This is a genomic window from Marinobacter sp. V032, from assembly GCF_052645435.1.
This window is the reverse complement of the sequence record NZ_JBQXYE010000002.1, coordinates 1-57,671: the sequence shown is the minus strand read 5'-3', so window position 1 is coordinate 57,671 and position 57,671 is coordinate 1. Positions and strand designations below refer to the sequence as shown.

Here is a 57,671-nt window from a genome sequence, read left to right as displayed (position 1 = left end):
GAGCAGCCGCTTGAGATTCGTCTGAATCAACGCCAACAGGTTGCCCACAATCATTGTCAGCAGCGCCAGGCCACCGAGCACGGTGTGCAGCCATTCCACATGAAAAGCCGGAGCCACCATCACGATCCGCAGCAGGACGATGAAAACCGCTGCCTTGCTGGCCGTCGCCAGAAACGTCGCCGCAGGCCCAGGGCCACCCTGATAAACATCAGGCGTCCACAGGTGGAAGGGTACAATCGACAGTTTGAAGCCCAGCCCCACCAGCATGAGGCCGGCACCCGCCAGCGCCCAGGCTCCACCACCGCTGCTTTCGAGCCCTGCAAGCAACCCGGCAATGTCCAGACGCCCCGACTGGGAGTACAACAGCGCCATACCGAACAGCAAAAAGGCCGTGGCTGCTGCTGACAACACAAGGTACTTGATACCCGACTCGAGCGAACGCTTGTCGCGATAGGTATAGGCCAGCATGCCGTATAACGGCATTGACAGTAGTTCCAACCCGAAAAACAGCGTCGCGAGATGCTGGCTGGCGACCAGCACCATGCCGCCCGCTGCCGCGCAAAGCATCAGGAGGTAGAACTCCTCTTTCCGGCCCGGGTAGCCTTCCAAGTAAGCGTGGCTCATGGTCAGGCAAGCCAGTGTTGACGCCAACACGAGCACCATACCCAGCATGCTCAAGCGATCAAATACCAACAGCGGCGTCGACACATCGCCTGCGCTGTACACCAGATACAGTGACACCAGAGCCAGATTCAAACCAAGTATCGACACCAATGCTGTGGCCGCGTGCTGCCGACGCCAGGCAATGCCCAGCATCACGGTGACTGCGGTGGCACAAACCAGAATGACGGGCGTCAATGCCATCATGTGCGCGCTTGTCAGCATTATTGCCCTCCTCCGGCCAAGCTACTCATTGGCACAGAGCCAGCAGGAAGCGAGCTCTGGAACAGTCCCTGCACTTCCCCCATCACTGCACTCGTGGTATCCAGCAACGGCTGGGGATAAAGCCCGAACAGCACGACCAGTGCGAAAATCCCCAGCAACATGGTGAACTCGCGCCCATCCAGCCCTTCAAACTTCTGGTCGTTAAGGGACGGCCCGAAATACACGCGCTGCATCAGAATGAGCGAATAAATCGCCGCGAACACCATACCGCAGGCACCAATGATCACGACCACGGGTGCCGTCGGGAAGGTGCCGAACAGCACCATGAATTCGCCGACGAAATTCGCGGTACCGGGCATCCCCAGAGAGGCCGCCACAAAACACAGGGAGAACCCGGGCAGACTGCCCATACGGCCCCAGAGCCCGCCCATTTCCTGCAGGTCACGCGTATTGAGACGCTCGAATAGCTGGCCGCTCATAATGAACAGACCTGCAGCGGAGAACGCATGCGCGACCATAAGCACCACAACCCCCTGCAAAGCGAGCTCTGAACCGGAATAGATACCAATCAGCACAAATCCCATGTGGGAAATACTGGTGTAGGCAATCAGACGCTTGATATCTCGCTGACCACAGGCGAGAACAGCACCGTAGAAGACGCCAACCAGACCCAACGTCATCGCGATGGGTGCAAAAGTCTGGGATGCCTCGGGGAACAAAGGCAAAGCAAACCGCAGCATTCCGTATGCAGCGGTTTTCAGGAGAATGCCGGCAAGATCGACACTGCCTGCAGTCGGTGCCTGGGCGTGTGCATCCGGTAGCCAGCCATGCAGCGGAACAACCGGCAGCTTTACAGCAAACGCGATAAAGAAGCCCAGCATCAGCACCATCGCCATGTTTTCCGACAGTGGTGTCTGCAACAGGTCAGCGTAGCTGAACGAATATTCGCCTGTATTGGCATGATGGGCGAATACCAGTGCGAGGATCGCCACCAGCATGAGCAAACCGCTGGCCTGAGTGTAGATGAAGAACTTGATGGCGGCCCTTATGCGGGTTTTGCCCTCCGATCCACTGTGCCCCCACAGCGCAATCAGAAAGTACATGGGCACCAACATCATTTCCCAGAAGAAGAAAAACAGGAACAGATCGATTGCCAGAAACACCCCGACAACGCCACCCAGAATAAACAGAAGGTTGAGATGAAAGAAGCCGATCCGGTCGTCGATCTCTTTCCATGAACACAGCACCGCCAGCATCCCGAGAAAGCCTGTAAGCGCAATCAGGACAAGTGACAGGCCATCCAGCGCCAGATGCACATCAATTCCGAACCGTGGGATCCACGGCACTTTCCATTCCATCGCCCAGCGAATGGAATCAGCGCCGGCATTCATCGCTGGCAGCTGGTAATCCCCCTGCAGCCATAGCACCAGCGTCATGATCAGCACCAGCATCATGGTAATCAGTGCGATCCAGCGTGGCGCTTTTTCACCCCAACGATCGGCCTGCCAGCACAGCAAGCCGCCAATGAACGGCACCAGGACCAGCCAGAGCAGAATCATACGGCTGGGCTCCTCTTGTCAGCGGTCAGCAGTATCGTCATCGTTTCCCCGTGATCAGCCATGATGAATATCTGAGCCATTGTTAATCCGCCGTTATTGCCCGAATGCCAGAAAAATCAGGACCACCGCAGCCCCGAGCACCATAGACGTGGCGTAAGTACGCACTCGGCCGGTCTGGGTTCGCGTCAATCCAGCGTTAAGCCCTTTGGTAATACTGGCTACCAACCCGAACAGGGCATCGATAATGTCCCGCCGCAGAATAAATACCAGTATCCGGAACGGCCGCACCAGCAAACGGTCGAACAACAGGTCAAAGCCCCAGGCCTGGTTCCAGAGTGTCCATAACGACGCTCCAGGCCCACTGGATACCAGGCGCGCGAGCGCCTCGCGCTTGCGCAGAAACAGCCATGCAGCCAGTGCGATACCGGCGATAGCCGTGCCGGCTGCAATCAACTCAAGTGCGGTATGCCCCGCTTCAGTTGATTCTCCGGGACTTGCAGGCAGCACGCCGGAAAGTGGCGGGTGAATCATGGCGCCGATAAAGGTCGAGAGTACCGCCAGCAGAATCAGAGGCAGGCCATGCTGAAGCCCACGACCCGGTTCGGCATTGCGGGCGTGATCGCTTTTCATTTCGCCATGGAAGGTGCCGATGATCAGCCGCACGGTATACAGCGACGTCAACAAGGCACCCACCAATCCGGCCAGCAGCAAGCCCTTCTGATCGGCAGCCAATGATTGCCAGAGGATGTCATCCTTGCTGTAGAACCCGGCGGTAACCAGCGGGAGCGCAGACAATGCTGCGCCACCGACAATAAAGCCCATATACGCCAACGGCAATCGCCGCCAGAGTCCGCCCAGCTTGCGCATATCCTGCTCATGGTGGCAGCTCACGATCACAGCCCCGGCAGACAGGAACAGCAATGCCTTGAAGAAGGCGTGGGTCATCAGATGGAAAATGGCGGAATCGTAGGCACCGACCCCCAACGCCAGAAACATATAGCCAATCTGGCTCATGGTGGAATAAGCGAGGATCCGCTTGATATCGGTCTGGGCCAGTGCCGCGAAACCGGCCATCAACAGCGTAGCCGCACCAATCACACCGACGAGGTGCAGCACATCGGGCGCCAAATCGAAAATCCCATGCATGCGGGCAATCAGATAGACACCGGCGGTAACCATCGTCGCGGCGTGGATTAATGCCGAAACGGGTGTGGGGCCTGCCATCGCGTCCGCCAGCCAGGTATGAAGCGGCAACTGCGCCGATTTACCCAGTGCACCCCCCAGAAACATCAAGGCGGCCCAGCGTACCAAGGAATCGCCGGTTGCCCAGTGTGCCGGCGCCTGCTCCAGAATCGCGGCGATGTTGAGCGTGCCCAACTCGGCAAATATCAGAAACAGTCCGATCGCCAGAAAGACGTCGCCGATGCGGGTAATCAGGAAGGCCTTGAACGCTGCAGCACCATTGGCGGAGTCCCTGTAGTAATACCCGATCAACAGGTAACTGCAGATGCCCACACCTTCCCAGCCGAGAAACAGCAGCATCAGGTTATCGCCCAGCACCAGCAATACCATGCTGAACACAAACAGGTTCATGTAAGCGAAAAACCGGGTAATGCCCTCTTCACCGCGCATGTACCAGGCAGCGAACAGATGGATCAGAAAGCCGACGCCAGTGATAATCCCCAGCATGGTGATCGACAAACCGTCCAATGCCAGACCTATAGTGGGCGTGAAATTGCCGACTGAAATCCAGGTCCACAGCGTGAGGGTTTGCGCGCTCTGATCACCACTCATGAACTGGATTGTGATGAATGCCGTTACAAGTGCCGCCAAACCGACACTGGAGACACCGACCCAGACACTGCCCCGCTCGCTCATGTGGCCACGGGAAAGCGCCAGAATGAAAGTGCCCAGCAACGGCAGCAAAAACGTCAGCGGCAGATATGACATCGACACTCCCATCATCATCCTCGCATCCCGCTGACCGCATCAGTGTCCAGTGTGCGAAACCGCTGATAAAGCTGAATCAGCAGTGCCAGCCCGACACTGGCCTCGGCCGCCGCCAGAGTGATCACCAGCAAAAACATCGCCTGCCCTTCAGGCTGCTCCCAAGCGGTGCCCGCCACAATAAACGCCAGCCCTGCCGAATTAAGCATGATTTCAAGACTCATGAGCACAAACACCATATTGCGCCGGAACATCAGGCCTGCCAGTCCAATGGCAAAAAGGATCGCAGCCAGGATCAAGCCGTGTTCCATCGGAATGCCGTTCATTGATCGCCTCCTGAATGCTCACCTGAGGTCGCCGATGGCAAGCGCCCGACATGAGACGCCGTGACCAAGGCCGCTAGCAACAGCATTGCCGCCAGCTCGACCACTATGATCCAGGGGCCGAACAAGGTGGCGCCCACCGCTTTGGCGGTCAGGGTTTCGCCCTCTATCACAAGACCGGTATTGCCGCGCCAAAGGGTGATCACCAACACGCCTAACAGGACGGCCGCCAGAATCGACGGGCCGACCCAGGTTTGAGCTTTGAGCCAGATCCGCTCCTGCTCTGCAGCCCCCTGTCCCAGGTTCAGAATCATCACCACGAACACAAACAGCACCATGATGGCGCCCGCGTACACAATAATTTCCAACGCCCCGGCGAATGGCGCGCCCAATGCGAAAAACACGATCGCCACCGCAATCAGCGAAACGATCAGATACAGCAACGCATGCACAGCATTGGTACCGGTTACCACGCCCAGAGTAGCCAGTACTGCCACTAATCCACTGAGGTAAAAAGCGAGTTCCATCGTGCTGTCCCGTTTTTGTTCAATTGCTGGCCGATTCTTGCCCGATTAGTGCTAACTGTAATGCCCCATCACGGCAGCAAACTGGTCACATTGATCGGCTCGTCCTCGTTCTGAGCCTTGCCTTTGTCTTTACCTGCAATGGCCAAACCCGCAACTTTGTAGAAGTGATAATCATGGTCTTTGCCAGGTCCGTTGATCAGCAGGTCTTCTTTTTCGTACACCAGTTCCTGTCGCTTGTACTCGCCCAATTCAAAGTCCGGCGTCAGCTGGATGGCCGATGTCGGACAGGCTTCCTCGCACATGCCACAGAATATGCAACGGGAAAAGTTGATGCGGAAAAACTCCGGATACCAGCGGCCATCATCCTTTTCGCCTTTTTGCAGTGAAATGCAGTCCACCGGGCAGGCAACGGCGCAGAGATTACAGGCGACGCAGCGCTCTTCTCCGTCCGGGTCCCGGGTCAGAACGATACGCCCCCGGTACCGGGGCGGCAGTTTTACCGGCTCCTCCGGGTAATTCAGCGTTTCCCGCTTGCGAAACGAGTGCATAAAAATAATGGCCACTGAACGCAACTGGGACCAGGTGCCTGTGAACAGCCATTTGAGCATTCGTGAACTCCTCCTTTACCGGCTTAACTGGCCGACGTCAGCAAAATAAAGGCGCCCGTGGCCAGCAGGTTGATCAATGTCAGCGGCAGGCAGATTTTCCAGCCGAAACTCATCACCCGGTCATAACGAGGCCGGGGTAACGAGGCCCGCAGCAGAATGAAAAGACACAGGAAAGCGCCTGTCTTCAGTGCAAACCAGATAAACGGCGGTAACCAGGGGCCGTGCCAGCCGCCAAAGAACAAGGTCACAATCAGCGCCGAGACCAGCACCATGCCGACATACTCACCAATAAAGAACATGCCGAACTTCATGCTGGAATATTCAACATGATAACCATCGGCCAGTTCCTGCTCGGCTTCTGGTTGATCAAACGGATGGCGATGGGTGACCGCAATCCCCGCGATCAGGAAGGTACAGAAGCCAAAAAACTGGGGCACAATGAACCACAGGCCTTCCTGAGCGGCGACGATCTCACGCATGTTAAATGAGCCCGCCATGGCCACCACGCCCATCAGCGACAGTCCCATAAAAACTTCGTAGGACAGCGTCTGGGCCGATGCACGCATGGCGCCGATCAGCGCATACTTGTTGCCACTGGACCAACCGCCGAATAAAACCGCGTAAACGTTGATACCGGCCATAGCGAAGAAAAACAGCAAACCAATGTTCAGGTCCGCCACACCCCAGCCCGGCGTAATGGGAATCACCATAAATGACAGCAGCAATGACGCCATGGCGATAGCCGGCGCCAGAACAAACAACTTGCGATCAGCAAATGGCGGAATCCAATCCTCTTTGAAAAAGATCTTGATCATGTCGGCGACGAGCTGAAGCGAACCAAAGGGGCCGACCCGGTTGGGGCCGTAGCGGTCTTGCCACAACCCGAGCAGGCGCCGCTCCACCACCGTCATTACGGCGCCGAGCAAAACACCTCCGAGCAGAATGACCACTGCCTGGCCGACAGCAATGAGCACGTCTATCACCTCTGGTGTCAGCCAGCCCATCATGGTCGCGCCTCCCCGCCGTTATCGAGTTGAGGTTGAGAGTTTGCGTAAGCAGCGTCCCCCCGTGACAACTCACACCAGGCACCAAACAGCGATGGCGGCAGCTCCCCTGCCGGCACAGCTACCAGCCCGGCAGAGAGCCTTGTATCGATCTGCAGCGGCAGAGTCAGTCGACTGTCGCCGGTTATCACGGAAACGGGATCACCGTCGACAAAGCCCAGCGTAGCGGCGTCGGAGGCTGACAACCGTATGTGTGCAGGCTCCGCGCGCTCAAGGATTGGCGCTGCACGGGACGACGTTTCTTCACCACCAAACAAGCGGGGCAACACCAACAGCTGCCAGCGATTGTCCGTTGGAGCATATGCCGCTGGAACATTCGCCGCATAGTCATAGGCGCCCGGTTGCGGGTGCAACAGGCGCACGCCGGGGTCACCCGCCCGCAAGTGCCCCCCCACCTCATCGGTAAACTTGTTCCATGCCTGGGGCGAATTCCATCCCGGTGCCCAGGCGAACGCGACATCTTTGCGCGGCCGGTCAAAGCCGTTGTAGCCTTCCATTGAGAACGTAAACGGCGTATCGGAATCCTGGGGTGTGCGGGGTTCGTTCACGTTCAGGTTGGCCCGCATCGATGTACGCCCGCTGTACCGATGTGGCTCCCGTGCCAGTTTGACGCCATTTACGCGGTAATCAGCATTCTCGGCAGCATCCAGAACCCCGGCAAGTTGCGGGTGACGCTGCGTAAGACTCTGGATTACAGCGTCCAGATTAATATCTGTAGGTTCCTCACGACGCATTCCCGAGCCGAGCGCGTGCAGCCAGCGCCAGCTTTCGTGAATATTGGTGTCCGGCCGGATATAGCGAGGGTCATAAACCTGGAAGAAACGCTGCGCCCGCCCCTCGAGACTGACCAGCGTGCCATCACTCTCCGCGAAACTCGCAGCAGGCAACGACAGGTGGGCTTTCTCCATGGTGCGGGTTTGCTGGTGGTCAATCACGACAATGGCATCAGTTCTGGCCAGCGCAGGATCAATCCGGGAAGGAGGCAGACGCTGATAGAGATCGTTTTCGAGTATGACAACGGCGTCTGCCTGCCCGTCACTCAGAGTGTCCAGCGCCCATTCCAGAGACTGGCCACCCAGCATGGGCAAGCCCGTGCTGTTGGCCTCCCGGCGAATAAGCATCAGTCCACCGGCACACGCACGCCTTGCCAGCGCCCGGGCAACGTTGCCCGCTGCCGCCAGTATGTCGGCCGAATCGAGTGAGCCACCACTGATGATCAAAGGCCGCTTCGCGGCCAGCAGCGAGGCCGCAATTTCTTGAGCAGCATCCCGGAGCGGGTCGGCCAAACCTTCCACTGCCGGTGCTGCGCCGTCAATAATATGGGCAACAGCAAAGCCCAGGCGGGAAATGTCCTGTGGGGCTAAGGCGGGGCAAGGTTGTGCAATATTGTCGAGCCCGGTCTGAGTGGGGTAAGCCACATACAACGGATGACAACTGTCCTGCCCCAGGGTTTTGATTGCGGCGGCATTCCATTCCGGTATGCCACGCTCACCGGCCAGCTCTTCACGCCGGCCCAGCACGGCCTGGCGCACCGCCAGCCCAATCCGGGCGGCGCTCTGGATCAAGTCCTCGCCCAGCACAAACACCGCATCGTGATCTTCAACATCCCGCAGGCTGGGGGTCGGTAATCCGCTGGTGCGACTCAGCTCCGCCATTTGCTCCAGGCCGGCCAGTTCACGCGTCGCTATACCGGTTGAGAAATTTTCAGCCCCCACCAAATGCCGTAACTGGTAATTGCTTTCAAGACTGGCCCGGGGCGAGCCGATGCCGATCACGCGTTTTGCCTCGCGCAGGATATGGCTGCCCCGATCCAGAGCCGCATCGACCGACAGGGCAACCGCGTTGTCTTCTGCTACGGTGCGCCATTGAGGGTGTCGCGGTCGGTCGTCACGATTGACGTAGCCATAACCAAACCGGCCCCGGTCGCAGAGGAAATACCGGTTCACGTCACCGTTATAACGATTCTCGATACGCCGGATTTGTCCATACCGCTCACCGGGGCTGATATTGCAGCCGGCTGCACACTGGTGGCAAATGCTCGGTGCAAACTGCAGATCCCACTTTCGGGTGTATCGATCACTGTGCGTCTGATCCGTGAATACACCAGTCGGACAGACTTCTGTCAGGTTGCCCGAAAATTCGCTTTCCAGAGTACCTTCCTGATAACGGCCAAAGTACACATTATCGTTGGCACCAAATGCACCCAGATCTGTTCCGCCGGCGTAATCGTTATAGAAGCGGACACAGCGATAACAGGTGATGCAGCGATTCATTTCATGGGCGATAAACGGCCCAAGGTTCTGATTGCGATGGGTGCGTTTATTGAAGCGGTAGCGCCGGCGATCATGGGCGGTCATCACCGTCATATCCTGCAGGTGGCAATGCCCGCCTTCCTCGCAGACAGGACAATCGTGGGGGTGATTGATCATCAGCCATTCGACAACACTGGCCCGAAACTCACGGGCCTCTTCGTCTTCAATCGAAATGCGCGTGTTGTCGGACGCCGGCGCCATGCAGGACATCACCAATGCCCCTTTGGTGTCGTCCTCATCCTTGTACTGCTTTACCGCGCACTGCCGGCAGGCTCCCACACTGCCCATCGCCGGATGCCAGCAGAAGTACGGCACATCAAGTCCGAGAGACAGGCAGGCCTGCAGCAGGTTATGCCCGCCATCTACCTCATAGGACTTGCCATCGACATGAATCGTTGCCATTTCGCTATCGGCCTCCCCACGGTGTTGTAGTCACCCGATTCATGCGCCACCTGCCGGTAACGGTTCGGCAGCAGCATGTCTCGAAGACTGACTTACGCCCTGCTCAAACTCACTCCTGAAGTAACGCAGCGCGCTTTCCAATGGCATGGCAGCTCCCGGTGCGTGGGCACAAAACGTTTTACCGGGTCCGAGATCACCGGCGAGCTTACCCAGCATAGCGATGTCACTTTGCCTGCCCTCACCCCGCTCCAACGCCTGAAGCAGTTTGACGGTCCAAGGCAAGCCATCGCGACAGGGGGTACACCAGCCACACGATTCCCGGGCGAAGAACATTTCCAGGTTACGGACCAGCGACACCACACTCTGTTCGTCCGTGACGACAGCCAGCAGCCCCGTACCCAGCCGACTGCCCTGCTTGCCGATCGTGTCAAAATCCAGCGCCAGCTCGAGATGCTCCGGCAATAAAAAACCGGTGCTCCCACCACCGGGTAACCAGGTTTTCAGCGCGCGGCCATCGCGGATACCACCTGCCCGATCCAGCAATTCCGCACCGGACGTGCCGATGGGTAACTCCCACAGGCCTGGCCGATTAACCCGTCCCGATACGCCATAAAGCTTGGTACCGCCATCATCACTCAGCCCACCCGACAACGACTGGTACCATTCAGCCCCGTGTCGCATGACCGCCGGCACATTGCACAGGGTCTCGACGTTGTTGACTACCGTCGGCTTGCCCCAGGCACCGGACTGCCCCGGAAATGGCGGCTTCGCACGGGGATTGGCCCTCTGGCCTTCGAGCGAATTAATTAGCGCGGTTTCCTCACCGCAAATGTAGCGTCCTGCACCGGTATGCAACACCACATCGAAGTCGAAGCCGCTGCCCGCGATATTGTCGCCGAGCCACCCCGCTTCGCGGGCTTCTCCAAGGGCAATGGTGATCGCCCTGGCAGCTTCCCTGTACTCGCCACGAAGGAAGATATAGCCCATCTTCGCGTTATTGGCGTAGGCCGCCAGAATCATGCCTTCAATCAGCAAGTGTGGTAGCTGCTCCAGCAACAACCGGTCCTTGAATGTGCCCGGCTCCATCTCATCGGCATTGCAGACGATGTAACCACGGGGCAAGGCGTCACCCTGCAGAGTCAGGCCCCACTTCACGCCAGCAGAGAAGCCTGCACCGCCCCGGCCACGCACGTTGGCCTTTTTCATTTGCGCGATGACATCCGCTGGTGACATTCCCTTCAGGGTATTGGCAACCGCTGTGTAACCGTCTTTGCCGACATAGTCATCGAGCGCTACCAGCGTATTGTCATCCCGCAGCCGCCAGGTCAACGGATGAGTCTCTTCATTGCGCTCAGCATCGGACTGGTGCAGCTGACACCGATAACGAAGGTTGTCGATATGGGCTGCGTTGTCGCTCATGTGTACACCTCCAGCAATCGACTCACATCCTCCGGCATCACCGGGCCGTAGGTATCGTCATCAATCATCAGCGCCGGCCCCCGATCACAGGCGCCCAGACAACAAACCGGTAGCAAGGTGAACCGGTTATCCGCCGTCGTTTCGCCATATCCGATATCAAGGGCGTCGGCTATCGCATCTTTCAGCGCCTCGTAGCCGGTCAGAAAGCAGGAGCTGCTGTCGCAGATCAGAATCACGTGCCGCCCGACCGGTTGACGGAATATCAGGCTATAAAAGGTCGCCACGCCTTCAACGCTGGCCGGCCCTATGCCAAGTACCTCCGCGATAGCTGGAATTGCCCCGTCAGGAACCCAGCCATGCCGGCGCTGGACAATTTTCAACGCCTCGATACAGGCCGCCTGGGGTTGTTCGTAATGCCCACGCTCGTGTTCGATTTCCGCGCGATCATCCGGGTGCAGTTCGAAACCGTCCCTATCAGTCGCGATGGGCCTGCTGCTATCGGAAGTTGCCGTTTCAATCGTCATCATCTTCATCCGTAGTCGACAAAGTCACCGGGATCACCAGAGTTGGCAGCGCCATCAGCGGTCCACGTCAGCCATAACAAAATCGATACTGCCCAGGTGGGCAATCAAATCCGGCACAAAGCCACCCTTCATCAGAGATGGAATCTGTTGCAGGTGTGGAAAGCTCGGCGTACGAATCCGGGTGCGATAACTCATGGTGTTGCCGTCACTGGTCAGGTAATAACTGTTGATGCCTTTGGTGGCTTCGATCATCTGCAGTGATTCATTGGGCTTCAGCACCGGCCCCCAGGACACCTGCAGGAAGTGGGTAATCAGGGTTTCGATATGCTGCAGCATCCGCTCCCGCGGTGGTGGCGTTGTCAGCGGGTGGTCCGCCTTGTAGTCGCCAGACGGCATGTGATCGACACACTGTTGGATGATGCGCAAGCTTTGGCGCATCTCATCAATGCGTATCTGGCCACGATCAAACACATCACCGTTGCTCCCCAACGGCACTTCAAAGTCGAAGTTCTGGTAACCGGAGTAAGGCCGTTTCTTGCGCAGATCAAAATCACAGCCGGTGGCACGCAAGTTCGGGCCGGTCACGCCCCACTCCAGCGCCTCTTCGGTGTTATAGGCGACGATATGTTTGGTGCGTTCACGCATGATGGCGTTATCCATCATCGCCCGCTCATACTCGCGCAGGCGCGCTGGCATCCAGTCCAGAAAGCCCTGCATCAGCTTTTCCCACCCCGTCGGCAGATCCTGCATCACGCCGCCGATGCGATACCACGCCGGGTGCATGCGGAACCCGGTAATACCCTCAATCACTTCATAGGCCCGCTGCCGGTCACTGAACGCAAAGAACACCGGGCTCATGGCGCCCAGATCCTGCAGATAAGTGCCCAGAAACAGCAGGTGACTGTTAATGCGGAACAGCTCCGCCATCATCACCCGGATAGTTTCAACCCGCGATGGCACGGTAATGCCCGCCAGCTTTTCGACCGCCAACACGTAGGGCAGGTTGTTCATCACGCCGCCGGTGTAATCGATGCGATCGGTATAGGGAATAAAGCTATGCCACGACTGGCGCTCCGCCATCTTCTCGGCGCCCCGGTGGTGATAGCCGATATCGGGCACGCAATCGACTACCTCTTCACCATCAAGCTGCAGCACGATCCGGAACGCGCCGTGGGCCGACGGGTGGTTAGGGCCGAGATTGAGGAACATGAATTCGCTGCCATTGCGTTCGCGTTTCATGCCCCAGGCTTCCGGGTCAAATTTCAGCGCCTGTTGCTCCGTTTCCTGACCCGCGACCGTCATCGAATAGGGATCGAATTCTGTCGCCCGGGCCGGGTAATCCTTTCGCAGCGGGTGGCCGGTCCAGGTGGGCGGCATCAAGATACGAGTCAACCGGGGGTGGCCGCTAAAGTGGATACCGAACATGTCCCACACTTCCCGTTCGTACCAGTTGGCACTGGCAAACACAGAAACGCAGCTCGGCAACGAAAGGTCATCATTCTGCAGCGCAACCTTGAGCATGATGTCGCGGTTACGATCAACGGAAAGCAGGTGATAGAACACAGTAAAGTCGGACGCCGGCAAACCATGGCGATGGCTGCGCATACGCTCATCAATGGCCGACAGGTCATAAAGCAGGGAAAACGGCTGGGGCATCTGGCGTAAAAAGCCGAGCACATCCACAAGGCTGTCGCGTGATACCCAGATAACAGGTAAGCCGGTCAGCGTTTGCTGTTCGCAAACAACAGACCCACCCCACTGCTGCCGGATAGCGTCAAGCACCGGATCAGCGACAGATTCGTTGTTCGATGTCCCGTGAGCCGGGGTTACAACACTCATTCGCAAGCCTCGTCAGAGGGATGTGTGTCAGATCAAACGTCGATTGGCACTGCGCAACTAAAACAAACTACAAGCTGTCAGGCGTGCGCAATTCGGTTACCTGAATGCGGCTTTCCCGTTTCTTCTCTCGCTGTGATGGCATTTCCGCGCGATAAACGCCCTGATCGCCGACCACCCAGGACAGCGGCCGACGCTCTTCCTGAATCGAATCCTGCAAAAGCTGGAGCCCCTGCAGAAAGGCTTCAGGCCTCGGCGGGCACCCGGGAATATACACATCCACCGGAAGGAACTTGTCTACGCCCTGCACCACGGAATAAATATCGTACATACCACCGGAGTTAGCGCAGGATCCCATCGAAATCACCCATTTGGGCTCCAGCATCTGGTCATAGAGTTGCTGAATGACCGGTGCCATCTTGATGAAGCAGGTACCGGCGATAACCATAAAATCAGCCTGCCGCGGGGAGGCCCGGATCACCTCTGCCCCGAAACGGGCGACATCGTGAGGCGATGTGAATGCCGTGGTCATCTCCACATAGCAGCAGGAAAGCCCGAAATTGTAGGGCCAGAGCGAATTCTTCCGCCCCCAGTTCACGGCGTTGTGAAGCACCTCTTCCAGCTTGCCGGTAAAAACATTGCGCTCAAGCTGCTGGGTAACAGGGTCATCCACTTGCCGCCGGTCACCCAGAGGATAGCGATCATCGCCTCCGGCCATCGCGTCATCCGCTCGGGTCAGGGTGTAGGACATGCATGCTCTCCCTTGGACGATTGCTCAACAAACGATCAACACGGTTGACCCTACCGTTGATTGCAGCTGGGTCAGCTTCCGGATTTTCTGGCGGGATTTCTGGATTTTGGCGCCCACTCCAGTGCACCTACCCTGCTGTCATATACAAGCCCGGCAAGCAGGATAAAGATGAAAATGGCGGCACCCCAGAACCCTGCCCAACCCACTTCCTTGACGGACACGGACCAGGCAAAAAGAAATACGGCTTCGATATCGAAGATCACGAATAGCATCGCGACCATGTAGAATTTAACGGAGAAGCGCTGACGCGCGCTGCCGGCGCCCACGATGCCGGACTCAAAAGGAAGGGATTTGCTACGCCCCTGACTGCGGCCGCCCAACAGGCTGGACACCCCGATCATAAAGGCACAAAGGGCAATCACGGCAACGATAAAGACACCGATTGCCCAGTGTTCGGCGATTATCGCAGTAGCATTCTGCTCCATAATCTCCACCGGTAAGCCGGCGACCGCTTGGCCCCGGAAATACGCATGATTAAAAAAAGCCTATCAGTCAAAAATGACAAATACGACCTTCGCTGTATAACGCATACTGATTTTATATAGGACAAAATCAGCTGTTTGGCTCAATCAAACAGTAAAAAACACGGCCACTGGAACGCAGAGGGTAGCGCCGGGAAGCGTCACCGGCAGTCTGTGTTCAAGCGTAGTCTCTTTCGGACAACCTCGCCTGATTCCGGTTTCCCTGACACATCACCTATGTCAACAAATGCGGTGATCAGTACGCAATCAAGCGCACAAGAATGGCGCCCACCATGACCAGCGTCAGCCATTTGACCCATTGCGCGCCACGGGCACTCATATTGACCCGAACGGCCAGCAAGGCACCGGTAATATTGCCGGCAGCGAGCAACAGCCCCATTCCCCAGCGCACCTGGTCGTTAAACGCAAAAATGGCGAGTGCAGGTAAGGTATAAAGCAGGACGATAGCGACTTTCAAAACATTGACCTGACGCAGGTCAATTTTGAGCATTCGGTACAGCACCACGATAAACAGCGCACCCACGCCTACCTGGATAAAGCCGCCATACAATCCGATCAGGAACATGCCGAAATAAATGGCGGGGCCCAGCCTTTTCGCTGTCAGCGGTCGGGTATCCAGTTTGGGCTGGGGCAACAGCATAAATACGGAGGCGCCAATCATCGCGACGACCAACACGAATTCGAAGATAGCACTGGAAATCCAGGTGGCGATCCAGGCGCCCAGTAGCGCGCCAATAATCGCCGGTACCGCAAGCCGTAAACTGATGGCCAGATTGCCGTGTCCACTTCGGAAAAAGCCGCCCACCGCGGTCACGCTTTGCAAGGTAACGGCGACACGATTGGTGCCATTGGCGATTTGCGGAGGCAGCCCCAGAAACATCAACATGGGGAGCGTCAGCATCGAACCGCCTGCCGACAGCACGTTGATAAATCCGGCAACGCCTCCCACCGCCACCAGCGCTGCGATATCCAAAAAGCTCATCTGACACACGCTCCCTGCGATTCAGTGCCCGCCATTATGCCAACGCAGCGGGGCCTGCCGCCCTACCCTGACGGCTGCTCCAGACCAGGACGGCCAGAAACACAACCAGACCGGCCATATCGAGCCACAAGGTGCCGTGAGGCCATAGCATTAGCGCCCCCAACGGAAACATGAGCAATCGCATGACAACATTGAGGCGATGCTCCATAAAGCCTTCAAGGCCTACAATGATGGCGTACATGCCAAACAACCCGAAGAAAAAGACCCGTAACATCTCGGGAAAATCCCCCGTAATCAGGGGCGAATAGGCGAACAGTAACGGCACGATGTACAGGCCCTTGGCAATTTTCCAAGCGGTAAAACCGGTACGCATTTGCGGTGTGCCCGCGATCGCAGCCGCCGCAAAAGCCGTGAGGCAAACAGGAGGAGTCACGTTGGAGTCTTGTGACAGCCAGAAAATAATCATATGTGCCGACACCAGTGTCATCGACAAGACGCCAGGTGAAAGAGCCTGATCCAGTAGCTGGGAACTGAAACTATCGGGCACCGCAGCCAGCATTTGCTGGGCGGTGGCCATATCCATTGGCGCGTTCAACAGTTCAAACTTGTCGGGGGTGGCAATCATGAAAATCGCTTTTGCCTGCTCGGGCAGATTGCCGCTGGCAATCAGATCCAGCAGTTGGCTCTGGGCAATCAGATTGTAAATCGCCGGTGCTGATAGCGTTGCCAGCACGATGTAAGCCGCCGTTACCGGCAGCCCCATCCCCAGAATCAGTGATGCCAGCGCCACCAAGACCAGCGTGATCATGAGACTGCCACCGGCCCAGTTGGTAATCATCAAAGAAAAGGTATTCCCTATGCCGGTTGTCGACACCACGCTGACAATCAGGCCCACAGTAATCAACAGAATCGCCGTGGTCATAATGTTTCGCGTGCCCGTCACCAGTGCCTCGACGATGTCCCGGAAGGTCATAGGCTTGCGGGACAGCCAGGACGCGACAATCACCGAAAGGATGGCGATACCGGCGGCATAAGTTGGCGTGAACCCGTAAATCAGCGCCGCCACAAGAACGACAAGCGGTAGCAGATAATGCCAACCGCCTTTGAGGACATCTTTCAGCTTCGGTGTATCGCCGTCATCCAGCTCCACCGCATAGCTGCGCTTGGCCTCAATGCGAACAAACATGGCCACCGACAGGAAATAAAGCAGCGCAGGCAGCGCAGCCAAGCCGATAATGGTGACGTAGGACACCTGAGTATAGGACGCCATGATAAACGCGCCTGCACCCATAACCGGCGGCATTAACTGTCCGCCGGTCGAGGCGGCGGCTTCAACACCAGCCGCAAAGCGGGCCGGGAAACCGGCCTTGCGCATCAGCGGGATGGTAATCACGCCGGTCGATACCGTATTGGCTACACTGGAACCGGAAACCGACCCCATCAAGCCGGAGGCAAATACCGCCACAAATCCCGGACCACCAATGAATCGGCCGGCGGCGCAACGGGCCAGATCAACAATAAAATCACCGGCTCCCGACTTCACCAGAAAGGCGCCGAACAGAATAAACATGAAAACGTACGTCCAGGATATGCGGGCTATCGGCCCCAGCATCCCCTGCCCGCCGATGTAGGATCGATAGAGTACGGTTTCCCAGCTCAAGCCAGGAAAGTTAAAGAGTCCGTCGACATACTGCCCCCACCAGGCCACGTAGCTCAGTGCGATCATACAAAGCACCGGGATAAACCAGCCGGTTGTGCGTCGCGCGAACTCAAGAATCAGCAACACTGCGACAATCGAGACGACCCAGTCAGCGGTATTAAAGGTAACGCCCCTGGCATAAAGCGCATCTTCAAACGCGATCAGGTATACCGCACAGCCCAATGCAGCCAGCCCCATCAGCATATCGAGGGTTAGCACCAGACGGCGACCTGCAGCCGTTCGGGCGTTGTATAACGGCATGGTCAAGGTGCAAAGCAAGCCAAACAGACCAAAGTGCAGAGCCGAGGTCCAGAGTTCAGAAAGGGTTGAAAGTGTATTGAAGTAGAGATGGCTTATCGCAATGACGATGGCCAGGCAAAAAATGCCCCGCCCGATAATCGGATGCTCAAGGCGCTCAACGGATTCAGCAGCCGTTTCATCCCGGACTTTCGCAAGCGCGGCCTGGGTATCAGGCTCAATCGATTCGTTTTCTGGCTTACTCACAACAAACCTCGGTCAACAAAACAATAAAGGCCGGTAAACCCGGCCCCGAAAAGCGTTATCGGCATAACGCAGACTGAGATTTGCCGCTACTTTGCAATCAGGCGATCCGGAATATCCAGCCCCTGCTCGCGGTAAAATTTCGCGGCGCCCGGGTGCAGTGGCATCGGCAGACCTGCAATCGCCTTTTCCAGTGCCATTGCTTTGGTTGCCGGGTGAATGTTGTTGAGGAACGGCAGGTTCTCGTAGATTGTTTTGGTGATCTGGTAGACGTCATCTTCCGAGACATCCTCCCGCACTGCCAGAATGTTCGGCTGAGCAATCGTGTGGATCACGTCAGTCTGGCCGGGATAGGTTTCGGCCGGGATATCGTAAGGTGTCCAGAGTTCGAATTCGCTGTTGATCTTGGCGAGTTCCTCTTCGGTGACATTCAGCGTCGTGATGTCCTTGGCCATGTTGGCATAAGCCCGGGTTACTGCCGACGCGGGCACACCGGCAGGGATATTCATACCGTCAATGTTGCTGTTCTGCATTGAATCTGCGCTAGGTCCATAGCCCAGATAGGCCATGTCCATCTTTTCCATATCGACGCCAAGCTTGTCGAGAATAAACCGGCCCGAGCCTTCTGTACCGGAGTTGCGGGCACCAATGGAGAAGCTCTTGCCGTAAAAGTTCGCCATATCGCTCATGTTGCCGGTTTTAGCCAACGACTTGCGCACGACGAAATGTTCGACGTTTTGCCACAGCATTGAAACAGAGCGGAGATTTTTGTATGCCTTGGGGACCGGCCCCGTGCCCTTCCACGCCCAGGCGCCATACAAACCCTGCAGGATGCCGAACTGGATCTGGTCCTCGTCCATCAGTTTGAGGTTCTCGCCGGAACCCGCAGAACTGATGGCCGATACCGAAATGTTACTGGTGGGCTCGAGGCGGACCTTGATCAGGGTTGAGAGTGCGACGCCTACCGGATAATAGGTTCCGCCGGTGGTAGCCGTTCCCATCACGTACTTGCCTTCAGCCTGAACGGTGCCTGTGACGCTCAGCGCAATTGCAGCAGCCACACCGACTGCAGATCGAATAAATCCGGACTTCCCCATGATCTTCCCCACTCCATTTGTCATTGTTGTGAACGTATTATCGGACCTTGCTTATCTCTTCCAAGATAGCTGTCATTACCCGCAGGCGCCACGGTGTGCGTCTACGACATTGGTGGATAATCGGCCACAAAAAAGCCGGCATACCTTACGGAAGCCGGCTTTTCAGTTTATGGCGCCTGGAATGTTTACAAGCAGCGCCAAACGATCACGGATTCACTTGAACAGGGTTGAGCCGGACAGGCCCTCCTTTTCAAGAATTTCACGCAAGCGACGCAACGCTTCGACCTGAATCTGGCGAACGCGCTCCCGGGTCAGGCCAATCTCCTGACCGACTTCTTCCAACGTGCTGGTCTGATAGCCGCGCAATCCGAATCGACGGCAGAGCACTTCCTGCTGCTTGTCACTAAGCTGATCTACCCAGCGCTCAATGCAGCTGCGCATGTTGGTGTCCTGGAGCAGATCGGCCGGATCGGTTGCCGCTTCATCCGCGACTGTATCCAGCAAGGACTTTTCACCACTGCTGCCAATGGGCGTATCAACTGATGTAACGCGCTCGTTAAGACCAAGCATACGCTTAACATCATTGACCGGCTTATCGACTTTAAGGGCGATCTCTTCTGCCGACGGCTCATGATCCAGCTTCTGGGTCAGCTCACGGGCTGCACGCAAGTAGAGGTTCAGCTCCTTGACCACATGAATTGGCAGTCGAATGGTCCGGGTCTGATTCATGATCGCCCGCTCAATCGTCTGGCGGATCCACCAGGTGGCGTAAGTCGAGAATCGGAAGCCCCGCTCCGGATCAAACTTTTCAACCGCACGGATAAGGCCCAGGTTGCCTTCTTCGATCAGGTCCAGCAGTGTCAGACCGCGGTTCACGTATCGACGCGCGATCTTGACCACCAGACGAAGGTTGCTTTCGATCATTCGCTTACGGCCGGACTCTTCGCCTTTGCGGGCAAGCCGCGCGAAGTAGACTTCTTCTTCCGGAGTGAGAAGCGGCGAAAAGCCGATTTCGTTGAGGTACAGCTGCGTTGCGTCTAGCTGCTTCTGGCTGGTACTGCTATAAAAACGGGTAGCCGCTGCTCGTGCAGTTCCCGACTTTGATTTAGAGGTTATCTCAGATTCATCTTCAGTCTGATCGTCGTCGGAATCGACTTTGATCAGGGTTTCCGCTTCATCTTCAGATTCTTCATCAGCATCCACAATACGGTCGACAATCAATTCTTCTCGATCTGACATAGTCTTTGCCCCGCCTTAAAACCCCGTTTGTCACCCACATAATTCTTGTTATTCAGTGAGCGCCTGCTGTTCTAATACCTGTTTATTTCATATTTATTTTTCAGGCCGATTACAGTCGTTGTTTTTTCAATTATTTTCGGGCTTTCCAGATCATCATCTCGGCGGTAGATAATGCATTGGGTCCACCGGGTTGCCATTTTTTCTTATTTCAAAATGCAATCTGACCGAACGTGATCCGCTGCTCCCCATCTCCGCGATGAGTTGCCCCGCCCTTACGTTCTCTCCCTCCTGCACCAGAATCTTGCGGTTGTGCGCATATGCGCTCAGGAAATGCTCATTGTGGTTGACGATAATCAGGTTGCCGTATCCCAGTAGTCCGCTGCCTGCGTACACCACACTTCCGCTTGCAGCCGCCTTGACCGGATCACCCGCTTTTCCTGCAATATCAACACCCTTATTGACTTTTCCTGACGTAGAATAACCTGCAATTACGGGGCCAACATTGGGCCAGTGCCATTGAATGTTAGAGACAACCTGTGACTGTTTCGCCAGCGGCTCACTGGATTTCGGGCGTTTTTGCACTTTTGGCTTGGGGGTTGCCTTGGGACGAACCGCGGGCTTTGAGGCCACCGTTGGTCGGGATTTTGTGGCAGAGCCACTGGGTACATTGCCGCGCAGATCCAGCCGTAAAACCCGGCCCACCTGCAACCGGTATGGGGGCGACATACCGTTGGCATCGCCCAATTCCCGATAATCGCGCCCATAGCGCCAGGCGATGCTGTAAAGCGTTTCGCCAGATCTGACGACATGCTGTCCCCAATAAACCGGCGGGTTATAAGCGTCGTCCTGATAGATGGATGCAGTGTTACAGCCAGAAAGCACGAAAAGAGGAAAAAAAACACAGATAAGCCAGAGGCCGAGGCCTCGGGGGAAAAGACGCCGGTACGCTTTTACCGGGAACATCACGGGCGTGATATTCCTTCGATCATCGGTACGATCTTCAAAGCTCACGGATATAACAGCTTCTTTTTTATTTCACATTTGTATTAAAAATAGTGCAGCGCGTGAAGAGTGCAATATAAGCCTCTAATTTATTGCACATTTCTTATACTGGTTAAAGTTACTTAATGTACGGCAATGTTCCCGTGGGTAACATGCCAGGTAACACCTGATGAGACAGCGCTCACGCGTCAACTGTCTATCAGGCCAGTTTTTTTACTGTCGTGCACCCGACCGAACCACTCCATTCCAAGCACCAGCACAAGGCCCGCAATCGCAATAATGATGGCCGTCATCAGATGTGCCGGTTCACCGGTAATGTCAGTAAATGACATCGGTGACAAATTCGCTTCTTGCAGGGGCACCTGTTGGCCATGGCTGTTGGTCCGCCAGCTGATCACTTCTTTCCAGGGCCAGACTTTGTTCAGTGCTCCCACCATGAACCCGGTCAGAAGAGCCAGCATAAGATCGCGGTAGCGACTGAACGCCCACGAAAGAACCCGCGCTATTGAAAGCAGACCAATAACACAACCTGTCATAAACAACGCCAGCCGGTCCAGTTGCAATTCGTTAACCGCCTGAAGCACAGGCCCGTACATGCCCAGCATCAACAGAATGAAACTGCCGGAAATTCCCGGGAGAATCATCGCGCATATTGCCAGTGCCCCTGCCCCCAGAATCGTGAAGTTGTTCACTGTGGCCTGCCCCGGCGACAACTCGGTGATCCACCAGGCGATGAGCGCACCCGCCACCAGCACAGCGAATTTGGCCAGCGTCCAGCGCGGCACTTCTTTCCCGATATGCCAGGCCGAGGCCACAATCAAGCCGAAGAAGAAACTCCAGAGATAGACCGGATAGGCCTCCAGCGCATAGCGGATAAGGCCAGCAAGAGTGGCGATGCTCACCAGAATACCGCCGAACAGCAGCACCAGAAAATTACCGTCTGCCCGTCGCCAGAAAGCGTTAACACGCCCTTTCAAAAGCTCGCCGAAGAAAGCCCCTGGGAAACCGCTGATCGCAGACAGCAGGCGCACATAGATACCAGTAATAAAGGCAATAGTGCCGCCTGAAACGCCGGGCACGATATCGGCTGCGCCCATCGCCAGGCCGCGTAAAAAAATGCCCACCGGGTGGTGGCTCGTGGCCTGCCCGGCTTGTTGATTCGGGTCAGTCATCGCACTACCCCGCCCAGCAGAGGCACAAAGCGCACCGGCTCAATGTCCGTCATATCGTAATTGTCACCGCGCCGGATAATCTGCGTCAGCATCTGGGTATGTTCTCCAAGGGGAATGACCATGACACCACCATCCGCCAACTGAGGCAGCAGGTCTTCCGGAACTTTTGCTGGCGCCGCTGTGACAATAATGCCGTCAAACGGTCCCTTGTCTGGCCAGCCCATGCCTCCATCTGCGTGGCGCAGTAACGTATTGCGCAGCTTCAGGGTCCGCAGGCGCTCTCGCGCACGATCCTGAAGTGGCTTGATCCGCTCAACGCTGAAAACCTCTTCCACGAGTTGAGCCAGAATAGCGGTCTGATAACCCGAGCCGGTCCCCAGTTCGAGCACCCGTGATGGTGAATGCGCCATCAGCACTTCGGTCATCCGGGCAACGATATAAGGCTGGGACAAGGTTTGCTGATAGCCAATTGGTAAAGCTGTGTCTTCATAAGCCCGGTGCGAGAGCGCCTCATCCAGAAAGATATGGCGTGGCGTTTCCGCCAGCGCTGACAACACATCTTCATTTTTAATGCCGGCTTCTCTCAAACGCTGCACCAGTCTCATTCGTGTGCGGCGAGAGGTCATTCCGATGCCCTGAAGTTCAGACACCATTAACGCTCCGCTTTTAACCAGTTACTCAGGGAATCCAGCACTTCATGGCGCGTCATATCCACCTGAATGGGGGTGACAGACACATAGCCATTCTGCACCGCATGAAAATCTGTGCCGGGACCGGCATCATCGCCTGCACCTGCCGCACCAATCCAGAACCGCTCGCGTCCTCGGGGACAGGTCGTCGGAATCGCCGACTCGCCACGCCCCCGATGCCCCAGACGGGTAACCTGAAAGCCTGCAAGCTCGTCCCATGGCACGTCCGGCACATTGACGTTAAGCAGGCAGCGGGGACCCAGTGCCAGCGATGCTTCCTTCTCGAGCAAATGCCTCACCGCGCGTGCTGCCGTTTCGTAATGCATCTTGCCGTTATTCACCAGCGACACCGCGATAGCCGGCAAGCCGAGCGTGCGACCTTCCATTGCGGCTGCGACAGTGCCGGAATAGATAATGTCATCGCCGAGATTGGCGTGGGTGTTAATCCCGGAGACCACCCGTGAAAAACGACAATCAAACAGGCCGTGCACGGCCAGATGCACGCAATCAGTTGGGGTGCCATCTACCGACAAAAAACCACCGGGGTGGTTTTCAACAGTCAACGGGCGACTCAGGGTCAGCGAATTGCTGGCGCCACTGTGATCGCGGTCAGGTGCAACAACACGAAGCTCCCCCAGCCCGGTGAGCTCGTCATACAACGCTCTCAAACCTGGTGAATGTACTCCGTCATCGTTGGACAGCAAAATATGCACGAGACTCTCCATTACCAATAGGGCCATTGCAAGCCGGCAGCGATCTCATCGTTGCCGGCGAAATTGACAGATTCAGCGTTGCCCGGTCCGCCTTCAGCCGAACAAGCGCTCGGGCGAAATATTAAAAAGACCGTCGCGGACTACAAACTATCAGGCAGCGACTCAACGTATCGGCTACTTACCCCTATGATGCCGGCTTTGGCACACTGTCACCAGATACGACATCAATAAATTCGGCCAAAAAGCTGGTGGCGAAGCCGCCAGGCTCCAGACTGAACTCAAGCTCCAGTACTCTTTCTTCTGGCCACCGCCAGCTCAGGTTGCTCAGCGGTAGCATCAATGGTCGACGCTCGGGCTTCATGCGTGTACTACCGAAAACAGCGGCCACTTCCGGGGTTCGGGCGACCACTTCTCGCTCCAGAGCTTCGAGTTCACCGGTTGCAGCGGTGCCGCCATCACCCCAAAGCGGGCCAGAAACGCAGGCCCGGTCCGGCTCACCGTCTATCGGCGTCATCCAGCTGTTCCGGACAACACGCTCCGCCAGCACCTCGTTAAACAGCCATGAACGGGCGGCTGAAAATGCCATTCCCGCGCGAAAGCTTTTGCCTCTACGGGGCCTGCCCCCTTGCTTGACGGCCTGTTCGATGTTGTTACCGCCGAAACCAAAGCGTTGCGAACCAAAGTAATTCGGGCTTCCGGTTTCGGATAACAGCTTCAAACGCTGGTCGACTTCAATGCGATCCGCCGTTATTTCTCTCAAACACAAACGAAAGTGGTTACCTGAGTGCTCACCCCGCCGTAGCTTGCGAATATGCCGCGTACTTTCCAGCACCGGCCAGCGCTCGCCAACCTTTGAGATCAGGGTCTGATCATCCGTTCGTCCGGGACGATAGAGACTGAACCACTGCCGTGTGACCGCATGCCGGTCCTTCAGGCCGAAAAAGCTGACATCAAAATCGCGACAGCCGGCCAACCTGGACAGCTCCCGCGCCACAAATTCGGTGTTGTCGCCGGTTTTTTCGATCCGCAGACACAGGTGTTCGCCGTCGCCTGTGAATGTGTCCGGTCGCACGAGTTCGTCAACCATGAAGTCCGCTGGCGTCTGGCGGATTACGGCAGTGCCAAGGCGGGGCCCTGAGGCAGTTGGCCAGTCAAGTCGCCACTGACTCATTGGTTTTGTTCCTTGATCAGGCAGATCGCATCGCATGCAATGCCTTCTTCCCTGCCGGTAAAGCCAAGTTTCTCGGTCGTTGTTGCTTTGACACTCACCGACGCCAGCGGAATACCCAGATCCTCGGCGATATTCGCGCGCATCAAGGGCACGTGCTCTGCCATCCGCGGTTTCTGGGCAATAATAGTGCTGTCGACATTACCAACCTGGAAGCCCTGGGCCGCAACGGCATCTCTGACAGCTCGCAGCAACACACGACTGTCCGCACCGCGCCATTCTTCGTCGGTATCCGGGAAGAAATGACCGATATCTCCCAGCGCTGCAGCGCCGAGTAAGGCGTCAGCCACCGCGTGCAACAATACATCGCCATCAGAGTGTGCTTTCAGCCCTTTGCCATGAGGGATTCGTACACCGCCGATGATGATGGCATCACCTTCGCAAAAAGCGTGTACGTCATAACCCTGTCCGATCCGCATTGCGCACTCCATTATAAAATTCGCTCAGTTATCAAGATGCCGGAGAATCCAGCCAGCCAGCGCCAGGTCTTCCGGCACCGTAATCTTGATATTGTCAGCCCGCCCCTCGATCAGCCGGGGGTGGTAACCCGCCGCCTCGACCGCGGACGACTCGTCAGTAATCGTCGCACCATCGGCTTGTGCCTGCGCAAGAGCCTCAACAAGCAGTCCATAACGGAACTGCTGTGGCGTCATCGCGCGCCAGAGATCAGCTCTGTTCACTGTCGTTTCGACCTGACCGGCGTTACCTGATCGCTTGATGGTGTCGCTCACTGGCACCGCCAGCAAGCCACCAACCGGTTCATCCTCAAGGGTCTCGATCAATCGGGCAAGATCTGCAAGGTTCAGGCAGGGTCGCGCTACATCGTGCACGAGTACCCAATCGTCTTTCGCCGCCCTGTCTGACAGGATATCGAGGCCGGATCGCACCGAATCTACCCGCTCAGCCCCGCCAATACAGGTGATGATACGCTCGTCGGACGCACTGTCCGTCAATGGCCATTGTGTGTCGTCCGGATGAAGCGCCACAACACAGCCGGCAAAATGGCCGGTGCTCAGCAAGCGCGACAGGGTAATATCGATGATGTAGCGGTCGTCTATGTGAAGGTACTGCTTGGGAATGTCGGCGGCCATACGCTGACCGATACCTGCAGCGGGTATCACTAGCCAATAGTGCCGATGGGTCATGGAATTAACCAAAAAAAAGCCGGATGGAGAATCAGGGCTCAACCACAAGGAAAAAGGTTTCATCTTCCCGGATCAGGCCCATATTCATGCGGGCGCGCTCTTCGATCGCGCCCTGACCACTGCGGAGGTTACGCACCTCCGCATAGAGACGCTCGTTGCGATTTGCGAGCTTGGCATTCTCAGCCTGCTGAACTCCGATCTTCTGCTGAAGCTGCCAGACCTGCGCAAAGCTACCCTCGCCAATCCACAGGCGCACCTGCAGAACGACGATAAAAACAGCCATGACAGCCCACAACACCTTCATCTGAAATCCCTGATTCAACTTTAATAACGAGTCCCAACACGGCAGGATCGTTAGAGTTTAGCTGAGAATTGGTTGAATCGCGATCAACCTTGTCCTTTTATTTCACTCAGGCCGCGATACGGTACCTTGCTGCCCAATTCCTGCTCAATACGCAGCAACTGGTTGTACTTGGCCACACGGTCAGAGCGGCACAGTGAACCCGTCTTAATTTGGCCTGCGCAGGTAGCGACGGCCAGATCAGCGATCGTGGTGTCTTCAGTCTCACCTGAACGGTGAGAAATAACTGCGGTATAGCCCGCATCCTGAGCCATTTTGATCGCGTCCAGGGTCTCGGTCAGGCTGCCAATCTGATTGAACTTGATCAGGATCGAGTTGGCAATGCTGTTTTCAATGCCCCGCTTCAGAATCGCGGTATTGGTCACAAACAGGTCGTCGCCAACCAGCTGCACCTTGTCGCCGATTTTACGTGTCAGGACGGCCCAGCCATCCCAATCGCTTTCATCCATACCATCTTCAATTGAAACAATCGGGAAACGCTCGGTCAGGCCGGCGAGGTAGTCGGCGAACCCTTCTGCCGAGAACTTCTGCCCTTCACCTGCGAGATCATACTGACCATCACGGTAGAATTCCGAAGACGCGCAGTCGAGCGCCAGCGTAATGTCTTTGCCCAGGGTGTATCCGGCCTTTTCCACCGCTTCCTGGATAACCGCCAGCGCTGCTTCGTTGGATGGCAGGTTGGGCGCAAAGCCACCCTCATCGCCAACTGCAGTGCTCAGGCCTTTACCTTGCAGTACTTTCTTGAGGCTGTGGAAGATCTCCGCACCAATACGCAACGCTTCGCGGAATGATGTCGCCGCCACAGGCTGAATCATGAACTCCTGGATATCGACATTATTGTCAGCATGCTCGCCGCCATTGATGATATTCATCATGGGTACGGGCATTGAGAACTGACCCGCCGTGCCGTTAAGTTCAGCGATGTGGGCGTACAGTGGCAGATTACGATCGGCTGCTGCAGCTTTTGCCGCTGCCAGCGATACCGCCAGAATAGAGTTGGCGCCAAGATTAGCCTTGTTGTCCGTGCCATCAAGCTCAATCATGATCTTGTCGAGCGCGCGCTGCTCCGCCGCATCCTTGCCAAGCAAGGCGTCACGGATAGGACCGTTGATTGCTTCAACCGCCTTGAGAACGCCCTTACCCAAGTAACGCGCTGCGTCTTTGTCACGCAATTCCAATGCTTCACGGGAACCGGTAGAAGCACCGGAAGGCGCGCAAGCACGACCTATTGTGCCTGACGCCAGAATCACGTCAGCTTCAACAGTCGGGTTGCCACGCGAATCCAGAATCTCGCGCGCTTTGATATCCGCTATCTTGGTCATTCTTCAAGTCTCCAATACGATCAAGGTTCAATAGTCAGTCAACAGAATCTGTATTCGGGGCAAGCGTTTGTCAGGCCGTATCAATCGGGTCAAATGACTTGACCAGATCGTCTAGCGCTTTTACCTGCCGGAGAAACGGCTCGAGCTGCTTCAGTCGCAATGCACAGGGGCCGTCGCACTTGGCCTTTTCCGGATCAGGGTGTGCCTCAAGGAAAAGCCCCGCCAGCCCCTGGGACATGCCAGCACGCGCCAACTCTGTCACCTGGGCTCTGCGACCGCCGGCCGAGTCCGCTCGACCACCGGGCTGCTGTAACGCGTGAGTGACGTCAAAAAAGACCGGGTACTCAAACGCCTTCATGATCCCGAACCCCAGCGTATCAACAACCAGATTGTTGTAGCCGAAGCTGGAACCACGCTCGCACAGAATAAGCCGGTCGTTACCGGCTTCACGGCACTTGTTGATAATGTGCTTCATTTCCTGCGGCGCAAGGAACTGGGCTTTCTTGATATTGATGACGGCACCCGTTCGCGCCATCGCTTCTACCAGATCAGTCTGACGGCTCAAAAAGGCCGGCAACTGAATAATCTCGCATACCTCTGCTGCAGGCTTCGCCTGCCAGGGCTCATGGACGTCTGAAATAACCGGTACGCCGAACCGATCCTTGATGTCCCGCAGGATTTCCATGCCGGCATCCAGTCCGGGACCACGGAATGAGGATATTGAGGACCGGTTGGCTTTATCAAACGAAGCCTTGAATACGTAGGGTATGCCCAGTTTACGGGTTGCCTCGACATAAGCGTCGGCTACTTCGATGGCCATATCCCGTGATTCAAGGACATTCATGCCGCCAAACAGCACAAACGGCAAATCATTGGAAATCGAAAGATCAGCAACGGTCAGGGTTTTCTGTGACATGGCGGGTCAGGCTCCTGCAATACAAACAAGAACGCCGGCTGGGGATTCCCCTGCCGGCGCATCTGTTTAACTGTTTTTCTTTCGAAGCAACGCGGCCTCAACAAATCCTTTGAAGAGCGCGTGGCCGTCACGGGGTGTTGACGTAAATTCCGGGTGGAACTGACAGGCGACAAACCAGGGATGGTCTGGCACTTCCACCACTTCAACCAGTGCCCCATCTGTCGAACGACCCGCTATTCGCAGACCTGCTTTTTCAAGTTCAGGCAGGAAGCGGTTATTCACCTCGAAGCGGTGGCGATGGCGTTCGCGAATGACTTTGCGGCCGTAGCACTGGGAAATAATCGAGTTTTCCGAAAGTGTGCAATCCTGCGCCCCAAGGCGCATGGTGCCGCCAAGATCCGAGGCGCTGTCACGAATTTCCCGTTCACCGGTGGCATCAAGCCATTCGGTAATCAAACCCACAACAGGTGCCGGTGTCTGAGCCCGGAATTCAGTACTGTGTGCGTCCTTGAGGCCCGCCACATTGCGGGCATACTCAATAACGGCCACCTGCATGCCCAGACAGATACCCAGATAAGGCACCTTGTTCTCACGGGCATAGCGTACCGTTTCGATCTTACCCTCTACACCACGCTCGCCAAAACCGCCGGGAACCAGAATGGCATCTGCAGATTCGAGTACGCTGGTGCCATCGCGCTCAATAATTTCAGAGTCGATATAGTTGATGTTGACCTTGGTCCGCGTCTTGATGCCCGCGTGCAGCAGGGATTCAATCAAGGATTTGTAGGCGTCCAGCAACTCCATGTACTTGCCGACCATCGCGATGGTGACTTCGTGCTCAGGATTCAGCTGTGCCTCAACCACGGCTTCCCATTCGGAAAGATCAGCAGGCCCCGCTTCCAGGCCAAACCGGTCGATAATAATCTGATCCAGCCCGAAGCGATGCAGCATGCCAGGAATCGCATAGATCGAACTTGCATCCTGCAGCGGAATAACCGCTCGCTCTTCAACGTTTGTAAACAAAGCAATCTTGCGGCGGGAGCTGGCATCCACTTCGTGCTCGGAACGGCACAACAGGATATCGGGCTGCAGGCCGATGGAGCGCATTTCCTTCACAGAATGCTGGGTCGGCTTGGTTTTGATTTCGCCGGCGGTGGCAATATAAGGCACCAGCGTCAGGTGCATGAACAACGCACGCTGCGACCCGACTTCGACCTTGATCTGACGCGTCGCTTCGAGGAAAGGCAACGACTCGATATCACCGACTGTGCCGCCAATTTCAATCAGCGCCACATCCGCACCCGCGGCCCCCTCGATCACACGACGTTTGATTTCGTCGGTAATATGGGGAATCACCTGGACGGTTCCGCCCAGATAATCACCACGGCGCTCTTTACGAATGACTTCTTCGTACACACGACCGGTCGTGAAATTGTTACGCCGACTCATGGGCGTGCGGATGAACCGTTCGTAGTGACCGAGATCAAGGTCTGTTTCGGCACCGTCTTCGGTAACGAACACTTCGCCGTGCTGGAACGGGCTCATAGTGCCCGGATCGACGTTGATGTACGGGTCCAGCTTGAGAATTGTGACCTTTAAGCCGCGCGCCTCAAGTATTGCCGCAAGGGATGCAGAAGCGATCCCCTTGCCCAATGAGGACACGACACCGCCGGTGACGAAAATATAACGCGTCATGCAGTTTCCGTGTGATTTATCAGGTTCGGTGAAGGAGGGAGATTGTCATCTCAAGATGGGGCACCAGAGTACCAGAAGGCCCCAGCCTACTCAACGAAAATCCGCCTCCGGACAATCCGCAATGGCAAGGGTTGATTCTCTGCCAAAACGCCCCGTGCAAGCCAAAGATCACCTATTGCTACCAGCTCGCCTGAATACCACACCAGTGGCAGACGGTCCCTTTCCCAGGGTGGCACAGCCTGTTCCTGCAACCATTTTTTCAGCGGCCGGGAAGGCCCGCCGGGCCGCGGACGAAAACGCTCACCACCCTGCCGGCGCGTCACTACCAGCTCGGCTGGTGCCGCCCTTTCAGGCTGAAGCTCCAAGTCAAACTGATCCCACTGCAACACTCCAGTCGTTTCCCAAATAACGCGCGCCGGTGGTTCAGGCTGATCAATGACCAGATACAAACAATCAGCATAGCGCAGTATCCGGTAGCCTTCAGCGCAGAGCTCCGGTGTGCGCCTTGGATCTTCCGCAAGCAAATCCGGAAAACCCTGCGCCTGTTTGGCGGCGCCTGGCGGCGTGCAGCCATGATCAATTATCCACCAGCGCAATAGGTTTTTTTGTTCGGCAAACGGCAACGCTGACAATGGCCTGACTCTGAGCCGCTGCTGATCATCTTCGATATCACGTCGCTGATAGGTCGCGAGCGACCGACTCAATTGCTCGGACTCTTCGCAGTGCCGGGCCGAGCGTCCGATACCATCCAGTGCAGCCGGCCAGCGCTGCCTGATTGAAGGCAACACCTCGTGACGCAGGTAGTTTCGGTCGAAGCGGGTATCGGAATTGGTCGGGTCATCCTGCCAGGTCAGTCCCCAGCCGCGGGCGAGATCGGCGATCATCTCACGCGTCATTGGCAACAGAGGACGATATAGCGCCCCGCTCCCGAGCCGCCGTGTGACAGGCATACCGGAGAGCCCCCGCACCCCACTCCCCCGAACCAGTCGAAACAATACAGTTTCCGCCTGATCATCTGCATGATGTCCCAGCAGCAACAGGTCGCCGGCGCCAAGGACATCCTCAAAGACACGATATCGGGCTTTCCGGGCCTGATTTTCCAGGCTGTCAGTTGGTTGGCCTATAGTGATCCGGCGAACAGTCAACACTACTCCGAGCGCATCACAGGCCGACTGACAGAAAGCTTCCATCCGATCAGCACTGCCCTGAAGCTGATGATTGACGTGAACCGCACGCACAGCGACGTCCCGCCGGGCCGAGAACCAGCCTACAACCGCATGTAACAGGAACAGTGAATCAACACCGCCACTCAGGGCGATATAGAAGGTTTTCGAGGGAGGGAGAGCGGACATGGCCTGGCGCAATGCATCAGGCCATGTCGAAGGGTCACACCGATCACCGACCGGTGTCATAAGACGTCAGCCGCTCATAGCGCTGGCTAACCAGATCTTCTGTAGACAAGGCACAAAGTTCGTCCAGTCCAGCCTTGAGCTGTTCTTTCAACGCCTTCGCAATTTCTTTGGGTGCACGATGAGCACCCCCCATAGGCTCGGGAATCACCTTGTCCGCCAACTTCAACTCCTTCAGGCGGTCAGCAGTGATGCCCATGGCTTCAGCAGCTTGTGCGGCATGTTCAGCGCTCTTCCAGAGAATCGAGGCACAGCCTTCGGGCGAAATCACGGCATAGGTGGAATACTGGAGCATGTACAAACGATCGCATACACCAATCGCCAGCGCACCGCCCGAGCCGCCTTCGCCAATCACCGTCGAAATAACCGGTGTTTTGAGACGCGACATCACGGCAAGGTTATACGCGATTGCCTCGCTCTGGCCCCGCTCTTCGGCACCGATACCCGGATAGGCACCCGGTGTATCAATAAACGTCAGGATGGGCATACGGAAACGCTCCGCCATTTCCATCAGACGCAACGCCTTGCGATAACCCTCAGGCCGGGGCATACCAAAGTTACGCTTTACCTTGTCGCGCACTTCGCGCCCTTTCTGATGGCCAATGACCATTACTGGCCGACCATCGAGCCGGGCCGGACCGCCGACTATCGACAAGTCGTCAGCATAGTGGCGATCACCATGAAGCTCATCGAAATCATCAAACACCATCTCAAGATAATCAAGGGTGTAGGGACGACGTGGATGACGCGCGAGGCGCGCAATATCCCAGGGCGTCAGATTCGAAAAAATACTTTCGGTGAGGGTGACACTTTTGTGTTTGAGGCGACTGATTTCATCAGTGATGTTGATGTCACTGTCGTTACCGACCAATCGAAGCTCTTCGATTTTGGCCTCAAGATCGGCGATGGGCTGTTCAAAATCCAGATAGTTGGGATTCATGATCTTCCGTCGTCATTGGCTCAGAGGCGACTTCCGAGACGCCTGAAGTATTTGTTGTGATCAAATTAACAGGCCTGTACCACCTGAAAAAGCGGACATTGGTATAATGTTACCCTTTTCGCCCGCATAGCAGTGTTGCTAAGGGTGCCTTGAATGCACCCTGGCAATCAAGCCGCGATACGCCGGAAAAAACAATTTAAAATTCCGGATAACGCAGGGATCAGTCGCGACTTAGTCGTAAACAATCTCAACTGACTGATCACCGATAAGATGACGCAAGTTTATCAGCAAATCATCATTCGGTTGGACTCGCCAACTCTCCCCCAGCTGAATCCGCGTTTTTGCTTCGTCACTGAGGTAGTCAACCCAGATCGGACAACCCTCGCCCCGATAGGGCTGCAGCGTCTGCCCGATCTTGTCCAGCAAGCCGTTTCCAAGCTGCTCCGAACGCAGCGATACTTTCAATCCACGACTGTATCGCTGACGCGCAGTCGCAACATCCATCACATCGCTGACACGCAACTTGATTGATCCGGAATAATCGTCATGACTGACCGTGCCGTCCACCACGATCACCTCATCTGACTGCAGCAGATCACGATTATCATTGAACGTTTCCGAGAACAGCGTGGCCTCGATACGAGCAGTACGATCATCCAGCGTGATAAACGCCATGGTCTGACCGCGTTTGTTCTTCATGGTTCGCATCGCGACTACCAGACCAGCGATACGCTGCGATCCCCGGCCCGGCTTCAGGTCAGCAATGGACTGACGGGCAAACCGGCGCACTTCCTTCTCGTATTCATCAAAGGGATGGCCGGTCAGGTAGAGTCCCAGCGTATCCTTTTCGCCCTTCAGGCGCGCCTTTTCGGTCCACTCCCGAACGTGCATCACTTCCTGGAACGGATCGGTCTCACTGGTATCCAGTGTTTCGCCAAACATATCCACCATCCCCGCACTCTCATTGCGGGAATGCTGCCCGGCCTGCTGGACCGCTTTTTCGATGCTGGCCATCATGCGCGCCCGGCCCGGGCCCAGTTTATCCATTGCACCGGCACGGATAATGGCTTCAATCGCGCGTTTGTTGACCTTCTTCAGATCAACTCGCTGGCAGAAATCGAACATATCCCGGAAAGGCCCGCCTTTAGCGCGTGCATCAACTATGCTCTGGATCGGCCCTTCACCCAGCCCCTTAATCGCACCCAGCCCGTACACAATCTGACCTTCGTCGTTTACGGTAAATGTGTACTCGGACATGCTGACGTCCGGCAACACCAGATCGAGCTTGAGATTACGGCATTCCTCGACCAGCGTGACAACCTTGTCGGTATTCTGCATATCCGCCGTCAGTACGGCGGCCATGAATTCAGGCGTGTAGTGCGCCTTCAGCCACAAGGTTTGATAAGACACCAACGCGTAAGCTGCAGAGTGAGATTTGTTGAAACCGTACCCCGCAAACTTCTCTACCAGATCGAAGATATTGTCCGCCAGCGCCTCGCTGATGTTGTTGTTCTTGCAACCATCAACAAAGCTCTGCTTCTGTTTGGCCATCTCTTCAGGCTTTTTCTTGCCCATCGCCCGGCGCAGCATGTCGGCCCCGCCCAGCGTATAGCCGGCCATCACCTGGGCGATCTGCATAACCTGCTCCTGATACAGGATAATGCCGTAGGTGGGCTCCAGTACCGGTTTCAAGCCTTCGTACTGAAAATCAACATGGGGGTACGAGACAGGCTGGCGACCATGCTTCCGGTCGATGAAGTCATCCACCATGCCCGATTGCAGCGGACCGGGCCGGAACAGGGCAACCAATGCGATCATGTCTTCCAGACTGTCGGGTTGCAGACGACGGATCAGATCCTTCATGCCACGGGATTCAAGCTGGAACACCGCTGTCGTTTCCGCCTTTTTCAGCATCTCAAACGAGCGGGCATCAACCAGTGGGATTTCGTTGATATCCAGCGGCGCTTCGCCCCGCTTCTCCCGGCGCGGGTTTATCATTTCCAGCGCCCAGTTGATGATGGTCAGGGTACGCAAACCCAGGAAGTCGAACTTGACCAGCCCGGCCTCCTCCACGTCGCCCTTATCAAACTGCGTTACAGGGCTACCACCCTCATCATCACAATACAGTGGTGCGAAATCTGTAATCCTGGTGGGCGCGATCACCACGCCACCGGCGTGCTTACCTGCGTTCCTGCAGACGCCTTCAAGCTTGAGCGCCATCTCCCAGATTTCCTGGGCTTCTTCATCCTGATTGAGAAAATCGCGAAGTGGCTCTTCCTGCTCGATCGCTTTCTCGAGCGTCATCCCCACTTCAAACGGAATCATCTTCGACAGCTTGTCTGCCAGACCATAGGATTTGCCCTGCACCCGCGCCACGTCCCGCACCACCGCTTTTGCCGCCATGGTGCCGAAGGTAATGATCTGGGATACGGCTTCGCGACCATATTTCTCGGCCACATATGCGATAACCCTGTCACGGCCTTCCATACAGAAGTCGACGTCAAAGTCAGGCATCGAAACCCGTTCGGGGTTCAGGAACCGCTCAAACAGCAGATCATATTCCAGCGGATCAAGGTCAGTGATCAGCAGCACATAGGCCACCAGCGACCCGGCACCTGACCCCCGACCCGGCCCTACCGGCACGCCGTTGTTCTTGGCCCACTTGATGAAGTCCATAACGATCAGGAAGTAACCGGGGAACCCCATCTGGATAATGATATCCAGCTCAAAATTGAGGCGATCGTAGTAGACCTGGCGTTTGCTGTCGTACTCGGGATCATCTTTGCTGAGTATCTTCGATAACCGGAATTCCAGCCCTTCTTCCGAGGCCTTGCGGAAGAACTGATCCATCGTCAGCCCTTCGGGAACCGGATAATTCGGCAGAAAATACTCGCCCATCCGGACTTTGACCGTACAACGGCGAGCGATCTCGACGGTGTTTTCGATGGCCTCCGGAATATCCTCAAACAACGCGATCATCTCGTCAGCGCTGCGCAGGTATTGCTGATCACTGAAGCGGCGATCGCGGCGGGGATCGTCCAGCGCCCGGCTTTCGCCGATACAGACGCGCGCCTCATGGGCTTCAAAATCTTCTTCATTGATGAAATGCACGTCGTTGGTAGCAACAACCGGCAGATCGAGCGCCTGGGCCAGTGCAACACTGAGATGCAAACAGTCTTCATCGCCGGCACGGCCCGTGCGATGGAGTTCGAGATAGTAGGCATCCGGATAGAGCGCTTTCCAGTATTCAGCTCGCTCACGGGCCAGATCGTCCTTGCCCGCCAATAATGCCCGACCGACATCGCCCATTTTGGCACCGGACAATGCAATCAGCCCTTCCCTGCGAGACTCCAGCCATTCTTTGCGAATAATGGGCACGCCAAAAAGCTGTCCCTCTGTATAGCCAACAGAAATAATTTCAGTGAGGTGTCGATAGCCGGTTTGATCGCGGGCAAACAACGTCAGCCGAAAGGGTTTCTCTGGCTCTTCCTCATTGGTGACCCAAATATCGGCACCGATAACCGGTTTGACTCCGGCCCCCATCGCCGCTTTATAGAAGCGTACCAACGAGCACATATTCGATTGTTCAGTCAGCCCCACGGCCGGCATATCCAGTTCGGATACCCGTTTGATGAGAGGCTTTATCCGCACCAGTCCGTCGACCAGTGAATATTCGGAGTGAACTCGAAGATGAACAAAATTATTCGGCATGGGGGTCAGTGCTTAGCTCGGTTCGGGAAATATCGGGTAATTTTAACAGTGCGCCGTCAACAAAGCGCCCGTTTCTTATTAAATCAGGCGAGGGAGCCAACCGTCGGGGCGATCAGCCTTCATTCGGCGACTCGGAAAACAGTGCCTGCAGTGATGCTTCAGTCTGTGGCCCAAAGCGGGTCTCGATCAGCTTGCCATCAGGATCGACGACAAACGATGCCGGCAGCCCAACTGGCAACTTCCAGCCAAGTACGGGGCCTGGATCTTCCGCCAGCATCTGATAATCAATGTTCATTTTATTGCCCAGTCGGGTGAGCGCATCACCGGTGACGCCATCGAAATTGACGCCCAGAACCGTAACGTCCGGCGACTGATTCAGCTCGTTCAACTCGGGAATCTCTTCTATGCAGGGCTTGCACCACTCAGCCCAGTAATTGACCACCACCCACTGCCCCCGGAAATCGTCCCAGCTGAGTGAATTGCCCTGCGCATCCTGAAATGACGTACGATTGCAGCCGGCTATCACGGTCATAACAGCAAGAAAGATCACGAGTTTGAGGTACTTCAAGCAGGTTGCTCCTGTTAAACTGGCGGCAAATTATCCTGAAAGCTAGAGTGCAAGACCATGACAGAACAAACTCGAATTTTCCATAACCCGCGATGTTCCAAGTCCCGTCAGACGCTGGCGCTGCTTGAAGAGCGCGGGATCACACCCGAGATCGTGTTCTACCTCGAAACACCGCCAGCTGCGGATGAGCTGAAGACCTTGCTATCCATGCTCGGACGGGCTCCGAGGGATATTATTCGAAAAGGCGAAGAGGCATACAAAGCCGAAGGCCTGAGCGACAAATCATTGTCCGACGAGCAGCTGATTGAAGCGATGGTCGCTCATCCCAAGTTGATCGAGCGCCCGATTGTTGTTCATAACGGCAAAGCGGCTCTGGGCCGCCCGCCTGAAGACGTGCTTGATATCCTTTGAACCCCCTGTTCCTGACGCAATCAACGGGAGATGCCAATGTCTGATGCTGCGCCCTACATCCTTGTGCTCTATTACAGCCGCAGTGGCCACACTGCCGAAATGGCGCTGCAGATTGCGCGAGGCGTATCCAAAGTGTCAGGCATGGAGGCGCGCGTGCGTACCGTGCCGCCGGTATCACCCAATACCGAGGCGTCTGAGCCCGCCGTCCCCGCAGAAGGTGCCATCTATTGCACAACTGAGGATCTCAGGCATTGTGCCGGGCTGGCTCTGGGCAGCGCGACCCGATTCGGTAACATGGCAGCGCCACTGAAATATTTCCTCGATACCACTGGGGATCTCTGGCTCAACGGTGCTTTGGTCGATAAGCCTGCCGGTGTATTCACATCAACCGGAAGCCTCCACGGCGGTCAGGAAGCAACGCTTTTGTCGATGAGCATCCCCTTGCTGCACCACGGCATGCTGATTACCGGCGTTCCCTATACCGAACCCGCGTTGTCCAAAACGACCGGAGGTGGCACGCCCTATGGGCCCAGCCATCATGCCGGTACCGAGACATCGTTGCCGCTGACGAATGACGAGAGAACCATCTGCCAGGCGCTGGGCACTCGCCTGGCCCGACTGGCAAAGACTCTCGGCAACTGAACGCTTGGCGGCCGCTGCTATTATCCGCCGGCTGCCTCTCACAACCAACACAGATCCGACAAGGACAACTGAATGCTCCATTCTGCTCGTGCCAGAACCACCCGGCTGATCTGCCAGGTACTTTATCTGGGATTAATCGCCATGCTTCTTGCCACAACTTTCTGGCCGGCACCTGATCCAGCACTGTCACTGCCACTGATACTCTCAATCAAGCTGGTTCCGCTGCTCATATTCATTCCGGTAATACTGAACGGCAACAATCGGGGAATGATCTGGCTGAGCTTCGTACTGATTTTTTACTTCACCCAGTTTGTGGTGAATGCCTGGCTGAGCGAAGGCGAGATAGCCGCCACTGTCAGCGCGATAATCGCACTCCTGCTGTTCGTATCTGCTATGTTCCATTTGAAACTGAACCGGCCGGCAGCCTGAGCGTCCAACTTTTCCGGCGCTGCGTCGATTGCACCGCAGCTTCGGTAACCCAATGCAACTGTCGCTAACTTTGAGGCCGTGGTATGTCGAAAACCCAGCTTGCAGCGCCACCCCGCTCCACCCTTACATTGCGGGATATCTGCACAGCCCTGGTTGAAGATCAGGAAATCAGCCAACCGGACGCGGAGCGCGTGCTTGCCGCCAACCTGGGCGCTGAAGCACTTGAACGCCATCCGCTGGAAATTGTCGCCATAGCCGAGCTGACCAGCCAGAAAAGCGGCCGAAAACTGAGCCTGGACCGCCTGGCAGGCTGGCTGGCCGACTGGGCCGGGCAAGATTATTATCACATCGATCCGCTCAAGATAGACGCCCCCGCCGTCGCCCGTGTGATGTCATTCGCCTTTGCCCAGCGTCATGGCATTCTGGCGGTGGAAATCCACAAGGACGAATGCTGGATCGCCAGTACAGAGCCGTTCAAGAACGACTGGGAAGCCAATCTTCGCCACGTTCTGAAAAAGGATATTCGCCGGGTTGTTGCAAACCCCGAGGATATCCGTCGGTTCACGGTCGAGTTCTATCAGTTGGCAAACTCCGTCAGCAAGGCCGTTGGCAACGCAGGTGGCAATGCGGCCAATATCCATAACTTTGAGCAACTACTCGATCTGGGCGACAACAAGAGCCCCGATGCGAATGATCAGCACGTCGTTAAAATTGTCGACTGGCTGCTGCAGTACGCCTACGAGCAACGCGCCAGCGATATCCATATCGAGCCGCGCAGGGAAATAACCCAGGTGCGCTTTCGCATTGATGGCGTGCTCCATAATGTTTACGAATTTCCCGACCAGGTGGGCGTAGCCGTCGTCAGTCGCCTGAAAATACTCGGCCGTCTGAACGTGGCTGAAAAACGGCGACCGCAAGATGGCCGTATCAAAACCCGCAAGCCGGATAACTCCGAAGTTGAACTGCGGCTGGCCACCATGCCAACGGCATTTGGCGAAAAGATGGTGATGCGGATTTTTGATCCGGAGGTTCTACTCAAGTCATTCGACCAGCTTGGCTTTGGCAAGGACGATACCCTGCGCTGGCGTGAGATGACCGGCAAGCCTCATGGCATTGTACTGGTCACCGGCCCCACGGGGTCGGGCAAAACCACCACGCTCTACTCGACCCTCAAGCATCTGGCAACGCCTGAGGTCAACATCTGCACCATCGAAGACCCGATCGAAATGGTCGAGCCGGCTTTCAACCAGATGCAGGTGCAGCACGGCATCGATCTGACATTTGCTTCAGGTGTGCGAGCCCTGCTACGTCAGGATCCGGATATTGTGATGGTCGGTGAGATCCGGGATCTGGAAACCGCTGAAATGGCGGTTCAGGCCGCCTTGACCGGGCATCTTGTGCTCTCCACGCTGCACACTAACGATTCCCCGAGCGCCATTACCCGCCTGATCGAGCTTGGCATCCCCCCTTACCTGATTCGGGCAACAGTGCTGGGGGTTATGGCCCAAAGACTGGTGCGCCTGTTGTGCCCGCATTGCAAAGTTAAAACAACAGTTGATGCCGATGCCTGGACCAGTCTCACCCGGCCATGGAAAGCACCTTTGCCAGCAGATGTCTATGGGCCAGGCGGCTGCCTGGAATGCCGCAACACCGGATATCGCGGGCGGGCAGGCGTCTATGAACTGTTGCAACTGACACCCAAGCTACGCGCTGCAGTTGATGAAAACTGCGATCTGGAGCAATTCAGGGTAGACGCCTATCGCGAGGGCATGCGCTCGTTACGACTGAGCGGCGCACAAAAGGTTGCAGCTGGCGAGACAACCATTGAGGAGGTGCTCAGGGTCACTCCTGAAAGTCAGCGGTAAAGCGCCTGAGGTAAAGGCGCTCGAATACGGTCATGCACCGGGGCGCATCCCGCATTGCCCGAGCACATCCTGCCAGAGCCGGGTATGCCGCTTGATCGCCTGATCCAGCTGTCGCCAGAGGCTGTTTTCTCCGGCCTCCGTCAGGTAGCGATTAAAATAGCCTTCAAACGCTGCCGGCATGACGTTACGCTGAGTGGCGCCCAACTCATGAAAGCCCGGCAGCAGATGTTGCCTTATCCGCGTCACCGCCGCGATATAGGGCTGAACCTTGCCCGCGTAGACTGCAAAGAACATGCTGCGGGCGATTTCGGCCTGATTGTTGGGCTGCCCATTCAGGCAGACTGGACGCGCCGCCAGCCGGTGCTCGATGATATCAGCTGCATCGTTCAGACGTGTCACCAGCAACTGTCCACTCTTGATCAACTGCCCCATCCGATCCTCCGCCTGCCAGCGCTGATGCACCTCACCCAAAAACCCGAAATCGGTATCGAGCTTCCCTTTACGCAGCTCTCCCAGTCGCTGAACGAGCAGACGGACATCAACCTCCAGATCGCTGATATCCGCCGCCGAAACGGTTACAGGCAGAGCACCTTCAGTTCGTGTAAACAGCGGTTCGATTTCCTCCACACCCCAGCTCGCGTTCCAGACGGCAATCGGCAGCGTGGTGACTTTTGAATGTCTGGCAAACACTACCGCTTCGCGCAGCGAAGGGTCGTCCTCAAGTGTTCCAATACAATCGTCCGCAGCGTGAATAAACTTCAACTCATACCGCAACTGGTTCAATGGCTGCATGACACGGCCCAGCCCGGAATTTCGCTCGCCAACAACATGCTGCAAGTCGCAGCCGTATAACGAGAGAAAATCGAGCATGCTCAGGTCCAGTTCCGGCATTGGCAAGCGCCTGTCACGCCGGCGCGGAAACAGCCCCGTTACCGGAAGCGGACTGAGCTCAGCGTGTTGGTCAAACACTCGCGCCACGCGCTCGACATACTCCTCCATCATCGACTCAGGTTCGGAGAATGGCTGGCACCCGGTCAGCATCAACAGGATCAATGACCCGACAAGCGATCGCATGAAAGACTCGAAATAGGAAAAGGACTTACTCAGTGTACGCAGGAAGGTAAAAAATGGGACACCCCCGGAGGCCGGAGGTGTTAAGTACCAGATATGAGAAGCGGGATATCAGGTTTAAACGATGGCAATCAGTCGATGTCGGCAATGATTGCGTCAGCCGCCTGAAAGTCCCGGGCAACCTGACGAGCGGTATCGGGCGTGGATTCGTCACGCACCAACAAAACAGTATGCATTCCTGCTTCCTCTGCTGCTTCAAGCTCCTGTTCGATATCGGAAAGAAACATCACAGTGTCAGCGTCAACGCCCAGTTCGTTCAGGATATTTTGATAAGCTGCAGTCTCACGCTTGGCTCCCATTCGGGTATCGAAATAGCCACTGAAAAATGGGGTCAGATCACCCTCTGAACTGAAGCCAAAAATCAGTTTCTGCGCCTGCACCGAACCTGACGAGTAGACGTAAAGGCGCAGCCCACGGTCATGCCACTCCCGCAGTTTCTCGCCGGCATCCGGATAGACGTGGCCCTGAAAATCGCCGTTCCGGTAACCCTTTTCCCAAATCATGCCTTGCAACGCTTTAAGCGGCGTGGCCTTGCGGTCTTCTTTGATCCACTGCTGCAGCGCCGCAATCAGACCATCCACGTCGCTTGCAGGGACTCCGGTTTCTTCGGCAACCGCACGAAGCTGGGCTTTGACCTTGTCATCATCCCGCGCCACTGCTTCCTGGATAAAATCGGCCAGATTTGCCGCAGCGTAGGGAAACAGCACGTCGTGCACAAACGAGATTGAACTGGTGGTGCCTTCAATATCCGTCAGGATTACCCGAATCATCAGGCCGCTCCAACCAGACGCTCATAGCGTGGAAGCTGACTGGCGATATCTTCGCCAGTAAAACTGGCAACCCAACCATCGGGATTGGAAAACAAACGGATACAGGTAAATTCCGGCGCAGGTCCCATGTCAAACCAGTGACGGGTGCCATCCGGAACACTGATCAGGTCGTTCTTCTGGCAAAGCACCGCGTATACCTTGTCGCCAAAGTGAAGATAAAACAGGCCCTGGCCCCGCACAAAGAAGCGCACTTCGTCTTCACTGTGGGTATGCTCATCAAGAAACTTCTTGCGCGCCACATCCTTGTTCGGATTATCAGCAGTCAGGCTGACCACATCAGCCGTCTGAAAACCGCATTCTGCTTTCAGATTGGCCACTTCGTCGGCATAGGCGTCAAGAATGTCATCCTGGGTTGCGTCGGCAGGCAGATCACGGGTCGGCCACTGCTCAAAACGCACGCCCTGCTCACCCAGCAATCGCTGGATTTCCGCAGTGCTCTCGGTGACAACGTCCGGCTGGTCGGGCTGTTGTTCATTGTAAATACGCAGTGTGGTCATGATCTCACCTTCATCATTTCAATTTCACAAGCGAACAGGAACTCAAATGCTTCCACATGGCGCAAACAGTCTGCCATGGTCTTTCCCCATGTATAAAGGCCATGCCCGCGGATCAGATAGCCTGGCTGCTCGGGATGTTCTGCAAACCATTGGCGGGTGCGCTCGGACAGCGCACTGATATCCTGGGTGTTGTCAAAAATCGGCACCACGAGCGGTGCTTCATGCGTCGTGACCCCCGGGAACGCTTTCTGCAATTCATAGTCCTGCAGTGTCAGTTGCTCCTTGCCCGACAGCATACGGCTCAGCACGGTCGCATTAACAGAGTGCGTATGCAGTACGACACCAACATCCGGGAATTGCTCATATAAAACGGTATGCAACAGGGTTTCTGCTGATGAGCGGGCGTCGCTCTGTACCGGACAGCCTGCATAATCAACCACCATGATATCACCTGCTGCCAACTGACCTTTATGGCGGCCAGACACGGTAATGGCGATATGGTGCCCGTCCAGACGGGCGGAATAGTTGCTACTGGTAGCCGGAGACCACCCGTTGTCATAAAGAAAACGCCCGGCCTCAATCAACGACTGCGCAACAGCGGCATAGCGGGTCACATCAAACATCAAGCCTCCGGCGGCGATCATACGAGAAATCAGATTCGGCTCCGCCAGCTAGGGGCAGCCTGTCGGCCTCTATTATAGAGAGTGTCGCAACTTGCTTCATCCCGCCCCACACAAAAAAACGCCGGAACACGAGGTCCGGCGTTTCGGTTTCAATAACGCGCGTGGCGATTACTCAACTACAGGCTTTCCATCGCTGTCATTCCAGACCTTGCGACCATCCTGATCCATCTTGCCGTTGGTATCCCAGACTTCACGATTCTCGGTCTTACCTTCAAGCTTGCCGTTATCATCCCAGAATTTCCTGTCGCTGCTGCAACCGGCTGCCAGCATGCCCACAAGCGCAATCAACATCAGCTTCTTCATCAAATACTCCTGATCTCGTCATTCAATTCAGTCGTCTATTGCAACACAAAGCCCGGGGAGCACCTATTACAAAGTTGACACATCAGTCACAGACTTATTCAGATTTCGCACCGTAGCGTTCACGGTTGCGCAACTTGTCCTGATCACCTTTACGCAGCATCACATAAACTGCGCCAGTGCCGCCGTGGTGCTTCTGGGCTGAATAAAACGCCATGACATCAGTAAGCTCTGGTAGCCACTTGGCGAGATAGCTCTTGAGCTGTGCAATCCCATCAGGATTGCGCTCACCCTTACCGTGTAAAATAAGAACTGATCGCAAGCCATAACGGACACAGTCGTTGATAAAACCAAATACCTCCCGGCGAGCCTCTTCCACGGTCATTCGGTGAAGATCAAGCCGCGCTTCAATCTGATATTGACCGAGTCGCAGCTTCTTGTAGACACCGTGCTGAATCCCCGGACGCTGATAAGCCAGCACATCATGACTTTTAAGCGGCTCAACATGCTCAGCAGTCAACGGATTGCGATCTTTAATGGGTGAATCAACGGCCGAGCGCTGACGTTCCAGATGACCCGGAGTCAGCTCACGCGGTACCTGCGTATCGACCTTGTTAGGACGCTTGATACGCTGCACATCGCTCATTTCTTCGAGAAAACTCAGTCTTTCGGCTTTAGTGGTCATGACTTCATCCGGTTCATCTTGTTCAGACATCAGCCAGCCTGATCAAGCGGCGGTCTGCTACTGCAAAAAACTTTACCACCAGAGGGATGAGCACGAAAGTTGAATAGTAGAGATCTGAATACGCCAGCAGCGATCTGGCGACACGATGACGAAGTATCGGAATGAGTGTCGGGATGAAAAGACAAGGCATAAAAAACCCCGGAGGGACCCGGGGTAGCATAAATCGGGAACAACACATTCCCTTAAGCTTTCAGACACCACAGACAGCTGCTTCACAGGAGATCAAGATGAAGCAACTGCATACACCATACGCAATGCATGGCACGCTTTCCGTTGTACATTAGTCTTAACATCACCCCCTTCCCCACAACGCCCTGTCAGCTACACTGGTACGGGAACTGACATCCATTCAGCCTTTTCTGCGCTGATTCCCCAATGAGATGAAATCAATGCCGGCAGACCCACATGAATCGACGAGCCATAACACGCGCTCACTGATGCTGTTTCTTCAGCAGCATGCGCCGTTTAATAACATGGACGACAGTCATCTGGCCCTGTTTGCCGAAAATACTACCCTGCGGTTCTTTGCCGACGGCGATGTCGTGCTGTCACCTGACGATGGCGTGGTAACCGAGTTCAATATCGTCAAACAGGGTCGGATTTGCGGCGAGCGTGAAAACAAGCGTGATGGCCGTACCGAACGGACCTTCGAGATCAGTCAGGGCGAATGTTTTCCGGTAGCAGCGCTGATCGGCGAGCGCCCTACCCGAACGCTTCACAGGGCAGCCGGCGACACGTTTTGTCTCAGCCTTGATCATGATGCGTTTGTTCATATTTTTGCCGACAGCGAACCCTTTCGTGATTTCTGCCTTCGGGGCGTTAGCAGCCTGCTCGATCAGGTCAATCGTCACGCCCAGTCCAAAGCGCTGGCGTCGATTGGCAACAACCAGTCACTGGATACTCCGCTGGAGCGATACGCCCTTCGCAATCCCATTGTCTGCTCACCCGACGCGCCGATTCGGAAGGTGGTATCGCGTATGCACGAAAACGCGGTCGGCAGCATGGTGATTACTGATGATGAAAGGCGCCCCGTTGGCATCTTCACCCTGCGCGATTTGAGAACCCTCATCGCCGAAGAGCAGGCCGGACTGGACGACTCTGTCGCCAGCGTCATGACACCGAATCCGGCCAGACTGCATTCGTCGGCAGATGCGTTCGAAGCCGCGCTATTGATGGCAGAGCATCACTTTGCCCACGTGTGCGTAGTCGATGACGATGACCGGCTGATTGGCGTTGTATCGGAACGGGACCTGTTCTCCCTGCAACGGGTCGATCTGGTGCACCTGGCCCGAACGATTGGCACTGCAGCGCATCTGCGGACGCTGATCAGCTTGCGAGCAGATGTCGGACGTCTGGTTGAAACCATGCTTGCTCACGGCGCGGCCTCTGACCAGATACTCCGTATCATTACCACACTAAACGACTGCACCGTCAGGCGAGTGCTGGAACTGAACCTCAAAACCCACGATCCCGGCATTTCCTTTACCTGGCTGACATTCGGTAGCGAGGGCCGACAGGAGCAGACCCTTCTGACCGATCAGGACAACGGGATACTGTTTGAAACACCCGACGGCATGACGGCCGATCAGGCACGCGAAAAACTGCTGCCCTTTGCTGGCAAGGTAAACGACGAACTGGCCCAATGCGGATTCACGCTATGCAAAGGCAATATCATGGCGAGCAATCCCAAGCTTTGCCTCAGCATGGAGGAATGGCTGGACTGGTTCAGGCGATTTATTGAATCAGCAACGCCGGAAAACCTGCTTAACTCTTCAATTTTCATGGATATCAGAAGCGTTTTCGGGCCGGACGATGCGGTTGCGACGCTGCAGCAACAGGTACTGGGCTGGACCCGGAAAAACACGTTGTTTCAGAAGATGATGGCAGCCAACGCACTGACCCACAGACCACCGCTCAATATATTCAGGGGATTCATCTACGCAAAAGGCGGCGAAAAGCACATGCTGGACCTTAAAAAGCAGGGATTGACGCCATTCGTCGACTCAGCACGAATATACGCCCTCGCCCACGGGGTTGCGGCCTCCAATACCCTCGAGCGCATTGAGAAACTGACCGAGTCCGGCGTCTTCGATCGCAAGGACGCCAGCGCCTGGAAGGAAGCCTATAACCTGATTCAGATGATCAGAATGCGCAGCCACCAGGAACAACTTGCGGCGGGACAAGCGCCGACGAACCGCATAGATCCGGACGATCTGAATCAGCTCGACCGGCGCATCCTGAGAGAGTCCTTCCGTCAGGCCCAGCGCCTGCAGCAAAAACTGGAAGTGTCCTATCAACTCTGAACCGGAAATGGCACGTCATGTTCGACAGCATTAAACATTGGCTTGGTCAGCGCAGCGGCGACACATCGTTTGATCACCTGCCTGTCCCGGAGAAACTGGACGGCCGGCGCCTGGATAGCGTGCGCCTGATCGTGCTTGATCTGGAGACCACCGGACTTAACGTTAACAAGGACGATGTAATTGCGATTGGCGCAATCGGCATTGATAACCTGCGGATCCAGTATCGCGACCAGTTTGATCTGATACTCAGGCGGCCTGAACTGGATATCTCGAAAACTGTACTCATACACGGCATTGGAAACGAGGCACTCGCCAGTGGCCATGAACTTGAGGACACCCTGAAGCGGTTGCTCGCATGGATGCAGGGAAGCGTCATTCTCGCCTTTCATGCCGCATTCGATCAGCGCTTTCTGGAAAAGACACTACGCCAGACATTGGGCTACACGAGAAAGCACGAGTGGCTCGATGTCGCTGAAGTGCTACCCGCCGTTTTCCCTGACGCGCAACTAAAGGACGGGCGTCTGGACAGCTGGATTGAGCACTTCAAGCTGGATATCAGTGAGCGCCATAACGCTGCCGCTGACGCAATGGCGACCGCCGAACTCGCCCTGATCGCTTTCAACCAAGCCGCAAGGAAAAACGTCGTCACTCTCTCTGAACTTAACGACAAAGTTCGGTATACCCGCCGCCTGAAGCACATCCAGAGTCAGTGATTTCCCTCCCGCGTCGCCGCCTCTCGAAATGCTCCGCACCAGATGCAGCGCTGACATGAGCAAGCTGCTCCATTTACATGAAAATTAGACTATTTGCCAATATCTATAAACGCTTTCCTGCGTAAAGTCTGATAGTGGGTACAGATGAAATACATACATGAATAACAATAGATCTTCTGAGGACTCACCTACCGAAGCTCAAGCTCAATAACAAGAAACCTGGAGCGCTGCTATGTCGCAACATTCTGAAAATGCAGAGAAATACTGGAAGGCGAACCTTCGCCTGATTATCGGAAGCCTGTGTGTATGGGCCTTCGTCTCTTACGGATGTGGAATACTCTTCCGTCCTCTGTTGTCCGGGATTGCTGTGGGAGGAACCGACCTCGGTTTCTGGTTTGCCCAACAGGGTTCAATCCTGACGTTTATCGTTCTGATCTTCTTCTACGCCTGGAGAATGAACAAGCTCGATAAACAATTCGGACTGGACGAGGAGTAAGCCTGATGAGCCAATTTGCTGTTAACCTGATATTTGTCGGCGGCTCGTTCGCCCTCTATATCGCCATTGCTATCTGGGCGAAAGCCGGTAGCACCAAAGACTTCTACGTCGCCGGCGGCGGTGTACACCCTATCACCAACGGCATGGCCATTGGTGCAGACTGGATGTCAGCGGCATCCTTCATCTCCATGGCGGGTCTGATTGCGGCCGGCGGTTACGCCAACTCGACCTTCCTGATGGGCTGGACCGGTGGCTATGTGCTTCTGGCCATGCTGCTTGCACCTTATCTTCGGAAGTTCGGAAAATTCACCGTTCCGGAATTTATCGGTGATCGCTTCTACAGCAAGAACGCGCGCTTTGTCGCCGTTGCCTGCCTTATCGTGGCGTCAGTCACCTACGTTATCGGCCAGATGGCCGGTGCCGGGGTTGCTTTCTCACGCTTTCTTGAAGTCGACAGCACCACCGGCCTGATTATCGCGGCGATTGTTGTCTTCATCTACGCGGTTCTGGGCGGCATGAAAGGCATCACCTACACTCAGGTTGCCCAGTACATTGTGCTGATCATTGCCTACACCATTCCGGCAATTTTCATCTCTCTGCAACTGACCGACACTGCGATTCCGGCCATCGGCCTGTTCTCTACTCACACTGAATCCGGCCTGCCACTGCTGCAGAAACTGGACGAAGTCATTACGGCTCTGGGTTTCCAGGATTACACGGCGGATGTTGATAACAAACTCAACATGGTGCTGTTCACCCTGACTTTGATGATCGGTACTGCCGGTCTGCCTCACGTCATCATCCGCTTCTTCACTGTGCCAAAAGTTGCCGACGCACGCTGGTCAGCAGGCTGGGCGCTGGTATTCATCGCATTGCTGTACCTGACAGCACCGGCTGTTGCTTCAATGGCTCGACTGAACCTGATGACAACCATCTACCCTGATGGTCCAACCAGTCAGCCAATCGAATATGAAGCGCGTCCGGACTGGGTGAAGGCATGGGAAGAAACCGGCCTGATCACGTATGAGGACAAGAACAGCAACGGGCGTATCGAGCTGTACAACGATTCACCAGAGTTTGAACCCACTGCCACCGCTCGTGGCTGGAAAGGCAACGAGCTAGTCGTCAACCGTGACATTCTGGTTCTCGCCAACCCTGAAATCGCCAATCTGCCAAGTTGGGTTATTGGTCTGATCGCAGCGGGCGGCCTTGCGGCGGCGCTATCGACGGCAGCAGGTCTGTTGCTCGCGATATCGTCATCCGTGAGTCACGACCTGATAAAGGGCGCGATAAAACCGGATATCAGTGAGAAAGGCGAGTTGATGGCAGCACGGATTACCATGTCTGTAGCGATCGTGGTAGCCACCTATCTCGGGGCCAACCCGCCGGGATTTGCGGCTCAGGTTGTGGCACTGGCGTTCGGTATCGCAGCGGCATCGCTCTTCCCTGCCCTGATGATGGGTATTTTCTCCAAGCGTGTGAACAACAAAGGCGCGGTAGCCGGTATGCTGTCAGGCCTTATCTTCACACTGGTCTATATCTTCATCTTCCTGGGCTGGTTCTTCATTCCCGGAACCAACAACCTCGCCAACACACCGGATAACTGGTTGCTTGGAATTTCTCCACTCTCTATCGGTGCGGTCGGTGCGTTGATTAACTTCATCGTTGCCTTCGCAGTCTCTTCAGCTACGGAAGAGCCACCTATCGAGATTCAGGAATTGGTTGAAAGCGTTCGCTACCCACGCGGCGCTGGAAGTGCAAGCAATCACTGATCCATAATGTAGCTCGCGACGGTCTCCGGACTGTTAACAGCGAACTCCGACGGGCTTCCTCATGGGGAAGCCCGTTTTTTTAAGGGAAACAAAATGTTCTGGAATTTTGTCGCAACCGTGTTTTGTGGTTTGGGCGCTGCGGGTATCGCTTTTGGTATTCGGGCCATCACCCGGAAAAAAGCACCCAAGTGGATTATTCCGGTATTTGCCGGGCTGGGGATGATGGGCTTTCTCGTTCAGGGGGAATATACCTGGTTCGACCTCAAACAATCACAGCTGCCTGAAGGCTCGGTCGTCGTTTCCAAGGAAGAGTCACGGATTATCTGGCGGCCCTGGAGTCTTTTTGTGCCGCAGGTAACAAGTTTCACGGTACTTGATACCGACAATATTTCGCAGGAGCCAGGCGATGGCCATGTGGTCAGCTTTTACCTTTATCGTTTCGAAAAATCCTACGTTGATTCCGTTTCAGATAAAGTCTACCTATTGAACTGCGACAACCTGCAACTGGTGCCTCTGGATGAAAACCGCAAGGCCAGCATGAAGCAGCTCCGGCAGCTGTCGAAGGAAGATCCGCTTTTGAAAGCGGCCTGCGGCTGAACAACTGAATTTCCGATAATCACCCTGCGGCATCGCCAGAAGTCTGGTCACGCCGCAATAACATCTGAATCGTGGGAACGCTGTATATGCTGAGTGGCTGGTTACTGGGCCTCATTTCCATCACCTACATATCGTTGCTATTCACGATTGCCTGGGCTGGCGACCGCCACCCCGGGCTCTACCGCAAGCGTATTGCCCGCACGCACATATACGCGCTATCGCTGGCTGTCTATTTTACTTCCTGGACTTTCTACGGTGCGGTAGGACGCGCAACCCAGGAAGGCATCGGGTTTCTTCCGATTTATCTCGGTCCGCTGCTGGTGTTCTTGTTCGGCTCTACGTTGCTCCGTCGCATTATTTACATCAGCAAACGCAATAACAGTACGTCGATAGCCGATTTCATTGCGTCACGCTATGGCAAATCCCAATCACTGGCCGCCATGATCGCGGCTATCGCGCTGATTGGAAGCGTTCCCTATATCGCACTGCAGCTCAAAGCGATCGCAATGGGCTTCAACGTCCTATCGAGCAATGGCGACTCTCATAGTGTGCTTACCCAAGCGGCCTGGGGCGACTCGGCCTGGTATATCACTTTGGTGCTGGCGGTCTTTACTGTTCTGTTTGGCACACGGCATCTGGAGTCAACCGAGCACCATCGCGGCATGATACAAGCGGTTGCCTTTGAGTCGATCATCAAACTGGTGGCCTTTGTCGCGGTTGGCCTTTTTGTAGGATACGGCCTCTACGACGGTTTCGGCGATCTGTTCACCCAGATCAGCGATGCCAACCTTATCGGCACACTGACAACCGATAGTTTTAACCCGGTATCCTTCGTCACCCAGACACTGATATCCATGCTCGCCATTATCTGCTTGCCCCGACAGTTCCATGTCACCGTCGTCGAAAATACGGACCACCGGGATCTGGATACCGCACGCTGGGCGATGCCCGCGTATCTGATCATTGCCAGCGCCTTCGTGTTACCTATCGCCGGTGCGGGTCTCCTTGCCGCCAACGCCGGTACAACAAATCCCGACATACTGATCCTCAGCCTGCCGATAGAGGCGGGTCAACAGTGGCTTGCCGTACTGGCGTTCCTGGGCGGCGGATCGGCTGCAGCGGCCATGGTTATTGTCTGCTCGGTCGCTATTGCGACCATGGTCAGCAACGAAATCATCATGCCGGCGCTGTTGAAGTTCTTCCGGCCGAGAATGAATCGGCGCGGCGATCTGAGCTACCTGCTGCTGGTCATTCGTCGGGTAGCCATCTTTGTGGTGTTGATGATTGCCTACGGGTTTTACCGGCTGGCCGGAGCAGACTACAGCCTGACAGCCTTCGGGCTGCTCTCCTTTGCCGCTGCTGCCCAGTTTGGGCCCGCGCTGATTGGCGGTATCGTCTGGCGAAGAGGCAACCATACCGGTGCCGTCTGGGGCCTCGCCGTCGGCTTTCTGCTGTGGTGTTACACACTCGTTATACCGGCGCTCACGTCAACCGGCTGGCTAAGCGATACGCTGATTGAAAGCGGTCTCTGGGGTCTGAGCTGGACACGGCCCACTGCATTGTTTGGACTGGAGCTCGATCAGATCAGTCATGGCATTATCTGGAGCCTTGGCAGCAACATCCTTTTATACATCGTGCTTTCGCTGCTGACGCGTCAACGCGTCCGCGAGAAAATACAGATCGCCTCCTTTTTCCATGATCCCGAACCCAAGGCTGAAACGCCGCACCAGCAGGCCTGGGAAGGCGAAGTCATGACAGCTGACCTGAAAGCGCTTGCTGACAGGTTTATGGGCGACGAGCGTGCAGAGTCGCTTTTCCGCAATTACGAACGTCGCAACGCCATACGCCTGTCACCGCACAAGGCGGCCAGCACTCACCTGATGAAATACGTCGAACGCCAACTGGCCTCCGTCATTGGTGCCTCAACCGCCAGGGTGGTGCTGGAATCGACACTGACTGGCCGGGACATGCAGATCGAGGATGTGGTCAGCATTGTCGATGAAGCGTCTCAGGCAATGACGTTCAGCCGGGAACTGCTCCAGTCAGCCATTGAGAACATCAGTCTGGGTGTTACGGTCGTCAATCGGCAGCAACAGCTTGTAGTGTGGAATCGACGGTATCTGGAAATGTTTACCTACCCCAGAGGCTTTGTCCGGGCCGGGCGGCCATCCAGCGATCTCATCCGTTACAGTATGGTGACCACCAACCTGCCCGCACGAAAGGTCGATGCAATTGTTGATGAGCGTATGCACTGCATGCAGAAGGGCCTGCCCTTTTCAGATGAGCAGCACCGCCCGGATGGCACTGTCCTTCAGTTGGAGGGTAGCCCGATTCCGGGAGGCGGCTACGTCACCACGTTCCAGAACATCACACCCATGCGCCGCACGGAGCAGGCGCTCAAAGAAACCAACATCTACCTGGAGCAGCGGGTCAAGGAACGCACCCAGGAACTTCAGGTTCTGAATGAACAGTTACTGAAAGCCAAATCGGTTGCAGAGCAGGCCAACCAGAGCAAAACCCGCTTTCTGGCATCTGCGAGCCATGACTTGCTGCAACCCCTCAATGCCGCACGACTATTCAGTTCAGCACTTGCCGGCAAGGCGATGGAAGGCGAAACCAAGGTTCTGGTCGACCACATCGACAGCTCTCTCGAAGCGGCTGAAGAGCTCATCAGCACCCTGCTCGACATATCCAAACTGGATGCCGGTGCACTGGAACCCAATCTCTCCAGCTTTCCTGTCAGCGACTTGCTGAAGCATCTGGCAACGGAATTTTCCGCTATTGCACATGACCAGTCACTTGAGCTCAGCATGGTGCCCAGCACAGCCTGGGTGCACACAGATCCTCAGTTGTTACGGCGGGTCATCCAGAACTTTCTCTCCAATGCTATGCGCTATACCCCTACAGGCCGGATACTGCTCGGTTGCAGAAGACTGAAAGGCTATGTGCGTATCGAGGTATGGGACACCGGACCTGGCATTCCACAGGACAAACTGGAGCAGATATTTGAAGAGTTTCGACGGCTCCACCAATCCGGCGACCAGAAAGGGCTTGGCCTTGGCCTGGCAATTGTTGACCGGATCAGCACCATGCTGGGCCACCCGGTACATGTTCGCTCCAAGCAGGGCCAAGGCAGCATGTTCAGTATAACCGTACCAAGTGCGGAACCTATCGCACAGGAGCCTCAGACCGCGGGTAAGGCAGCCTCATCGCGTGGGCTGTCCAACCTGAAAGATCTGTCAGTGCTCTGTATCGATAATGACGAGAATATACTGGACGGCATGATTGCGTTGCTCAACAATTGGGGCTGTACGGTGACGCCCGCGCGCAGTCTCGAAGCGGCTCAGGCGGCACTTTGCGGCACTGTGCCGGACATCATTCTTGCTGACTATCAACTCGATGACGACAAGAACGGTCTTGATGCGATGAATGCGCTCATCAAAGACTTTGGCAAGCCGGTTCCGGGCATTCTGATCACCGGGTATATGGGTGAAGAAGTCAGAGCTGAAACCCTGAAGCTGGGCTATCAGATTCTTTATAAGCCAGTAAAACCGGCAGCTCTGCGGGCGATGGTCAATAAACAGCTCAAACAGAAGCGGTAGCAGCAGAGCCTTTTAACAACGGCTCAATTCAACCGCCACCCACTTGCTCAATTTCGCGAAAGTCATCAGCACAATGACAACAGCTGCCCGAAACAAGAACGCCAAGATTCCGGCTATTGAGAAGCTTCGCTTTCTGATCATCGACGATTTCGAAAGTTTCCGGCTTTCGATGCGCCAGATCCTACGCTCATTGGGGGCCGGGCACATAGAGGTCTGCGGCAACGGCGCCACCGCCCTCCAGCGTTGTACCTACGAGAACTTCGACGTTGTTCTGTGTGACTTCAATCTGGGCACGGGCAAGAACGGCCAGCACGTACTTGAAGAGCTTCGCCATCGCAAATTGATCAAGTGCACATCGCTTTTCATTATGGTCACCGCTGAAACATCCAAGGAAATGGTCATGGGTGCACGGGAACATCAGCCCGACGCCTATCTGAGCAAACCCATTAACCAGGCCATGATGGCTCAACGCATGAGCGCACTGATTTTGCAGCGCACCACTCTCGCGCCGATAAACCGGGAAATTGAACTTGAAAACTTCCCGGCGGCGGTATCACTTTGCGTCCAGATGCTGCCCCAGCAACCCCGTTACAAGACCTGGATACTGAAAACCCTGTCTGATCTCTACTTCCGGATGGGTGATTTCAATCATGCCCGACAGGTTTGCGAAGACGTCTTACAGGTACGGGATATCCCCTGGGCCCGACTGGGGCTTGCCAACACCTACATTGCCGAGCAGCGTTACGATGAGGCCAGTAGCATTCTCCAATCGCTGATTGCCAACCAGCCGGACTATGTTGAAGCCTACGACGCCTTCGCCAGATCACTTGCGGCACAAGGTAAACTTGCTGCAGCGCAACGCATTCTGGAACGCGCCGCTGAACGATCCCCTCACGCTATCTTGCGGCAACAACAACTGGCCAGAATCGCTAGTGACAACCAGGATATCGCAGCCGCATCACAGGCATGGCGACGCACTATCGAGCTTGGAAAGCATTCAATTCATGACAGCGCCACGCATTATCTTGAACTCGCACGATCACTCAGCGAACTCTGTGAAGATGATGAGAGCGAACACGGACAAGCGCTCGCATCAGAGGCCAGCACAACCCTGCTAGCGCTCCAGCGCCGGTTCAAAGAGGATCAGAACGCCTGTACCCGGGCCGCACTTATTCAGGCCAGAGTCCATGCCGGCCAGCAACAAACAGGCGACGCCGAAGCATTGCTTGAAGGTGTGCTCCCGGCAGACCCGGTCAATACGATGGAAACGGATGTCAGCCTTGAGCTCGCGCAAACCCTGTATGCGCTGAAACGAAGTAGCGAAGCCGAAGCTATCCTTGCAGAGTTGGCGCAACGGCATACAGATGAGCCGGACATTCAGCACAAAATTGAAGCGTTACTGGATGAACCCGTCAGCTTCAAGAAAAAAATGTCAGCGAGACAGCTCAACAAGCAGGGTATCGCCGCATTCGAGCAGGACAACCCTGAAGCTGCGGCAAAAGCGTTTCGTGAGGCCCTCACGTTTGTGCCGAACCACGCCGCCCTTAATCTCAATCTGATTCAGGTTCGCCTGAGTCAAGGCGCGGGGAAACCGGGCACCAAGGAATGGATTCAAGAGTGCAAAGGCTGCATCGAGGCGCTCAACTCCCTTCCTGATGGTCACCGGCAGTATAAGCGCTTCAGGACATTGAAGGCGAAAGTTGAGGCGCTATCTGATGACTCATGACGAATCAGAGCACAACGAACCAGAGGACAAAAAAGTGCCATCACGTTCGCCAACCGGATCAGCTGCTCGCGCGTCCACTGATGCCGCAACCAGGATTGATTTTTCAATGATTCTGGCATCAGCCGTTCATGACATGAAAAACTCGCTCGGCATGCTACTCCACACTATGGATGAACTGGGCGCCGAGCTATCTGATGAGGTAAGGGAGTCAAAGAAGTTTCATACGTTGCGCTATGAAACTGAGCGGGTTCATGGGGACCTGCTGCAGCTCCTCGGTTTATACCGGATCGATGTTGAATCGCTAACTGCGAATATCGAAGAGCATTTTGTTCCCGATTTTCTCGAATCCCAGGTCGCGCGCCACGTTCCGTTGCTGGATGGACACAACATCACCCATCAAATTAGCACTGAAGACATTAATGGCTTTTTCGATGCTGACCTGGTGGCCGGTGTACTGAACAATATCCTGAATAACGCCATACGCTATACCAAAACACACGTTGAGATCGAAGCTCGACAACAAGACGATTTTTTGGTGCTCAGCGTCGCTGACGACGGCAAGGGCTACCCTGCGCAAATGCTCGATAATCAGCCGACCCACCCCGGAACAATGAATTTTTCGACGGGCAGCACGCAGCTTGGACTTTACTTCGCATCGGCTGTTGCACGCCTGCATGAAAATGCAGGCAATGCCGGACGCATATGTTTATACAACGGTGGTCGATTAAACGGTGGCGTTTTTGAGATCTGGCTACCTTAAGAGCCTTGCGTCCAGCCAGGTTCGCCGCTAACGTTTGCGAACTCCACGGATATAGTCCGCTTTTTTTCGTTAAAGCGGTCGGAGACTAAAACTACAAGGAGACCGCCATGTCACGCGGCCAGGCACTCATCATTGATGATTCTTCAACGGCGCGTATTATTCTTTCGAGGCTGCTGCAGAAAGCAGACCTTCGCACACGCGGTGCAGCCTCGGCAGAAGAAGGCTTCAAATTACTACAGGTTGAAACGTTCGACCTGATATTCCTCGATCACCTGCTTCCCGGCATTAACGGTTTCGAAGCGCTGGATCTCATCAAGAAGAACCCCGATACCGCCGATATTCCGGTCTTCATGTACACCTCCCAAAATGCCGAACGCTATCTCGAAGATGCCAGGGCTCACGGAGCAGCCGGCGTTATCAGCAAGCAGATCGATCGGGATCAACTGCTGGCCACCATCGAATCAATCCTGGCCGGTGAAAGGGAGACCAACAGAAACGAGGAAGACTCTGCCGTCCTCCTTAATGAAGCGGCTGACACCGTCCTCAGTCGCCGCCTGACAGGTAGACTCTCTACCCTCGAAATCGCCTACGAAGACACTCACGACGAGCTACACCAGCTTAAAACCATGATCGCCGGGCTTCAGGTTCGACAGGCAGAAATGATCGATCGTCGCTACCGCCGCATGCGCACCCTTTGGCTCATTACGCTCTCTATCCTGATCGTGATGTCGCTCATTTTCACCATCGAGATAGTCCAGCTCGAACGCGTGCTGGGCACCATTAACCAGCAGTTTGGTGTGGTGAGAGAGATGGTAAGTCACCTGGTGGAACTGACAGGAGTTAACCCGGGAGGCGGATAGAGCCAGTTCGAGCAGATAAGCTGACAATGAAAAACAGCCTCGGCGGGTCACCTGCCGGGGCCATTTCACTTGGAGTCTTGCTTTCACGAGCTCTTTTATTCCGCCCAATAAAAAACCCCAGACACATCGCTGTGCTGGGGTTTTCAGAATTAGGAGCCTGACGATGACCTACTCTCGCATGAGCAAAAGCCACACTACCATCGGCGCTGATTCGTTTCACT

At 55.7% G+C, this 57,671-nt stretch carries 51 protein-coding genes (1 of these 51 running past the window's edge); 13 read left to right on the top strand and 38 right to left on the bottom strand.

The window, feature by feature from the left end; all coding sequences use genetic code 11:
- From nuoN to ACUN9X_RS11720, 32 genes are all read right to left on the bottom strand, one after another.
- Positions 1 to 888 carry the 5' portion of an NADH-quinone oxidoreductase subunit NuoN gene (nuoN, locus tag ACUN9X_RS11875; protein WP_445473469.1) on the bottom strand. It extends 561 nt beyond the left edge of the window, so the window shows 888 of its 1,449 coding nt (coding positions 1-888); its start codon is at positions 886 to 888; the stop codon falls past the left edge of the window.
- Entirely contained in the window at positions 885 to 2,444 is a 1,560-nt protein-coding gene (gene nuoM, locus ACUN9X_RS11870) for an NADH-quinone oxidoreductase subunit M (protein ID WP_445473245.1), read from the bottom strand. The genes nuoN and nuoM overlap by 4 nt, the downstream gene beginning before the upstream one ends.
- A 93-nt stretch (positions 2,445 to 2,537) precedes the next feature.
- A complete protein-coding gene (gene nuoL, locus ACUN9X_RS11865; RefSeq protein ID WP_445473244.1) occupies positions 2,538 to 4,394 on the bottom strand; it encodes an NADH-quinone oxidoreductase subunit L in 1,857 nt (618 codons plus the stop codon).
- A 14-nt stretch (positions 4,395 to 4,408) separates the two neighbouring features.
- Positions 4,409 to 4,717: an NADH-quinone oxidoreductase subunit NuoK gene (gene nuoK / locus ACUN9X_RS11860; RefSeq protein WP_260037916.1), complete on the bottom strand. Its 309-nt coding sequence runs from the start codon at positions 4,715 to 4,717 to the stop codon at positions 4,409 to 4,411.
- Positions 4,714 to 5,241 (bottom strand): NADH-quinone oxidoreductase subunit J, encoded by a 528-nt coding sequence (gene nuoJ, locus ACUN9X_RS11855; protein ID WP_260037917.1) that lies wholly within the window; start codon positions 5,239 to 5,241, stop codon positions 4,714 to 4,716. The genes nuoK and nuoJ overlap by 4 nt, the downstream gene beginning before the upstream one ends.
- A 68-nt stretch (positions 5,242 to 5,309) precedes the next feature.
- Positions 5,310 to 5,849: an NADH-quinone oxidoreductase subunit NuoI gene (nuoI, locus tag ACUN9X_RS11850; RefSeq protein WP_260037919.1), complete on the bottom strand. Its 540-nt coding sequence runs from the start codon at positions 5,847 to 5,849 to the stop codon at positions 5,310 to 5,312.
- 23 nt (positions 5,850 to 5,872) lie between these two features.
- Positions 5,873 to 6,853, bottom strand: a complete 981-nt coding sequence (gene nuoH / locus ACUN9X_RS11845) for an NADH-quinone oxidoreductase subunit NuoH (protein WP_445473468.1) — start codon at positions 6,851 to 6,853, stop codon at positions 5,873 to 5,875.
- Positions 6,853 to 9,627 carry an NADH-quinone oxidoreductase subunit NuoG gene (gene nuoG / locus ACUN9X_RS11840; RefSeq protein WP_445473243.1) on the bottom strand — a complete coding sequence of 925 codons (2,775 nt, stop codon included), beginning with the start codon at positions 9,625 to 9,627 and terminating at the stop codon, positions 6,853 to 6,855. Before nuoG ends, nuoH begins: the two co-directional genes overlap by 1 nt.
- A 39-nt stretch (positions 9,628 to 9,666) precedes the next feature.
- Positions 9,667 to 11,046 (bottom strand): NADH-quinone oxidoreductase subunit NuoF, encoded by a 1,380-nt coding sequence (gene nuoF / locus ACUN9X_RS11835; RefSeq protein WP_445473242.1) that lies wholly within the window; start codon positions 11,044 to 11,046, stop codon positions 9,667 to 9,669.
- Complete coding sequence (gene nuoE / locus ACUN9X_RS11830) at positions 11,043 to 11,573, bottom strand: NADH-quinone oxidoreductase subunit NuoE (protein ID WP_445473241.1); 531 nt, start codon at positions 11,571 to 11,573, stop codon at positions 11,043 to 11,045. Before nuoE ends, nuoF begins: the two co-directional genes overlap by 4 nt.
- Positions 11,574 to 11,624: 51 nt before the next feature.
- Positions 11,625 to 13,409 (bottom strand): NADH-quinone oxidoreductase subunit C/D, encoded by a 1,785-nt coding sequence (gene nuoC / locus ACUN9X_RS11825; RefSeq protein ID WP_445473240.1) that lies wholly within the window; start codon positions 13,407 to 13,409, stop codon positions 11,625 to 11,627.
- 67 nt (positions 13,410 to 13,476) lie between these two features.
- Complete coding sequence (locus ACUN9X_RS11820) at positions 13,477 to 14,157, bottom strand: NuoB/complex I 20 kDa subunit family protein (protein WP_260037924.1); 681 nt, start codon at positions 14,155 to 14,157, stop codon at positions 13,477 to 13,479.
- 71 nt (positions 14,158 to 14,228) lie between these two features.
- Positions 14,229 to 14,642, bottom strand: coding sequence for an NADH-quinone oxidoreductase subunit A (locus tag ACUN9X_RS11815; RefSeq protein ID WP_260037925.1), 414 nt, complete (start codon positions 14,640 to 14,642; stop codon positions 14,229 to 14,231).
- Between the two features lie 292 nt (positions 14,643 to 14,934).
- Entirely contained in the window at positions 14,935 to 15,681 is a 747-nt protein-coding gene (locus ACUN9X_RS11810; RefSeq protein ID WP_445473239.1) for a sulfite exporter TauE/SafE family protein, read from the bottom strand.
- 34 nt (positions 15,682 to 15,715) lie between these two features.
- A complete protein-coding gene (locus ACUN9X_RS11805) occupies positions 15,716 to 17,884 on the bottom strand; it encodes a TRAP transporter permease (protein WP_445473238.1) in 2,169 nt (722 codons plus the stop codon).
- A gap of 86 nt (positions 17,885 to 17,970) precedes the next feature.
- Positions 17,971 to 18,978, bottom strand: a complete 1,008-nt coding sequence (locus ACUN9X_RS11800) for a TAXI family TRAP transporter solute-binding subunit (RefSeq protein ID WP_445473237.1) — start codon at positions 18,976 to 18,978, stop codon at positions 17,971 to 17,973.
- Between the two features lie 213 nt (positions 18,979 to 19,191).
- A complete protein-coding gene (gene rpoS, locus ACUN9X_RS11795) occupies positions 19,192 to 20,217 on the bottom strand; it encodes an RNA polymerase sigma factor RpoS (RefSeq protein WP_260037930.1) in 1,026 nt (341 codons plus the stop codon).
- A 153-nt stretch (positions 20,218 to 20,370) separates the two neighbouring features.
- Positions 20,371 to 21,180, bottom strand: coding sequence for a peptidoglycan DD-metalloendopeptidase family protein (locus tag ACUN9X_RS11790; RefSeq protein ID WP_445473467.1), 810 nt, complete (start codon positions 21,178 to 21,180; stop codon positions 20,371 to 20,373).
- Positions 21,181 to 21,407: 227 nt separating this feature from the next.
- Positions 21,408 to 22,391, bottom strand: coding sequence for a DUF368 domain-containing protein (locus tag ACUN9X_RS11785; RefSeq protein WP_445473236.1), 984 nt, complete (start codon positions 22,389 to 22,391; stop codon positions 21,408 to 21,410).
- Positions 22,388 to 23,044 carry a protein-L-isoaspartate(D-aspartate) O-methyltransferase gene (locus ACUN9X_RS11780; protein ID WP_445473235.1) on the bottom strand — a complete coding sequence of 219 codons (657 nt, stop codon included), beginning with the start codon at positions 23,042 to 23,044 and terminating at the stop codon, positions 22,388 to 22,390. Before ACUN9X_RS11780 ends, ACUN9X_RS11785 begins: the two co-directional genes overlap by 4 nt.
- On the bottom strand, positions 23,044 to 23,793 hold the full coding sequence (gene surE, locus ACUN9X_RS11775) for a 5'/3'-nucleotidase SurE (protein WP_260037934.1): 750 nt from the start codon (positions 23,791 to 23,793) through the stop codon (positions 23,044 to 23,046). Before surE ends, ACUN9X_RS11780 begins: the two co-directional genes overlap by 1 nt.
- 184 nt (positions 23,794 to 23,977) lie before the next feature.
- Positions 23,978 to 24,964 (bottom strand): tRNA pseudouridine(13) synthase TruD, encoded by a 987-nt coding sequence (gene truD / locus ACUN9X_RS11770; protein WP_445473234.1) that lies wholly within the window; start codon positions 24,962 to 24,964, stop codon positions 23,978 to 23,980.
- Complete coding sequence (gene ispF, locus ACUN9X_RS11765; protein ID WP_260037936.1) at positions 24,961 to 25,440, bottom strand: 2-C-methyl-D-erythritol 2,4-cyclodiphosphate synthase; 480 nt, start codon at positions 25,438 to 25,440, stop codon at positions 24,961 to 24,963. The genes truD and ispF overlap by 4 nt, the downstream gene beginning before the upstream one ends.
- Positions 25,441 to 25,464: 24 nt before the next feature.
- Entirely contained in the window at positions 25,465 to 26,166 is a 702-nt protein-coding gene (gene ispD, locus ACUN9X_RS11760; protein WP_260037937.1) for a 2-C-methyl-D-erythritol 4-phosphate cytidylyltransferase, read from the bottom strand.
- 31 nt (positions 26,167 to 26,197) lie between these two features.
- Entirely contained in the window at positions 26,198 to 26,470 is a 273-nt protein-coding gene (gene ftsB, locus ACUN9X_RS11755) for a cell division protein FtsB (protein ID WP_260037939.1), read from the bottom strand.
- 83 nt (positions 26,471 to 26,553) lie between these two features.
- Positions 26,554 to 27,849 (bottom strand): phosphopyruvate hydratase, encoded by a 1,296-nt coding sequence (eno, locus tag ACUN9X_RS11750; RefSeq protein WP_445473233.1) that lies wholly within the window; start codon positions 27,847 to 27,849, stop codon positions 26,554 to 26,556.
- A 70-nt stretch (positions 27,850 to 27,919) separates the two neighbouring features.
- Complete coding sequence (kdsA, locus tag ACUN9X_RS11745; RefSeq protein ID WP_445473232.1) at positions 27,920 to 28,765, bottom strand: 3-deoxy-8-phosphooctulonate synthase; 846 nt, start codon at positions 28,763 to 28,765, stop codon at positions 27,920 to 27,922.
- A 66-nt stretch (positions 28,766 to 28,831) separates the two neighbouring features.
- Positions 28,832 to 30,460, bottom strand: coding sequence for a CTP synthase (locus tag ACUN9X_RS11740; protein ID WP_260037943.1), 1,629 nt, complete (start codon positions 30,458 to 30,460; stop codon positions 28,832 to 28,834).
- Between the two features lie 86 nt (positions 30,461 to 30,546).
- Positions 30,547 to 31,812: a tRNA lysidine(34) synthetase TilS gene (gene tilS / locus ACUN9X_RS11735; RefSeq protein WP_445473231.1), complete on the bottom strand. Its 1,266-nt coding sequence runs from the start codon at positions 31,810 to 31,812 to the stop codon at positions 30,547 to 30,549.
- A gap of 43 nt (positions 31,813 to 31,855) precedes the next feature.
- Positions 31,856 to 32,809: an acetyl-CoA carboxylase carboxyl transferase subunit alpha gene (accA, locus tag ACUN9X_RS11730; RefSeq protein ID WP_260037947.1), complete on the bottom strand. Its 954-nt coding sequence runs from the start codon at positions 32,807 to 32,809 to the stop codon at positions 31,856 to 31,858.
- Positions 32,810 to 33,040: 231 nt separating this feature from the next.
- Positions 33,041 to 36,520: a DNA polymerase III subunit alpha gene (dnaE, locus tag ACUN9X_RS11725; RefSeq protein ID WP_445473230.1), complete on the bottom strand. Its 3,480-nt coding sequence runs from the start codon at positions 36,518 to 36,520 to the stop codon at positions 33,041 to 33,043.
- A 112-nt stretch (positions 36,521 to 36,632) separates the two neighbouring features.
- Positions 36,633 to 37,088 (bottom strand): TlpA family protein disulfide reductase, encoded by a 456-nt coding sequence (locus tag ACUN9X_RS11720; protein ID WP_445473229.1) that lies wholly within the window; start codon positions 37,086 to 37,088, stop codon positions 36,633 to 36,635.
- A 57-nt stretch (positions 37,089 to 37,145) separates the two neighbouring features.
- Between ACUN9X_RS11720 and arsC the strand changes: the two genes are divergently transcribed.
- From arsC to ACUN9X_RS11700, 4 genes are all read left to right on the top strand, one after another.
- Positions 37,146 to 37,499, top strand: coding sequence for an arsenate reductase (glutaredoxin) (arsC, locus tag ACUN9X_RS11715; protein ID WP_445473228.1), 354 nt, complete (start codon positions 37,146 to 37,148; stop codon positions 37,497 to 37,499).
- A 36-nt stretch (positions 37,500 to 37,535) separates the two neighbouring features.
- Positions 37,536 to 38,141, top strand: a complete 606-nt coding sequence (gene wrbA, locus ACUN9X_RS11710) for an NAD(P)H:quinone oxidoreductase (protein WP_445473227.1) — start codon at positions 37,536 to 37,538, stop codon at positions 38,139 to 38,141.
- Between the two features lie 72 nt (positions 38,142 to 38,213).
- Positions 38,214 to 38,570 carry a DUF2069 domain-containing protein gene (locus ACUN9X_RS11705; RefSeq protein ID WP_260037953.1) on the top strand — a complete coding sequence of 119 codons (357 nt, stop codon included), beginning with the start codon at positions 38,214 to 38,216 and terminating at the stop codon, positions 38,568 to 38,570.
- Positions 38,571 to 38,653: 83 nt separating this feature from the next.
- Positions 38,654 to 40,435 carry a GspE/PulE family protein gene (locus ACUN9X_RS11700; protein WP_260037954.1) on the top strand — a complete coding sequence of 594 codons (1,782 nt, stop codon included), beginning with the start codon at positions 38,654 to 38,656 and terminating at the stop codon, positions 40,433 to 40,435.
- 30 nt (positions 40,436 to 40,465) lie between these two features.
- Here the strand turns inward: ACUN9X_RS11700 and ACUN9X_RS11695 are convergent, their stop codons facing one another.
- The 6 genes from ACUN9X_RS11695 to smrA form a co-directional block, all read right to left on the bottom strand.
- A complete protein-coding gene (locus ACUN9X_RS11695) occupies positions 40,466 to 41,509 on the bottom strand; it encodes a DUF3080 domain-containing protein (protein ID WP_445473226.1) in 1,044 nt (347 codons plus the stop codon).
- 128 nt (positions 41,510 to 41,637) lie between these two features.
- Complete coding sequence (gene mtnC, locus ACUN9X_RS11690; protein ID WP_445473225.1) at positions 41,638 to 42,336, bottom strand: acireductone synthase; 699 nt, start codon at positions 42,334 to 42,336, stop codon at positions 41,638 to 41,640.
- Complete coding sequence (locus ACUN9X_RS11685; protein WP_445473224.1) at positions 42,336 to 42,893, bottom strand: 1,2-dihydroxy-3-keto-5-methylthiopentene dioxygenase; 558 nt, start codon at positions 42,891 to 42,893, stop codon at positions 42,336 to 42,338. The genes mtnC and ACUN9X_RS11685 overlap by 1 nt, the downstream gene beginning before the upstream one ends.
- Positions 42,890 to 43,516 (bottom strand): methylthioribulose 1-phosphate dehydratase, encoded by a 627-nt coding sequence (locus ACUN9X_RS11680; RefSeq protein WP_445473223.1) that lies wholly within the window; start codon positions 43,514 to 43,516, stop codon positions 42,890 to 42,892. Before ACUN9X_RS11680 ends, ACUN9X_RS11685 begins: the two co-directional genes overlap by 4 nt.
- Before the next feature lie 168 nt (positions 43,517 to 43,684).
- Positions 43,685 to 43,879 (bottom strand): hypothetical protein, encoded by a 195-nt coding sequence (locus ACUN9X_RS11675; RefSeq protein ID WP_260037959.1) that lies wholly within the window; start codon positions 43,877 to 43,879, stop codon positions 43,685 to 43,687.
- A 94-nt stretch (positions 43,880 to 43,973) separates the two neighbouring features.
- Positions 43,974 to 44,591, bottom strand: coding sequence for a DNA endonuclease SmrA (smrA, locus tag ACUN9X_RS11670; protein WP_445473222.1), 618 nt, complete (start codon positions 44,589 to 44,591; stop codon positions 43,974 to 43,976).
- A gap of 419 nt (positions 44,592 to 45,010) precedes the next feature.
- Here smrA and ACUN9X_RS11665 point away from each other — a divergent pair, with 419 nt between their 5' ends.
- The 9 genes from ACUN9X_RS11665 (at position 45,011) to ACUN9X_RS11625 (ending at position 57,450) form a co-directional block, all read left to right on the top strand.
- Positions 45,011 to 46,924 carry a putative nucleotidyltransferase substrate binding domain-containing protein gene (locus ACUN9X_RS11665; protein ID WP_445473221.1) on the top strand — a complete coding sequence of 638 codons (1,914 nt, stop codon included), beginning with the start codon at positions 45,011 to 45,013 and terminating at the stop codon, positions 46,922 to 46,924.
- A 17-nt stretch (positions 46,925 to 46,941) separates the two neighbouring features.
- On the top strand, positions 46,942 to 47,637 hold the full coding sequence (locus ACUN9X_RS11660; RefSeq protein ID WP_445473220.1) for a 3'-5' exonuclease: 696 nt from the start codon (positions 46,942 to 46,944) through the stop codon (positions 47,635 to 47,637).
- 232 nt (positions 47,638 to 47,869) lie between these two features.
- Entirely contained in the window at positions 47,870 to 48,133 is a 264-nt protein-coding gene (locus tag ACUN9X_RS11655) for a DUF4212 domain-containing protein (protein WP_260037963.1), read from the top strand.
- Positions 48,134 to 48,138: 5 nt separating this feature from the next.
- On the top strand, positions 48,139 to 49,905 hold the full coding sequence (locus ACUN9X_RS11650; protein ID WP_260037964.1) for a sodium:solute symporter family protein: 1,767 nt from the start codon (positions 48,139 to 48,141) through the stop codon (positions 49,903 to 49,905).
- A gap of 93 nt (positions 49,906 to 49,998) precedes the next feature.
- Positions 49,999 to 50,502 (top strand): hypothetical protein, encoded by a 504-nt coding sequence (locus ACUN9X_RS11645; protein WP_445473219.1) that lies wholly within the window; start codon positions 49,999 to 50,001, stop codon positions 50,500 to 50,502.
- A gap of 86 nt (positions 50,503 to 50,588) precedes the next feature.
- Entirely contained in the window at positions 50,589 to 54,104 is a 3,516-nt protein-coding gene (locus ACUN9X_RS11640; RefSeq protein WP_445473218.1) for a PAS domain-containing hybrid sensor histidine kinase/response regulator, read from the top strand.
- Between the two features lie 73 nt (positions 54,105 to 54,177).
- Entirely contained in the window at positions 54,178 to 55,830 is a 1,653-nt protein-coding gene (locus ACUN9X_RS11635; RefSeq protein WP_445473217.1) for a tetratricopeptide repeat protein, read from the top strand.
- Positions 55,831 to 55,936: 106 nt separating this feature from the next.
- The gene (locus tag ACUN9X_RS11630) at positions 55,937 to 56,590 is read left to right on the top strand and encodes a sensor histidine kinase (RefSeq protein WP_445473216.1); all 654 of its coding nucleotides are present in this window, start codon (positions 55,937 to 55,939) and stop codon (positions 56,588 to 56,590) included.
- 107 nt (positions 56,591 to 56,697) lie between these two features.
- Entirely contained in the window at positions 56,698 to 57,450 is a 753-nt protein-coding gene (locus ACUN9X_RS11625) for a response regulator (RefSeq protein ID WP_260037969.1), read from the top strand.
- The last annotated feature ends 221 nt before the right edge of the window (positions 57,451 to 57,671 follow it).

Bases quoted from the DNA above. Each gene is read 5' to 3' on its own strand.
- wrbA (WP_445473227.1), top strand. From the start codon at position 37,536: ATGTCTGATGCTGCGCCCTACATCCTTGTGCTCTATTACAGCCGCAGT.
- ACUN9X_RS11655 (WP_260037963.1), top strand. From the start codon at position 47,870: ATGTCGCAACATTCTGAAAATGCAGAGAAATACTGGAAGGCGAACCTT.
- ACUN9X_RS11645 (WP_445473219.1), top strand. From the start codon at position 49,999: ATGTTCTGGAATTTTGTCGCAACCGTGTTTTGTGGTTTGGGCGCTGCG.
- ACUN9X_RS11695 (WP_445473226.1), bottom strand. From the start codon at position 41,509: ATGCGATCGCTTGTCGGGTCATTGATCCTGTTGATGCTGACCGGGTGC.
- ispF (WP_260037936.1), bottom strand. From the start codon at position 25,440: ATGCGGATCGGACAGGGTTATGACGTACACGCTTTTTGCGAAGGTGAT.
- tilS (WP_445473231.1), bottom strand. From the start codon at position 31,812: ATGTCCGCTCTCCCTCCCTCGAAAACCTTCTATATCGCCCTGAGTGGC.
- nuoJ (WP_260037917.1), bottom strand. From the start codon at position 5,241: ATGGAACTCGCTTTTTACCTCAGTGGATTAGTGGCAGTACTGGCTACT.
- ACUN9X_RS11780 (WP_445473235.1), bottom strand. From the start codon at position 23,044: ATGGTGTCTGAACTTCAGGGCATCGGAATGACCTCTCGCCGCACACGA.
- ACUN9X_RS11685 (WP_445473224.1), bottom strand. From the start codon at position 42,893: ATGACCACACTGCGTATTTACAATGAACAACAGCCCGACCAGCCGGAC.
- ACUN9X_RS11635 (WP_445473217.1), top strand. From the start codon at position 54,178: ATGACAACAGCTGCCCGAAACAAGAACGCCAAGATTCCGGCTATTGAG.
- smrA (WP_445473222.1), bottom strand. From the start codon at position 44,591: ATGTCTGAACAAGATGAACCGGATGAAGTCATGACCACTAAAGCCGAA.
- rpoS (WP_260037930.1), bottom strand. From the start codon at position 20,217: ATGTCAGATCGAGAAGAATTGATTGTCGACCGTATTGTGGATGCTGAT.
- nuoF (WP_445473242.1), bottom strand. From the start codon at position 11,046: ATGAGCGACAACGCAGCCCATATCGACAACCTTCGTTATCGGTGTCAG.
- ACUN9X_RS11820 (WP_260037924.1), bottom strand. From the start codon at position 14,157: ATGTCCTACACCCTGACCCGAGCGGATGACGCGATGGCCGGAGGCGAT.
- ispD (WP_260037937.1), bottom strand. From the start codon at position 26,166: ATGACCCATCGGCACTATTGGCTAGTGATACCCGCTGCAGGTATCGGT.
- ACUN9X_RS11630 (WP_445473216.1), top strand. From the start codon at position 55,937: ATGATTCTGGCATCAGCCGTTCATGACATGAAAAACTCGCTCGGCATG.
- nuoL (WP_445473244.1), bottom strand. From the start codon at position 4,394: ATGTCATATCTGCCGCTGACGTTTTTGCTGCCGTTGCTGGGCACTTTC.
- ACUN9X_RS11790 (WP_445473467.1), bottom strand. From the start codon at position 21,180: ATGTTCCCGGTAAAAGCGTACCGGCGTCTTTTCCCCCGAGGCCTCGGC.
- ACUN9X_RS11640 (WP_445473218.1), top strand. From the start codon at position 50,589: ATGCTGAGTGGCTGGTTACTGGGCCTCATTTCCATCACCTACATATCG.
- kdsA (WP_445473232.1), bottom strand. From the start codon at position 28,765: ATGTCACAGAAAACCCTGACCGTTGCTGATCTTTCGATTTCCAATGAT.
- ACUN9X_RS11705 (WP_260037953.1), top strand. From the start codon at position 38,214: ATGCTCCATTCTGCTCGTGCCAGAACCACCCGGCTGATCTGCCAGGTA.
- nuoK (WP_260037916.1), bottom strand. From the start codon at position 4,717: ATGAACGGCATTCCGATGGAACACGGCTTGATCCTGGCTGCGATCCTT.
- nuoI (WP_260037919.1), bottom strand. From the start codon at position 5,849: ATGCTCAAATGGCTGTTCACAGGCACCTGGTCCCAGTTGCGTTCAGTG.
- ACUN9X_RS11785 (WP_445473236.1), bottom strand. From the start codon at position 22,391: ATGACTGACCCGAATCAACAAGCCGGGCAGGCCACGAGCCACCACCCG.
- accA (WP_260037947.1), bottom strand. From the start codon at position 32,809: ATGAATCCCAACTATCTGGATTTTGAACAGCCCATCGCCGATCTTGAG.
- dnaE (WP_445473230.1), bottom strand. From the start codon at position 36,520: ATGCCGAATAATTTTGTTCATCTTCGAGTTCACTCCGAATATTCACTG.
- eno (WP_445473233.1), bottom strand. From the start codon at position 27,849: ATGACCAAGATAGCGGATATCAAAGCGCGCGAGATTCTGGATTCGCGT.
- ftsB (WP_260037939.1), bottom strand. From the start codon at position 26,470: ATGAAGGTGTTGTGGGCTGTCATGGCTGTTTTTATCGTCGTTCTGCAG.
- ACUN9X_RS11675 (WP_260037959.1), bottom strand. From the start codon at position 43,879: ATGAAGAAGCTGATGTTGATTGCGCTTGTGGGCATGCTGGCAGCCGGT.
- arsC (WP_445473228.1), top strand. From the start codon at position 37,146: ATGACAGAACAAACTCGAATTTTCCATAACCCGCGATGTTCCAAGTCC.
- truD (WP_445473234.1), bottom strand. From the start codon at position 24,964: ATGAGTCAGTGGCGACTTGACTGGCCAACTGCCTCAGGGCCCCGCCTT.
- ACUN9X_RS11680 (WP_445473223.1), bottom strand. From the start codon at position 43,516: ATGTTTGATGTGACCCGCTATGCCGCTGTTGCGCAGTCGTTGATTGAG.
- nuoC (WP_445473240.1), bottom strand. From the start codon at position 13,409: ATGAGTGTTGTAACCCCGGCTCACGGGACATCGAACAACGAATCTGTC.
- ACUN9X_RS11650 (WP_260037964.1), top strand. From the start codon at position 48,139: ATGAGCCAATTTGCTGTTAACCTGATATTTGTCGGCGGCTCGTTCGCC.
- ACUN9X_RS11800 (WP_445473237.1), bottom strand. From the start codon at position 18,978: ATGGGGAAGTCCGGATTTATTCGATCTGCAGTCGGTGTGGCTGCTGCA.
- ACUN9X_RS11665 (WP_445473221.1), top strand. From the start codon at position 45,011: ATGCCGGCAGACCCACATGAATCGACGAGCCATAACACGCGCTCACTG.
- ACUN9X_RS11810 (WP_445473239.1), bottom strand. From the start codon at position 15,681: ATGAGCTTTTTGGATATCGCAGCGCTGGTGGCGGTGGGAGGCGTTGCC.
- ACUN9X_RS11660 (WP_445473220.1), top strand. From the start codon at position 46,942: ATGTTCGACAGCATTAAACATTGGCTTGGTCAGCGCAGCGGCGACACA.
- ACUN9X_RS11625 (WP_260037969.1), top strand. From the start codon at position 56,698: ATGTCACGCGGCCAGGCACTCATCATTGATGATTCTTCAACGGCGCGT.
- ACUN9X_RS11815 (WP_260037925.1), bottom strand. From the start codon at position 14,642: ATGGAGCAGAATGCTACTGCGATAATCGCCGAACACTGGGCAATCGGT.
- nuoE (WP_445473241.1), bottom strand. From the start codon at position 11,573: ATGATGACGATTGAAACGGCAACTTCCGATAGCAGCAGGCCCATCGCG.
- mtnC (WP_445473225.1), bottom strand. From the start codon at position 42,336: ATGATTCGGGTAATCCTGACGGATATTGAAGGCACCACCAGTTCAATC.
- nuoM (WP_445473245.1), bottom strand. From the start codon at position 2,444: ATGATTCTGCTCTGGCTGGTCCTGGTGCCGTTCATTGGCGGCTTGCTG.
- nuoG (WP_445473243.1), bottom strand. From the start codon at position 9,627: ATGGCAACGATTCATGTCGATGGCAAGTCCTATGAGGTAGATGGCGGG.
- ACUN9X_RS11740 (WP_260037943.1), bottom strand. From the start codon at position 30,460: ATGACGCGTTATATTTTCGTCACCGGCGGTGTCGTGTCCTCATTGGGC.
- nuoH (WP_445473468.1), bottom strand. From the start codon at position 6,853: ATGGGCTGGCTGACACCAGAGGTGATAGACGTGCTCATTGCTGTCGGC.
- ACUN9X_RS11700 (WP_260037954.1), top strand. From the start codon at position 38,654: ATGTCGAAAACCCAGCTTGCAGCGCCACCCCGCTCCACCCTTACATTG.